Source organism: Denitrobacterium detoxificans (genome assembly GCF_015062615.1).
In the GTDB taxonomy this organism is placed as follows: Bacteria; Actinomycetota; Coriobacteriia; order Coriobacteriales; family Eggerthellaceae; genus Denitrobacterium; species Denitrobacterium detoxificans_A.
Genome location: NZ_SUUH01000008.1, coordinates 1 through 57,671 on the forward strand (window position 1 = coordinate 1; position 57,671 = coordinate 57,671).

42 protein-coding genes are annotated in these 57,671 nt (G+C 59.7%); 24 read left to right on the forward strand and 18 right to left on the reverse strand.

The features are described from left to right. Positions 1 to 123 precede the first annotated feature (123 nt). Complete coding sequence (locus E7002_RS08655; protein WP_066659855.1) at positions 124 to 312, reverse strand: 4Fe-4S binding protein; 189 nt, start codon at positions 310 to 312, stop codon at positions 124 to 126. Positions 313 to 765: 453 nt separating this feature from the next. On the opposite strand from E7002_RS08655, the gene dnaK reads away from it, so the two are divergent. From dnaK to E7002_RS08705, 10 genes are all read left to right on the forward strand, one after another. Then, the gene (dnaK, locus tag E7002_RS08660; protein ID WP_303728496.1) at positions 766 to 2,676 is read left to right on the forward strand and encodes a molecular chaperone DnaK; all 1,911 of its coding nucleotides are present in this window, start codon (positions 766 to 768) and stop codon (positions 2,674 to 2,676) included. Between the two features lie 2 nt (positions 2,677 to 2,678). After that, entirely contained in the window at positions 2,679 to 3,299 is a 621-nt protein-coding gene (locus E7002_RS08665; protein WP_303728497.1) for a nucleotide exchange factor GrpE, read from the forward strand. A gap of 368 nt (positions 3,300 to 3,667) precedes the next feature. After that, the gene (locus E7002_RS08670; RefSeq protein ID WP_303728498.1) at positions 3,668 to 4,594 is read left to right on the forward strand and encodes a DnaJ C-terminal domain-containing protein; all 927 of its coding nucleotides are present in this window, start codon (positions 3,668 to 3,670) and stop codon (positions 4,592 to 4,594) included. After that, positions 4,594 to 4,971, forward strand: a complete 378-nt coding sequence (locus E7002_RS08675; RefSeq protein WP_303728499.1) for a heat shock protein transcriptional repressor HspR — start codon at positions 4,594 to 4,596, stop codon at positions 4,969 to 4,971. The genes E7002_RS08670 and E7002_RS08675 overlap by 1 nt, the downstream gene beginning before the upstream one ends. Positions 4,972 to 5,090: 119 nt before the next feature. After that, a complete protein-coding gene (gene clpB, locus E7002_RS08680; RefSeq protein WP_303728500.1) occupies positions 5,091 to 7,733 on the forward strand; it encodes an ATP-dependent chaperone ClpB in 2,643 nt (880 codons plus the stop codon). 134 nt (positions 7,734 to 7,867) lie between these two features. Next, positions 7,868 to 8,005 carry a hypothetical protein gene (locus tag E7002_RS08685; protein ID WP_156501468.1) on the forward strand — a complete coding sequence of 46 codons (138 nt, stop codon included), beginning with the start codon at positions 7,868 to 7,870 and terminating at the stop codon, positions 8,003 to 8,005. Between the two features lie 3 nt (positions 8,006 to 8,008). Further along, positions 8,009 to 9,541 (forward strand): TrkH family potassium uptake protein, encoded by a 1,533-nt coding sequence (locus E7002_RS08690; RefSeq protein ID WP_303728501.1) that lies wholly within the window; start codon positions 8,009 to 8,011, stop codon positions 9,539 to 9,541. After that, entirely contained in the window at positions 9,541 to 10,143 is a 603-nt protein-coding gene (locus tag E7002_RS08695) for a hydrolase (RefSeq protein ID WP_303728502.1), read from the forward strand. The genes E7002_RS08690 and E7002_RS08695 overlap by 1 nt, the downstream gene beginning before the upstream one ends. Continuing rightward, the gene (rsgA, locus tag E7002_RS08700) at positions 10,143 to 11,111 is read left to right on the forward strand and encodes a ribosome small subunit-dependent GTPase A (RefSeq protein WP_303728503.1); all 969 of its coding nucleotides are present in this window, start codon (positions 10,143 to 10,145) and stop codon (positions 11,109 to 11,111) included. The genes E7002_RS08695 and rsgA overlap by 1 nt, the downstream gene beginning before the upstream one ends. Positions 11,112 to 11,227: 116 nt before the next feature. Beyond that, complete coding sequence (locus E7002_RS08705) at positions 11,228 to 12,067, forward strand: amidohydrolase family protein (protein WP_303728504.1); 840 nt, start codon at positions 11,228 to 11,230, stop codon at positions 12,065 to 12,067. Positions 12,068 to 12,479: 412 nt separating this feature from the next. Here E7002_RS08705 and E7002_RS08710 read toward each other — a convergent pair whose 3' ends face one another. From E7002_RS08710 to E7002_RS08730, 5 genes are all read right to left on the reverse strand, one after another. Beyond that, entirely contained in the window at positions 12,480 to 15,866 is a 3,387-nt protein-coding gene (locus E7002_RS08710; protein WP_303728506.1) for an exodeoxyribonuclease V subunit beta, read from the reverse strand. Between the two features lie 6 nt (positions 15,867 to 15,872). Continuing rightward, positions 15,873 to 18,707, reverse strand: a complete 2,835-nt coding sequence (locus E7002_RS08715) for a PD-(D/E)XK nuclease family protein (protein ID WP_303728507.1) — start codon at positions 18,705 to 18,707, stop codon at positions 15,873 to 15,875. An 870-nt stretch (positions 18,708 to 19,577) separates the two neighbouring features. Beyond that, the gene (locus E7002_RS08720; protein ID WP_303728508.1) at positions 19,578 to 20,555 is read right to left on the reverse strand and encodes a zinc-binding dehydrogenase; all 978 of its coding nucleotides are present in this window, start codon (positions 20,553 to 20,555) and stop codon (positions 19,578 to 19,580) included. 50 nt (positions 20,556 to 20,605) lie between these two features. Next, positions 20,606 to 21,670: a radical SAM/SPASM domain protein, ACGX system gene (acgM, locus tag E7002_RS08725; RefSeq protein WP_303728509.1), complete on the reverse strand. Its 1,065-nt coding sequence runs from the start codon at positions 21,668 to 21,670 to the stop codon at positions 20,606 to 20,608. Positions 21,671 to 21,733: 63 nt separating this feature from the next. Beyond that, positions 21,734 to 21,925 (reverse strand): hypothetical protein, encoded by a 192-nt coding sequence (locus tag E7002_RS08730; protein ID WP_066659895.1) that lies wholly within the window; start codon positions 21,923 to 21,925, stop codon positions 21,734 to 21,736. Between the two features lie 138 nt (positions 21,926 to 22,063). On the opposite strand from E7002_RS08730, the gene E7002_RS08735 reads away from it, so the two are divergent. Together E7002_RS08735 and mscL are read left to right on the forward strand one after the other, a co-directional pair. After that, the gene (locus tag E7002_RS08735; protein WP_303728511.1) at positions 22,064 to 22,402 is read left to right on the forward strand and encodes a helix-turn-helix domain-containing protein; all 339 of its coding nucleotides are present in this window, start codon (positions 22,064 to 22,066) and stop codon (positions 22,400 to 22,402) included. 110 nt (positions 22,403 to 22,512) lie between these two features. Beyond that, entirely contained in the window at positions 22,513 to 22,935 is a 423-nt protein-coding gene (mscL, locus tag E7002_RS08740; RefSeq protein ID WP_303728513.1) for a large conductance mechanosensitive channel protein MscL, read from the forward strand. A gap of 74 nt (positions 22,936 to 23,009) precedes the next feature. Here the strand turns inward: mscL and E7002_RS08745 are convergent, their stop codons facing one another. Continuing rightward, complete coding sequence (locus E7002_RS08745; RefSeq protein WP_303728514.1) at positions 23,010 to 23,642, reverse strand: YigZ family protein; 633 nt, start codon at positions 23,640 to 23,642, stop codon at positions 23,010 to 23,012. 14 nt (positions 23,643 to 23,656) lie between these two features. Then, positions 23,657 to 24,832, reverse strand: coding sequence for an iron-containing alcohol dehydrogenase (locus tag E7002_RS08750; RefSeq protein WP_303728515.1), 1,176 nt, complete (start codon positions 24,830 to 24,832; stop codon positions 23,657 to 23,659). A 201-nt stretch (positions 24,833 to 25,033) separates the two neighbouring features. On the opposite strand from E7002_RS08750, the gene E7002_RS08755 reads away from it, so the two are divergent. Next, positions 25,034 to 27,214, forward strand: a complete 2,181-nt coding sequence (locus E7002_RS08755; protein WP_303728516.1) for a hypothetical protein — start codon at positions 25,034 to 25,036, stop codon at positions 27,212 to 27,214. Between the two features lie 3 nt (positions 27,215 to 27,217). On the opposite strand, the gene E7002_RS08760 is transcribed toward E7002_RS08755, so the two are convergent. The 4 genes from E7002_RS08760 to E7002_RS08775 all read right to left on the reverse strand — a co-directional run bounded on the left by E7002_RS08760 (position 27,218) and on the right by E7002_RS08775 (position 32,144). Continuing rightward, complete coding sequence (locus E7002_RS08760) at positions 27,218 to 27,634, reverse strand: PaaI family thioesterase (RefSeq protein WP_303728517.1); 417 nt, start codon at positions 27,632 to 27,634, stop codon at positions 27,218 to 27,220. Positions 27,635 to 27,657: 23 nt separating this feature from the next. After that, entirely contained in the window at positions 27,658 to 28,098 is a 441-nt protein-coding gene (locus E7002_RS08765; protein WP_303728518.1) for a MarR family winged helix-turn-helix transcriptional regulator, read from the reverse strand. A 90-nt stretch (positions 28,099 to 28,188) separates the two neighbouring features. Further along, a complete protein-coding gene (locus E7002_RS08770; protein ID WP_303728520.1) occupies positions 28,189 to 30,984 on the reverse strand; it encodes an SMC family ATPase in 2,796 nt (931 codons plus the stop codon). Further along, positions 30,981 to 32,144, reverse strand: coding sequence for an exonuclease SbcCD subunit D (locus E7002_RS08775; RefSeq protein WP_303728521.1), 1,164 nt, complete (start codon positions 32,142 to 32,144; stop codon positions 30,981 to 30,983). Before E7002_RS08775 ends, E7002_RS08770 begins: the two co-directional genes overlap by 4 nt. A 175-nt stretch (positions 32,145 to 32,319) precedes the next feature. Here E7002_RS08775 and E7002_RS08780 point away from each other — a divergent pair, with 175 nt between their 5' ends. Together E7002_RS08780 and E7002_RS08785 are read left to right on the forward strand one after the other, a co-directional pair. Beyond that, a complete protein-coding gene (locus E7002_RS08780; protein ID WP_303728522.1) occupies positions 32,320 to 35,709 on the forward strand; it encodes an ABC transporter ATP-binding protein/permease in 3,390 nt (1,129 codons plus the stop codon). Between the two features lie 876 nt (positions 35,710 to 36,585). Continuing rightward, complete coding sequence (locus E7002_RS08785) at positions 36,586 to 37,893, forward strand: trigger factor (protein ID WP_303728524.1); 1,308 nt, start codon at positions 36,586 to 36,588, stop codon at positions 37,891 to 37,893. Positions 37,894 to 38,113: 220 nt separating this feature from the next. On the opposite strand, the gene E7002_RS08790 is transcribed toward E7002_RS08785, so the two are convergent. Continuing rightward, a complete protein-coding gene (locus E7002_RS08790) occupies positions 38,114 to 38,914 on the reverse strand; it encodes a MerR family transcriptional regulator (protein WP_303728525.1) in 801 nt (266 codons plus the stop codon). 125 nt (positions 38,915 to 39,039) lie between these two features. Continuing rightward, positions 39,040 to 40,263 (reverse strand): nitrate/nitrite transporter, encoded by a 1,224-nt coding sequence (locus E7002_RS08795; protein ID WP_303728526.1) that lies wholly within the window; start codon positions 40,261 to 40,263, stop codon positions 39,040 to 39,042. Positions 40,264 to 40,576: 313 nt separating this feature from the next. Between E7002_RS08795 and E7002_RS08800 the strand changes: the two genes are divergently transcribed. The 5 genes from E7002_RS08800 (at position 40,577) to E7002_RS08820 (ending at position 46,868) form a co-directional block, all read left to right on the forward strand. Next, complete coding sequence (locus E7002_RS08800; protein WP_303728527.1) at positions 40,577 to 42,280, forward strand: FAD-binding protein; 1,704 nt, start codon at positions 40,577 to 40,579, stop codon at positions 42,278 to 42,280. Positions 42,281 to 42,477: 197 nt separating this feature from the next. Further along, on the forward strand, positions 42,478 to 43,752 hold the full coding sequence (locus E7002_RS08805; RefSeq protein WP_303728529.1) for a hypothetical protein: 1,275 nt from the start codon (positions 42,478 to 42,480) through the stop codon (positions 43,750 to 43,752). Between the two features lie 14 nt (positions 43,753 to 43,766). After that, positions 43,767 to 44,591, forward strand: a complete 825-nt coding sequence (locus E7002_RS08810) for a sulfite exporter TauE/SafE family protein (RefSeq protein ID WP_303728530.1) — start codon at positions 43,767 to 43,769, stop codon at positions 44,589 to 44,591. Positions 44,592 to 44,603: 12 nt separating this feature from the next. Then, complete coding sequence (locus E7002_RS08815) at positions 44,604 to 45,914, forward strand: histidine kinase (protein ID WP_303728531.1); 1,311 nt, start codon at positions 44,604 to 44,606, stop codon at positions 45,912 to 45,914. 240 nt (positions 45,915 to 46,154) lie between these two features. Beyond that, positions 46,155 to 46,868 carry a LytTR family DNA-binding domain-containing protein gene (locus E7002_RS08820; RefSeq protein WP_066664661.1) on the forward strand — a complete coding sequence of 238 codons (714 nt, stop codon included), beginning with the start codon at positions 46,155 to 46,157 and terminating at the stop codon, positions 46,866 to 46,868. 204 nt (positions 46,869 to 47,072) lie between these two features. Here the strand turns inward: E7002_RS08820 and E7002_RS08825 are convergent, their stop codons facing one another. Then, positions 47,073 to 47,492 (reverse strand): hypothetical protein, encoded by a 420-nt coding sequence (locus E7002_RS08825; protein WP_066659947.1) that lies wholly within the window; start codon positions 47,490 to 47,492, stop codon positions 47,073 to 47,075. Between the two features lie 142 nt (positions 47,493 to 47,634). On the opposite strand from E7002_RS08825, the gene E7002_RS08830 reads away from it, so the two are divergent. Together E7002_RS08830 and E7002_RS08835 are read left to right on the forward strand one after the other, a co-directional pair. Next, positions 47,635 to 48,453, forward strand: a complete 819-nt coding sequence (locus E7002_RS08830) for a DUF6591 domain-containing protein (protein ID WP_303728532.1) — start codon at positions 47,635 to 47,637, stop codon at positions 48,451 to 48,453. A 66-nt stretch (positions 48,454 to 48,519) separates the two neighbouring features. Continuing rightward, positions 48,520 to 49,740 (forward strand): serine/threonine-protein kinase, encoded by a 1,221-nt coding sequence (locus tag E7002_RS08835; protein WP_303728533.1) that lies wholly within the window; start codon positions 48,520 to 48,522, stop codon positions 49,738 to 49,740. A gap of 127 nt (positions 49,741 to 49,867) precedes the next feature. Here the strand turns inward: E7002_RS08835 and E7002_RS08840 are convergent, their stop codons facing one another. From E7002_RS08840 to E7002_RS08850, 3 genes are all read right to left on the reverse strand, one after another. Then, positions 49,868 to 50,707: a phosphatase gene (locus E7002_RS08840; protein ID WP_303728534.1), complete on the reverse strand. Its 840-nt coding sequence runs from the start codon at positions 50,705 to 50,707 to the stop codon at positions 49,868 to 49,870. Positions 50,708 to 50,854: 147 nt separating this feature from the next. Then, a complete protein-coding gene (gene fdhF, locus E7002_RS08845; protein WP_303728535.1) occupies positions 50,855 to 53,044 on the reverse strand; it encodes a formate dehydrogenase subunit alpha in 2,190 nt (729 codons plus the stop codon). A 16-nt stretch (positions 53,045 to 53,060) separates the two neighbouring features. After that, positions 53,061 to 53,627, reverse strand: coding sequence for a 4Fe-4S dicluster domain-containing protein (locus E7002_RS08850; RefSeq protein ID WP_303728537.1), 567 nt, complete (start codon positions 53,625 to 53,627; stop codon positions 53,061 to 53,063). Positions 53,628 to 54,783: 1,156 nt separating this feature from the next. Between E7002_RS08850 and E7002_RS08855 the strand changes: the two genes are divergently transcribed. Together E7002_RS08855 and fdhF (E7002_RS08860) are read left to right on the forward strand one after the other, a co-directional pair. Then, positions 54,784 to 55,317: a 4Fe-4S dicluster domain-containing protein gene (locus tag E7002_RS08855; RefSeq protein WP_303728539.1), complete on the forward strand. Its 534-nt coding sequence runs from the start codon at positions 54,784 to 54,786 to the stop codon at positions 55,315 to 55,317. Positions 55,318 to 55,385: 68 nt separating this feature from the next. After that, the gene (fdhF, locus tag E7002_RS08860) at positions 55,386 to 57,614 is read left to right on the forward strand and encodes a formate dehydrogenase subunit alpha (RefSeq protein ID WP_303728540.1); all 2,229 of its coding nucleotides are present in this window, start codon (positions 55,386 to 55,388) and stop codon (positions 57,612 to 57,614) included. Positions 57,615 to 57,671: the final 57 nt, after the last annotated feature.

Below are 57,671 nucleotides of genomic sequence, written 5' to 3' on the forward strand. Positions count from 1 at the left end.
GAGGAAGGGCCTGGCCCCTCGAATTGGGGGTCAGGCCCGGTTTTGCCTCTTGACAATGTCCTGCTCATATTAAAAAGAGCCCTTGCGGGCTCTCCTTTGCCAGATTGGCTATGCCGTGGCGCGCTAGTCTTCCGAAATCTCGGTGATGGCGCCCATGGGGCACTCTTCCAAGCATTCGCCGCATGCGATGCAGGAATCTTCGTTGGCGACTTCCACTGCACCGCCGTTTACCTCCAGAACGCCCTGGGGGCAGGCATCTACGCAAATGCCGCAACCAATGCAATCATCCGTGCTGATAAGGGGACGTGCCATGATGGCCTCCTTCTATTCATAGGTCCCTAACCCATGTCTGCTTTCTCCATGCGCCCAAAATAGCATGACTCCGTTTCTTTGCAAGGCAATTTTGAAAAAAAGCCCTATGTGGCTTTGATTGACGGCGAAGTGGAGGCGATGGCCCCGTATGGCGTTGCAGACCCGTGAACAGGTGCGTTTCAGAAAAATGGGCATAACGGGGGTTATGTGTCGCAAAAGTTACGGAATGGTTGCGACTAAGGTCTTGTGAGATCTTGACCGACCCGCCCGCGCTGTCTTTGCCCAGTTCAGGGGTGGTATAAAAAATTATAACCGTTCGGTTTTAGGAAATTTGACAGATGGAGACTTAGATTTTATAGTGCCGTTATGCAAAGAAAGCTTGCCAGCGCCCGCATCGGCATCTCGCAAACTCGGGCCGGGCAGCGCAGCAAGTACAAGGAAAGGAACAGCATTATGGCAAAGATCATCGGCATCGACTTGGGTACCACCAACTCGGCCATGGCCGTCATGGAGGGCTCCGAGCCCGAAATCCTGGTCAACGCCGAAGGCGACCGCACCACGCCTTCCGTGGTCGGTTTCCGCAAGGACGGCGAGCGCGTGGTTGGCAAGGCCGCCAAGAACCAGGCCGTTACCAACCCCGAGAACACCGTTTCCAGCGTGAAGCGCTTCATTGGCCGTAGCTTCAGCGAAACCGGCGAAGAGCAGAAGACCGTTTCCTACACCGTGAAGAACGGCAAGGACGGCCGCGCCGTCGTCGACATCGACAACAAGGACTACATGGCCGAGGAAATCTCCGCTATGGTGCTCCAGAAGCTGAAGAGCGACGCAGAAAAGCAGGTGGGCAGCCCTATCACGCAGGCCGTAATCACCGTTCCCGCGTACTTCAATGACGCTCAGCGTCAGGCTACCAAGGACGCAGGCAAAATCGCCGGCCTGGAAGTCATGCGCATCATCAACGAGCCCACGGCCGCTGCTCTGGCCTACGGCCTCGACAAGACGAACAAGGACGAAAAGGTCCTGGTGTTCGACCTGGGTGGCGGTACGTTCGACGTGTCTGTGCTCGAGCTGGGCGACGGCGTCTTCGAAGTGTGCTCCACCGCTGGCGATAACCACCTGGGCGGCGACGACTGGGATCAGCGCATCATCGACTGGATGGCCGACAAGTTCCAGCAGGAAAACGGCATCGACCTGCGTGGCGACAAGATGGCCCTGCAGCGTCTGAAGGAAGCTGCCGAAAAGGCTAAGATCGAGCTTTCCAGCACCACCCAGACCAACATCAACCTGCCCTTCATCACGGCCGATGCCACGGGCCCGAAGCACCTGGACTACACGCTTACGCGTGCCGAGTTCGAGCGCATCACGCACGACCTGCTCGAGCGTTGCAAGCAGCCCGTTCAGCGCGCCCTCACCGATGCTGGCCTTTCCACGGGCGATGTGAACGAGGTTCTGCTGGTTGGCGGCTCCTCTCGTATGCCCGCCGTGCAGGAACTGGTGAAGACGATCACGGGCAAGCAGCCTAACATGAGCGTGAACCCCGACGAGGTAGTTGCCATGGGCGCTGCCGTTCAGGGTGGCGTTCTGGCTGGCGACGTTGAAGGTATCCTGCTGCTCGACGTTACCCCGCTCTCCCTGGGCGTGGAAACCATGGGCGGCATCATGACCAAGATGATCGAGCGCAATACCACCATCCCTACGCGTAAGACGGAAATCTACTCCACCGCCGCCGATAACCAGACGAGCGTTGAGATTCACGTCCTGCAGGGCGAGCGCGAGATGGCGGCCGACAACAAGACGCTCGGCAAGTTCCAGCTCTCCGGCATTCCGGCTGCCCGCCGCGGCATTCCCCAGATCGAGGTCACGTTCGACATCGACGCCAACGGCATCGTGAACGTTTCCGCAAAGGACCTGGGCACCGGCAAGCAGCAGCAGATCACCATTTCCGGCAGCACCGCACTTTCCGACGATGAAGTCGATCGCATGGTGAAGGACGCCGAGAGCCATGCCGAGGAAGACGCCAAGCGCAAGGAAGAAGTGGAAGCTCGCAACAACTGCGACTCCCTGGTGAACGCCACCGAGCAGACGCTGCGCGACCTGGGCGACAAGGTTCCTGCCGATACCAAGCAGGCTGCCGAAGACGCCGTGAAGGAAGCCAAGGAAGCCCTGGCTGGCACCGACATCGAAGCCGTGAAGGCTGCTACTGAGAAGATGCAGCAGGCTGGCTACAAGCTGTCCGAGGTCGTCTACAGCCAGCAGCAGGCTGGTGCCGACGCCGCCGCGGGCGCTCAGGGTGCTGCCGCCAACAACGACGGCCCCATCGAAGCCGATTACGAGGTCGTCGACGACAACAAGAACGAAGGTAAGTAAACATGGAAGAGGCCAAGGACAACAACAGCGAGGTCGCCTCGGAAGAGGAAACCGCCGCCCAGCCCGAAGCTGCTTCCATCCCGTCTGATGCCGAGGCCGCTACGGCGGCCCCGGCCGACGCCCCCAGCGACGACGCAGAGCCTTCTGCCGAAGACGCCCTTGCCGCCGCGCAGGCTGAAGTGGCCGAGTGGAAAGACAAGTACATGCGCCTGCATGCGGAATGGGACACCTACCGCCGTCGCATGAACGAGCAGCGCGAAGAAGAGAAGAAGCGCGCATGCGAAGGCATCGTGAGCGGGCTTATCCCCGTGCTTGACGACTTCGAGCGCAGCATCGACTACGCTGCCAACAATGGCGAAGCTGGCCTGCTCGACGGCGTGCAGAAGGTGCACACCAAGTTCGCCGACGTGCTTGCCAAGGCTGGCGTAGAAGTGATCGACCCGGTTGGCCAGGCGTTCAACGCGCTCGAGGCCCAGGCGGTTGCAACCGTTCCGAACCCCGACGTGCCCGACGAGACCGTGCAAGAGGTCTACCAGAAGGGCTACAAGATGGGCGTGAAGGTGATTCGCCCGGCAATGGTAACGGTAGCTACGGGCGGCCCTGCTCGCGAGAAGGAAGAGTAACTTGCTCGTCCGCGGGGCGGCTTCGGGTTCCCGAGGGGACGCCCCGCTCCGCTGTTCGCTCGTTTTTCGCCCCTCAATGGGGCGAAAAACATCGCTCATGCGCTGCGTTGCTTCATGCTTTAACTTGCGCTTGGCTCAGCCAAGCGCGGAGTTGGCGTTCAGAGGGTCCCCTCGGGAACCCGGAGTCGCCCCGCTGCAGGTAGGGCTTTCTCCCTGGCGGTACCGCTGGTGGTGAAGCGAAACCGATTGCCGGTCGTGGGGGATGGAACCCGTATTCCCCTCGCAGCGGTGGCTCACGGGCGAAGGCGCTTCGCTGTCCGCCCTGATGGAAGTTTGGTTTGGTTGCGTATTGAAAGAGGTGAAACGTTATGGCAACTCCGGATTACTACAAGACGCTGGGCGTTTCACGGAACGCATCGGCCGACGAGATTAAGAAGGCGTATCGCAAGCTGGCTCGCAAGGAGCATCCCGATGCCGGCGGCGATGAAGAGAAGTTCAAGCAGATTAACGAAGCCTACGAGGTGCTGGGCGACGAGAAGAAGCGCAAGCTGTACGACCAGTATGGAACGGGCGATGCCAATAAGATTCCCCATGGCTGGGGCGGTGGCAATCCGTTTGGCGGTGGCGCAGGTGCCGGGTTTGGCAGCTGGGCCGACATTCTGGAAAGCATTCGCCGCGGCGAAGGCGCGTTTGGTGGCTCGTGGGATTTCGGAGACTTTGGCGGCGCGCAGCGCGCCCCGCGTCCCATGAAGGGTCGCGATATCAACGTTACGCTAAAAGTCACGTTCGATGAGGCCTTTACCGGATGCGAGAAGCGCGTGAGCGTGCGCGTTCCCGGTCGCGAGGGCACGCAGACCTTCACCTGCAAGGTGCCTGCGGGCGCCGTGGAAGGATCGCGCTTGCGCTTCCGTGGCCAGGGCGAACCTGGCTCAAATGGCGGTGCTGCAGGCGATCTGCTGGTAACCACGCACATCGAGCCGCACGAGCTGTATACGCGAGACGACGCCAACGTGCTCATGGACCTGCCCGTTACCTTTGGCGAGGCCGCCCTAGGCGCATCGGTCGACATTCCCGCTCCCAATGGCAGCAAGGTCCGCGTGAAGGTTCCCGCTGGCGTGCAGGAGGGCACGGTTCTGAAGGTGCGTGGCGCGGGTGCTCCCCGCGTGCAAAGCACCGAATCGGGCGATTTGCTCCTCACCGTGCACGTGAAGGTGCCGCGCGAGCTGAACGACGAGCAGCGCAAGGCTATCGAAGCATATGAATCGGCAACGGAAGAGCAGGTGAGAACATGGTAATGGACGATCGTGATCGCCCCCTGTACATGATTTCCGTGGCAGCTGAGCTTGCCGGCGTGCATCCGCAGACGCTGCGTTCGTACGAGCAGAAGGGCCTGGTAACACCCAAGCGCACCAGCGGCAACACGCGCATGTACTCGCAAGCCGACATCGAACGGCTCGAGCTCATCAACGAGCTCACCGGCGAGGGAATCAACCTGGCTGGCGTCATTCGCATCCTCGACCTGCAGGGCCGCGTTGCCGAACGCGACGAGGAAATCGATTCCCTGCACAAGAAGGTGCGCCGCCTGGCCGACCGCGTGCACGAGCTGGAAACGCGTGAGAGCGTTACGTCGCTCGTGGTTGCGCAGACCAACTCGCTTCGCCGTCTTCCCTGACCCTGACGACCAAACGGGCCGCGTTCCGTTTGGTCGATTCTTTAGCACCCTTTTATCGCCCGCGCATTCTGCTACCGGGCACATCCCTCATCACAGCAACCTCGAAGGAGGTAGAGACCATGAACATGGGAAATCTTCAGAAGCTGGCCATCACGGCGCAGGAGGCTCTGCAGAACGCGATATCCATTGCCAGCGACGCCGGTTCGGCGCAGGCCGAGCCCATCCACATGCTAAAGGCGCTTCTGGAATCGCAGGAGAACAACCTGAATGCCATCGTGAAGCGCATTGGCGCCGACGCGGGGCAGCTTCTGCGTAATGTGAACGACAAGATCGATGCCATGCCGAAGGTAAGCGGCGGCGGCATGATGGGCATTTCCGGCGCACCGAGCATGCAGCTCATGAACCTGCTCGACGAGGCCGTGAAGACCGCCGAAAAGATGGGCGACACGTACGCTACCAGCGAGCACTTGCTTATTGCCCTGGCAAGCGACAAGGGCGACGCGGGCAAGATCCTGAATGCCGCGGGCGTCACGCGCAAGAACATCGAAGAGGCCTACGAGGACCTGCGCGGCGACACGCGCGTTACCGACCAGACCGAAAAGGCGCAGTTCGAAGCGCTGGAGAAGTATGGCCAGAACCTGACGCAGCAAGCGCGCGAGGGCAAGCTCGACCCGGTCATTGGCCGTTCCGAGGAAATCCGTCGTACCGTGCAGGTGCTTTCCCGCCGCACGAAGAACAACCCCGTGCTCATTGGCGAGCCGGGCGTTGGCAAGACGGCTATCGTGGAGGGCCTGGCCCAGCGTATCGTTGCGGGCGACGTGCCCAGCAGCCTGCGCGACCGTGACATCATTGCGCTCGATTTGGGCTCGATGATGGCCGGCGCCAAGTACCGCGGCGAGTTCGAAGACCGCCTGAAGGCCGTGCTGCGCGAGGTGAAGGACTCCGACGGTCGCATCATTCTGTTCATCGACGAGCTGCACACCATTGTAGGCGCAGGTAGCACGGGTGATAGCTCGCTCGATGCCGGCAATATGCTCAAGCCCGCCCTGGCACGCGGCGAACTGCATGCCATCGGTGCCACCACGCTCGACGAGTATCGCAAGTACATTGAGAAGGACGCCGCCCTCGAGCGTCGTTTCCAGCCGGTTGTCATTGGCGAGCCTACGGTGGAAGACACCATCGCCATCCTGCGCGGCTTGAAGGAAAAGTACGAGATTCACCATGGCGTGCGCATTACCGACAGCGCCCTGGTGGCAGCAGCGAACCTTTCCAACCGCTACATCTCCGACCGCTTCCTGCCCGACAAGGCCATCGACCTCATGGACGAGGCGGCGAGCCGCCTGCGCATCGAAATCGACAGCATGCCGGAAGACATTGACCTGGCGAATCGCAAGCTCACCCAGATGCAGATCGAGGAACAGGCGCTTCTGAAGGAAGATGACGCGGCGAGCCGTGAGCGTCTGGCGGCGTTGCAACACGAGATTGCCGCGGCGCGTGAGGATCTCGACGCTCGCAAGGCCGAATGGCGCAACGAGAAGGACGTCATCGTGCACGTGCAGGAGCTGAAGACCCGCATCGACGACGCCCGCGCCGAAGAGGAGCGTGCCACGCGCGAGGGTAACCTGTCCCTGGCCAGCGAGATTCGCTTCGCTCGCATTCCCCAGCTTCAGAAGGAGCTGGCTGCCGCCGAGCAGGAGCTCAACGAGAAGCAGGCGAGCGGCGCCATCCTGAAGGAAGAGGTAACCGACGAGGAAATCGCCGAGGTGGTTTCCGCCTGGACGAACATTCCCGTCTCGAAGATGATGCAGGGCGAAATGGCAAAGCTTGCCGACTTGGAAGATAGCCTGCATCAGCGCGTGGTGGGACAGGACGAGGCCGTGGCCGCCGTGGCAGGCGCCATTCGTCGCAATCGCGCGGGCCTTTCTGATCCCGACCGTCCCATCGGCAGCTTCCTGTTCCTGGGTCCCACGGGCGTGGGCAAGACGGAGCTGGCGAAGGCCCTGGCGGAATACCTGTTCGACACCGAGCGAGCCATGATTCGCATCGACATGAGCGAGTATATGGAGAAGTTCAGCGTGCAGCGCCTGATTGGCGCACCTCCGGGATACGTTGGCTACGACGAGGGTGGTCAGCTGACCGAAGCGGTGCGTCGCCGTCCCTATAGCGTCATCCTGCTCGATGAAATCGAGAAGGCCCATCCCGATGTCTTCAACATCCTGTTGCAGGTGCTCGACGATGGCCGCCTTACCGATGGCCAGGGCCGCGTGGTGAACTTCAAGAACGCCATCATCATCATGACGAGCAACGTGGGCAGCCAGTTCATTCGCGAATTTGCGGAGCATGGCGACGAGAAGCAGATGCAGCAGGCCATCGATGGTGCCCTGCGCGGAACCTTCCGCCCCGAGTTCCTGAACCGCATCGACGATACGGTGATCTTCAACGCGCTGTCGCTGGGTAGCATCGAGCCCATCGTGAACCTGCAGCTGGAAGACGTGCGTGCCCGCCTTGCGGAACGTCGCATCCACCTGGTGGTAACGCCGGCGGCCATGCAGCAGCTCAGCCTGGATGGCTACGATCCCGTGTTTGGCGCGCGTCCGCTGAAGCGCCTCATCCAGAAAGAGATCGTGGACCGCATTGCCAACGAGATGGTGCGCGGCAACGTGATGGAGGGCGCAAAGGTCACCATCGATCTGAACGACGAGTTGCGCTACGCCGCTACCGTCGAAAACCCCGCTCCCGAGCCTGCGCGCTTGGAGGCCTAGGCGTCGCTCTGCCCGTCCCGCAGTGGGGTGGTCATTCGGCCAAAAAAGCGTTTCCCAAGGACCAGACGGCTTACGTGGCCGTCTGGTCTTATTCTCTCCACATCCTTGGCATCGATTCGCGATAGAATGCCAGCATGCGAAAGATTCAGCGCGAACAGGTAACTGGTATGGGGACGTCCGTTATGGGCGTATGCATCCTTGTGCTGTCCACGCTGTGCTTTGTGGTGGTGCTGGGCATCATCGTGGTTGCGGTCAAGTTTGTCATCGGATAGGACATGTGGCAGCGCTATACATTCTATGACTTCCGCGTAATCGCCCATTACCTGGGCGTATTGCTTACGTTGGTGGGTATCGGCATGATCGTGCCGCTTGTGGTGGCGTTCGCGACCAAGGAATGGGAACCAGCTCATCGGTATCTGTTTTCGGTGGGCCTGGCGCTTACGCTTGGTTCCGCGCTGCGCATGGCGCGTATCGAACCCGGTCGCTTGAATAGGCAGCAGGCCATCGCAATCACGAGCTTCGCATGGCTCGCCGCGGCCCTTATGGGTGCGGTTCCGCTGGTCATGAGCAATCACTATGGTTCGTATCTCGACGCGCTCTTCGACGCCATGGCACTGTTTACCACCACGGGTGCGTCTATCATCTCCCAGCCCGACCATCTGTCCTATGCCGATAGCATCTGGCGCCTGGTCACCATGTATTCGGGCGGTTTGGGCCTGGTGGTCGTTGCCATGTCATTTGGCGTATTTGGCGCGGTAACCGATTCCAGCCTGTACGACTCGGAAGGCCACAGCGAGCACGTGCTGCCCAACGTGGTGCAGACGGCCCAGTTCACCATCAAGCTATCGCTTGCCGTTATCGGCGCGGCGTCTGTCGTGCTCATCGCCTGCATGCTGGCGCATGGCATGACGCTTGCGCGTTCGCTGTTCCATGGCGTGTTCATGGCCGTTTCCAGCTTTATGACCGTGGGCCTTTCTCCCAATAGCACCAACGTGGCGTATTACCACAGCGTTGTCATCGAAGTGGTGCTCATGGTGCTCATGCTGCTGGGCTCCATCAACTTTAGCCTGCAGAGCGAGGTGATCAAGGGCCGCATCGAAGTGTTTCTGCATGACATGGAAATTCGCTCGGGTGCGCTGTGGATCATGATCATGCTCGCCATCTTCGCCGCGAGCATTGCCGGCGTGGCGTTGCTCAGCAATGCGCCCACCATGTTGCGCATGGGCTTGTTTACGTTCGTTTCCGCATCTACCACTGCGGGCTTCGCAACGCTTACGAGCAACCAGCTCAATGCGGTGTTTCCTTCCGGCGCACTGCTGGTGCTGGCCATCGCTATGGCCATTGGCGGCTCTTCGGGGTCCACGTCGGGCGGCATCAAGCTGCGTCGTATCGTGATCATCGGCAAGTCCGCAATTGAAACGATGAAGATCACGGCTTCGCCCGATTCCGCGCGTATTCAGACGAGCTATTTTCACATTGGTCGCATGCGCCTGGGCGCAGCCGAGGTGAAGGAAGCCATGACGGTATTCATCATGTTCGTGTTGGTGTATATCGTGGGTGCCCTTGCGGGCATCGCCCTGGGCTACGATGCCGTTGATGCACTTATGGAAAGCATTGCCATGGCCAGCAACGGCGGCATGTCGGCGGGCATCACCAGTGCTGGCATGCCCATTGCGCTGAAGGTCATCTACATCGCTGAAATGTGGGCGGGCCGTCTGGAATTCGTAACGCTGCTGGCCGTGGGCATCAAGATTCTGGTGTCGTGCAAGCCGCGCCTGGCGTCTCGTGCGCAGAAGGGGGACCGTTGATGAGCGACAAGCTGAAGCGGGCGCTTGCCCTGGTGATTGCCGCCGCCATCACATTTGTCCTTATGAGCGTTCCTACTTGGGCGCAGGCATGGGCCGTGGATGGCAGCGACGAGGGCGATAACCTCGTCAATACCCAGCAGATGCCCGACAACTCGTTCCTGTACGACACGAGCATTTACGACCTGGTGAATGGCGACGCTTCGCTTGATAGCACCACGGTGCAGGTTGTTGGCGAGGTCGTGGGCGACGCGGTGAACGATACCGGTACCGAGTATGCCTGGATCACGCTTTCCAGCCAGGATGCCTCGCGCGAGGGGACCATCTCCGTGCGTATAAAGGAAAGCGATCTGGATCTCATCGACGTGTACGGCGGCTACGATTCCATCGGAACGACGCTGCAGGTGCAGGGCGAGTTCCATATTGCCTGCACCGAGCATGAGGGTTCGCAGGACATTCACGCCACCACCGTGAAGGCGCTGAAGTCGGGAAGCATTACGCACGACGCGCTTAATCTGAATGACTTCATTCCCGGCATTGTGCTCTGCGGCGTTGGCGTCGTGCTCATGGGTGCGTACTACTATTTGCGAGAGAGGCGGCGGTAATGCGCCTAAAGGCACGGGTGGTGCAGCTCGACCGGGGCTTTCCCCTGGTGCGCACCGAGGATGGCGCTCAGTTTCGCTGCAAGCACGCTACGGCGCTCGTGAAGGGCAAGAAGCATCGCGCCGTCATTGGCGACGAGGTCATGGTGGAGACTGACGAAGCGGCCGATATCGCGCAGATCTTGGAAATCCTTCCGCGCCGCTGCTCGCTTGTGCGCAAGGATCCCGCCGAGCGTTCGCTGCCGCAGACGCTTGCGGCCAATTTCGACGTGGTTGTCGTGGCTCATCCTCTATTCGAGCTGAATATTCGCAGGTTGGAACGTGAGTTGGTGCTTGCGCACGAGACGGGTGCGCGCGTAGTGGTGGCACTTACCAAGGCCGATTTGGCCCAGGATGAGGCGCAGCTTCGCGACACCACCGAGCTCGTGCGGGCCATTGCCACCAATGACGACACCGTGCTCGTGGTTTCCGAATTCGACGCACCCAGCGTAGAGGCACTGCGCGCGTGCATTCCCGCTGGCTGCACGGCCGTGCTCATCGGTCGTTCGGGCGTGGGAAAGTCCAGCCTGGTAAACCTGCTGGCGGGCAGCGAGGTGCAGCAGACCACTGCCGTGCGCGAGACCGATGGCAAAGGTCGTCATACCACGGTGAACCGCAGCATGGTGGCCGTGCGCGATGGCGGGTGGGTCGTTGATATGCCCGGTGTGCGTGGCTTGGGCCTTTGGAACGCCGATGCGGGCATCGCAGCGGCTTTCCCCGATATCGACAGGGCGGCAATGGAGTGCCGCTTCCGCGATTGCAAACATGGGGCCGAGCCTGGCTGCGCTGTGCGCGAAGCGGTCGAAGCGGGCCGGATTCCGCCGCAGCGCCTTGAATCGTACCTGCGTCTCACGGAAGAGAACGAGCAGCAGAAACAGCGCAACGAAGAGGCCAGCCGCATTCGCTCGCGTGGTGGCCGTCGCAAGCGATAGCTCCCCTTTCGCTAACTGGCTATTATTTGCATCCATTACGGAGGGCCCGCCTTGTGGTGTTGCGGGTCACTATCGCGTGGTAAAGTAATCGTCGAAACCACGGTGAAAGGATTCCCATGACCATCGCTGCACTCGACGGTTCGGTGTATAGGGTTGCCGATGCGCACGCCCACGTCTACAAGGAGAAGATTGCCTCCAAGGCCTCCACGGCCATCGGGGCGTTCTACCGCACCGACATGTATGAGAGCGTGCCTACCGCATCGAACCTGCTTGCGAAGGCGGGCGCCCTGGGCGTCGAGAAGTTTCTCATCTTCAGCGTGGCGACTACGGTGAAGCAGGTAAGCAGCATCAACCACTTCATTGCCGACGAGGTTGCCAGCGCCCCCGATAGCTTTTTGGGCTTGGGAACCGCTCATCCGGACATGCCCGATTTCGGGGTGCTCTTCGACGAGCTGGATGAACTGGGCTTGAAGGGCATCAAGCTGCATCCTGATATGCAGTATTTCAACATCGACGACCCGCGCATGATGCCGTTGTATCGCGAGGCTGCGAAGCGCGGGTTGGTCATGTTGCTGCACGTGGGCGACGAGCGCTACGACTATAGCGCCCCCGAGCGCCTGATGCGCGTGCTCGAGGAGGTGCCCGATCTGAAGGTGCACGCCGCGCATTTCGGCTGCTGCCGCATTTGGAAGCGTCGTCCCCTGGTGATTGAGGCGGCGGTGCGTGCAGGTGCCAACATCGCCTTCGATACGAGCAGCATGCTCGGGTGGGCTTCGGTGGAAGAAGCGCGCTACCTGGTCGACCATCTGGGCGTCGATCGCATTATGTGGGGCACCGACTATCCCATGTGGAGTCCCGAAAACGAATTCGCGCGCCTTCTGGCCCTTGGGTACAGCCACGAGGAAAACCAGAAGATGCTCTACGACAACTTTGCCCGCTTCTACGGTGTGGACTAACCTTCCAGCCTGGAATACCGCGCTTTCGGGTGACAGGGGGACGTACCTTCTGTCACCTCTGACCTTCCTTGCCTTATCGCCCCAACCCGAAGCAGTTTTTTGCAGAGTCGAAAACAAGCGACGCGGAGGTGACAGAAGGTACGTCCCCCTGTCACCCGTCCGCGATGCGCTCTCAGCGCTGCGAGAGGATAAAAAGAGAGCGCCGTCTGCAGTTCGGCGCTCTCATCTGTTTCTGAGAAGTGCGACGGGGAGGGTTTAGAGGGGGGTAGCCCCGTCGCATCAGGGACAGTTTGGATAATACGCTCCTGTTTTCGCATAGGTACCCCTATCACGAAGCAGTCACAGTGCACGCGCGACAATACACCCCAGGGTGTACCACGCGGTATATCCTGGGGTGTACGAAGCTCAAATCCTATTGTTCGATGATCGCTTGAAGCTCTTCGAAATCGGCTTTCTCGAAGGAGTACACCACTTCCTGAGGCTGTCCCGAGCGAGCTGCATCTTCCTGCTCAACGCGTACAAAATGAGCTTCTACCTGGGAAAACCCTGCTTGCAACGCGGCGTAGGCGTAACATTGCGCCTGAAGCAGGTGCTTGTCGTGCAGAGCCGCGGCCGTTTCCGCCTGGCTGCCACCCGTCTTGTAGTCCACGATAAGCGCGCCAGAGGCCGCATCGTCGTAGCAGAGCAGGTCGATTTCGCCCTCCAGGATGCGCTCGCCAATGGCAGCGCTGAAGGGCACTTCGGGGGCGTGATGGGCGTACGCGAAGCTGCGCTCCTTGATGCTCGAGTGCAGCCAGCGCATAAAGGCATTGCGAAGGCGTTCGACGTCGAAAACGCCCCAAACTGCGGCAAAGCGTTCGAGCGCCTCATCGATATCCGCTTCCGACGGTTCGCTCGTCTGCAGGGCAAGCCATTCGCAGGCCATGTGCAATGCCGAACCGAAGGACGTCGCCTTGTCGGCGTCGTTGGCGGGTTGGTCGCCGCTTGCGGGCTCGATGGGCTCTGCGGGTTCGCCGGCGGGTTCCTCGTCCTGAGCGTGTGCGACGCCGTGAGAGCCCTCGGGGGCGATGGACGAATACGAAAAGAAATCATCGTGCGCGTTCAGGGCCACGGTGCGCGGCTGAGGCGGGAACGAGAACTGCGGAATGATGATGGGCTGCTCGCGCTTCTCCTGCTCGGGCGTTTGTTCTTGCTCGGTCGTGGCCTTGTCGTCGACAGCGCTGGTTTCCACGGTGGAGGGGTCGTACACCATATGGCGCGTGAACGCGAGCGGCTCGCTGCCACCGTATTCCAAGGTACAGCTGGAAGCGGGGAAGTCTGCCTGGCCAGGGCAGAGGCCTGCCAGGATGTCGCCCATAACCTGCTTGTACGTTCCGTCCTTCGTGATCGCGTGCTTCATGCATACGATAAGCCCCGCGCTGGCACGCGTGGCGGCAACATAGAAGAGGCGCTTCTTTTCCTCGTATTCGCGTTCCGCGTTGATGCGGCAGATGGCGCTTGCGTGCTCAAGCTGGTTGCTCGCGTCCCGCACGCTGAAATCATCCTCTTCGCCGGGCTTGATGCCGCTCGTGGAGAACGCGGCGAACACCGTGCCCGCGTCGGAGAGAAGCGCGGGTTTCTCTCCCCGGTTACGCGTTTCGTAGCAATCGACAACGGCGACGATGGGGAATTCCAGACCCTTGGATGCATGCACGGTCATGATGCGCACGGCATTGGCTTCTTCCGTAGAAAGCGCACCGGGTTTCTCGCTCCCCAGTTGTGCGGCATCGCTCATGGCTTGCGCGCAGCGTGCCATATCGTAGCCGTTCTTGTGCGCCTTTTCGCTAACCATGTTCGCGAACTTCAGGATGTCAGCCGCTTGCGCCCGTCCTTCGGCCCCTTGCGCTTCTAGGCGTGAAAGCCAGCCAGACTCCACGATGGTCTCCAAGAAGAGTCTTCCGGGTTCCACGACGCCCAGCTTATCCCAGGCGTGGCGCAACACCGTGGTGGCATGGCGCATCAGCGGGGATTGCTCCATGGGTTCATGGTCGCTGTAGAGAAGACCTTTGGACAGGTTTTGCCTGATGAAAACACCTTGCGGTTCGGTCTTATACGTGGCCAGGTATAGAAGGTCGGTGGAGGATACGGGCAGCACGTCGCTGCTGAGCACCACGAATAGGCTTTCCGTGTCGTGAGGGTTGGCAAGCACCTTCAGCAGGCGCTGGCAGGTGCGTACGTGTTCCCCTTCGAAGAACTTCGAGCCACCCGTGATGACGCATTCCATGCCTTGGTCGCGCACGGCCTGGGCATATACGCTTGCCTTCGAAGTGGATCCCATAAGGATGACCATTTCTCCGGGGCTGTGGCCCGCGTCGGCAAGGCTCTTGAAGCGCTGTGCGATGAGCTCGGCTTCCTTCTGGGTGGCGAATTCCTTTCCGCCCTTATAGGGATGCTCGGTGAGCATGACCTCGATGCGCGGCCCTTCGCCCTTCCAGGGCCTGCCTTCGGTTGCCGCTTCCAGGTCGAGGAACTCTTCGGTGAAGTAACCCTTGCGTCCGCAGATGGCGCGCACGAATGCGAGTACGTCACCGTGGCTACGAAAGTTGTGCCCCAGTTCCTCGCGGTGGGCTGCAACGGGCGAAAGCCCCAGCATGTCTTCCTTGTGGCGTAGGTATACCTCGACGTCGGCGCCTTGGAAGCGGTAGATACTCTGCTGCGAGTCGCCCACGGTGCACAAATGCGTTTTGGCGGGGCCGGCAATCTGCTCGATCATATCGATCTGCAGCTGGCTCGTATCCTGGAACTCGTCCACCATAATCAGGCGGAATCGCTCGGTGTATTCCTTTGCAATGGCGGGGTGTTCGCGAAACGCTCGCAGCGTGGTGCGAATGAGGTCGCCCGTGTCGATGTATGCCTGGGAAGCCAGCAGGTCGTGATACGCCTTGTCGACTTCGGTGGCGAGCAGCAAGAGCGCTTCCATGTACGGCACTGCGGCATCGGCCTTGCACAGGCTTGCACATTCCGTAACGAATGCCTTGAGATCGGCGGCCTTTTTCCCGCCCAGGCTGCTCTTGCTTACGCCGTCTAGGATGTCGGCTAGGGCGATTGGCGAGGCGTTGCCGGTCTGGAGCATTTCGCGCAGCGCGTCGGCGATCTTTTCGGCCGCCTCCTTGTTCTTGTCGGTGCCGGCAACTTGCAGGTCATCGCATAGCCCCAGCAGCTCGCGGGCGAGCTTGCCTGCGTCTGACGTATGCGGGCCTAGGTCGAATGCCTGGAGTCCCTTGGTCTGGCTGGCGGCCGTGTTTAGGACCTTGCCCACCATGCTGCGCACGTTGTCGATGCCGCATTCGTTGATGAGCGCGTCGAAGCGCGTGTCGTTGTCCTCTCGCACGCGAACGAGTACGGTTTCCACTGCCTGTTCGAGCGCGCGTTCTTGCTGGTCGCCCATGATGAGCTCGAATGCGGGGTCGATGCCCAGTTCCAAGGCGTGTTCGCGCAGGATGCGCCCGCACATGCTATGGATGGTGGAGATCCAGGCAGCATCGACCTTCAGGGCTTCCTCTACGAGGCCCTCTTTGCGCAATACTTGGCGGACACGGTCCTTGATCTCGCCTGCGGCCTTGTTGGTGTAGGTGATGATGAGGGCCTGGTCGATGGAATCCAGGAAGGGTTTTCCGTCTTTCCCCGAGCCGGGCAGGAGCGACCACGCCACGCGCTGCGTGAGCGTAAACGTCTTTCCGCTTCCGGCGCCTGCGCAGATGAGCAGCGGTCCCTCCAGGTAGGTGATGGCGTTGTACTGCCCTGGTTTATAGCCAGTCATGTCCATTTATATGCTCCGCTTCTCCAGGCGTTCCGTGCAGTTGCCCACGGGGCAGTACTTGCAGGCCTCTTTGCTGATGGGGTGGGCGTTGATGATGCCCTGCGCCAATTCTTCCATGCGCTGTGCAACGAGCTGCTCGCTTCGGTCGATGAGCTCGTCGAACGTGGAAAGGTCGCACCAGGGAACCTTCGCGCTGTCGGCGTCGGCGCCTTTGCTGAAGGGCAGTTCTTCGAGCCCGATGATACGCGCGTCGTAGGCGCCCTGGATTTCGCAGGTGAGCGGGTTGAGGTACAGCGTTCCCACTACCTGCAGGCCTAGCAGTTCGCGTACGACTTTTGCGTACATGAGGGCTTGCATCTTGCGGGGGAGCACAAAGGTGGTTTCCGCTGGGTCGTCCTTCGACGGATTGTTGTGCAGGCGATATGCCGGGGAAAGCGACGACTTGTAGTCTATGATGACGGCGCGCCCTTGCTCGTCGACGTCGATGCGATCGACGCTGCCGCAGATGCCGCATCCCGCATAGATAAACGGTTCGGCATCGCCATAACGCCATTCGTATTTTCGGGGCGTGAACGAGGGGAGCAGCCTCGTTTCGAATTCCAGGTATTCCAGAAGCATGGGCAGGATGGAGTCGCGCGCGCGTCGTTCCGATTCCGTGACAGGTACGTAGCGTCCCTTACCGGGGGCCTTTTCGAACTGGTGCTGCGCCGTTTCTTCGAAGACCACTTGCATGAGCTTGCGTGCGTCTTCGAGCGTGTCCACCGTGACCTTGGGCGCGATGGTTTGCTGGAAGCGGTCGTAGAAATGTTCCAGTGTGCTATGGATGAAGTTGCCGCGTTCGACTTTGCTGAAGGCTTCCTCCAACGTATTGAGCCTTAAGCGGCGCTTGGCGAACCACTGGTAGGGGCATTCCAGGTAGCTTTCAATCTGCGAGGGCGAAAGGGCGAGCAGCTTGGCGGCTTCCTGGCTGCGGTTTTGCCCGAGCGTGATGAACGGATGCGCGCTGGCGTCGATTTCGCCGATTACGGGCGCGTCGGCTTCCCGCAGGGTGGCGATGGCACCGTTCGTGGCATTTGCCACGAGGGCTTCCTCGCCGCGAATTGTGGCATAGGGGACGAGCGATTGCGGAATGCGCAGCTTCTTGTTCGTGCCCGCGTCGCTTGCCAGGTCTTCTCGGTAGCAATCGACGAGCTCTTCGAAGACGCTTGCGGGTTGCAGCTCTTCGGTTTGGCCGTCATGCAGCGCGCGTTCGAGTACGAGTGTTTCCCGTGCAGCCGCGCAGGCGAGCGCAAACGTGCGGCGCATGGTGGCAAGCGGCGTGGCGGGACGTGCGCAGCCCCATGTTCCCAGAAGCGTGGACAGGGCGTCTTCGGGGTCCTTGATGGGGTATACGTTGACGCAGAGATTGCAGATGAGAACGGTGTCCGCAGAGGCCGCGGGCAGTTGCGCGCAGTCGTCGAGCGACATGAAGCGCACGGTGGCTTCCCCTTCTTCGCTTGTGGAGCGCGACATGGGAATGGAGGCGCCTTCCAGTGCGCGAATGGCTTCTTGCCACGAAAGGCCCCAACTGCTGGCTTCGTGACATGCTTCGCGCGCACGTTCGAGCGCGGGAAGGGAACTGGTTGCGGGGCCAACCCCGCATGCGCTGATGCGCGCTGCGTATGCGGCAAGCACGTCGAATGCGTCGTCGATGCGCCCCTCTTCGAGTAGGCCTATGACGCCTTGGAGCGATTCGCTGGCATTGTTGGCTAGACTGCTGAGCACCTCGGCGGGCTGTATGAGGCGGTTGTTCCTGCGGCTTTGGTCGGAGCGGAATGCCGAGACGATGTTGACACCCGCGAAGATGTTGAGCGCGTCATCGGCAGCTAGAAGCAGGTCGGTCTCGCTTGCGTCAATGAGGCCGGCCAGATTCAGCAGGTGGCGCCCCATGGGCGTTCTGCCGAAGGGTGTGCGATCGGCGAAAGAGCAGGTAATGCCAGATTCTACCAGTGCGGGGGCGAGTGTATCGAACGCTCGTGTGGGGGATTCGCACGCCACGATCACCGTGCCCTCGCCTGCGTACTGGTCGATGACCGAGCCGATGAGCGGTAGCTCTGCGGTGGGCCCCATGGGGAAGGCCATGCGTACGTGCCCCCGCGCCGTAATTTCGGCATCGTCTTTCTGCCTGCGATAGAGCAGTGCGAGCAGGTTGCGCAGCTCGCTTGCCCGGTCTTCGTTGCCGGGCTGCGCTGCGGTGTGAAAGTGGGCTATGGCGCCGGTTGCCTTGAGCAGCTGGCATTGCGCATGCGTGAGGTCCTCTTCGGCAACGTCCACCACGATGGGCTGATAGTTCCCAAGGTTGCCTCGCTGGACGAGTAACGCGCATGCGTCGCTCGCTTCGATGAGATTGCGTTCACGCAGAAGGGCCCGATAGGCTAGTACCGTCTGGGCGACATGCAGTTCTTCGACGGAAAGCGCGCAGCCCTCTGTGGTGACGTATGGCATAGCTTCCGCCGCGCAGCGCTCGAGCAGTTTGAGCGTGCCTTCCGTGGGAGGGTTGTTCCACTCGTGGTCGTGCGCGGCTTGCTTCATGGCGAACGTGCGCGTAAGCGAACTGACGATGGTGGAGCCGTCGCCATGGAGCATCCAGAGCTCTTCGACCCATGCGGGTAGCGTGGAAACGGCGACACCGAACCCGCAGCCCTCGCGCGCGAGCGTGCGTTGCCAGGTGAGCTGCTGCGCGTAGCTTTCGCAAAGAAGTATGGGGCGCAGCCCTTGCTCTTTCGCGCTGCGGATGGACTGAATGATCGCGGCGCGATGCTCTGCCGGCGTATCGTTCAGATGGGTGGGTATGGTATGCATGGAATTCATTCTGTCATTGTACCCCGTGCGCTCGTTCTGACTGTCCCATTTTCGTCCGAGTTACGCTCACTGCTGCGGCTTTTTCGGCTTTGGCCGAATTGGGAGCCGCAATGGACCAAATGTGTATCCCCTATGGAGGATAGTGCATAATATATGAGGGGTGATGAGTGGTTGAGCAGGCATTTCACCCTCTTCGTGCTATGAGGAAGCATGGGAAATACTCCTCTAGGGGTGCTGTGCAGTGCCAATTTTTTTGGCATTATACAGTCATCGGGTTCGACGGTCTCCCTCAATCTTTTCCCGTCAGCCCGACGGATTGGTTCAATCCGAAAGGCGTCGCAGAGACCACCTCCTCCCTCTCTCCCTCGGTCTCCGACGTCCCTCCTCCTCTTGCCCCTGTCCCTTCTCTCTCGGGACGGGGGCCTTCTCTTTTCTGGGTCGTCCGCTGAGAGCGCATCTGGCGGCACGCTAGACGCTCCGTGCTTCAGTCGTTGGCGGAAGCCAACTCCTTCGCCTGTCGCGCCTATCGCGCTCGCCAGCTGTACTCTCAGCTGCTTTGGTGGACCTGTGGGTGAGGTCTGCCGCATGCCCGCTCGCTTTCGGCGGAGCCGAAAGCTTGGCCTCGCGGGTTGGGTTTGTGCCGTCCCGCTCGCTTTCGGCGGGGGCCGAAAGCTCGGCATCTCGGGTTGGAGCGTGCCGTCCCGCTCGTTTTCGGCTTTGCCGAAAACTCGCCGCCTCGGGTTGAGATGTTGGGTCCCGCTCGCTTTCGCTTTGCGAAAGCTCGAGGGCTCGGGTTGAGGATTGCGTCCCGCTCGTTTTCGGCTTTGCCGAAAGCTCGCTCTCCTGGGTTGGGTGGTTGTTTGATTGCTGCTAGTCGTGCACGATGACGATTTTGCCGCCGGTGCTAGTGTCTTGTTGGGCTAGGGCGGCGGGGAGGTCGGTGAAGGGGAATGTTGTGTTGTAGAGGGGGCGCAGGTTGTGGTCGCCCATGAAGGCGAACAGCGCGTCGAAGAGTTCTTGGGTGGGGTAGTTGCTGAAGTAGCCCGTTAGGTAGACGCCGTTGGGGATGTCCTTGATGGGGTCGAAATCGCTCAGCGCGTATACGCCGCCGAGTATGCCTGTCGAGCATACGATGCCTCCATGTTCCACGGTGCGTAGCGTATCGCGCAGGTCGCGTGGCCCCACCAGGTCGAGTATCTTATTTGCGCCCGTTGCCTTGCCGGCTAGATGGCCTTTGTCGAGTATGGCTTCGTTAGCTCCTGCTTGGCGTAGCAGTTCCAACTTCGAAGTGCGGTGCGTCGTGGCCATTACCCTTACGCGCAGGGCCTTGGCTAGCTGGACTGCGGCGTACCCCAGCCCACATGTCGCGCCGCGTACGAGGAGCGTGTCGCCCAGTTCCAGCTGCAGGCACTCGAATAGCGATCCCCAAGCGGTTAGGTACGTTTCGGGGAATGCTCCGAGTTCCGCCCACGACCAGTCGATGCAGTCTGGTACACGCATGATGTTCTTGCGGGGGATCAGGGCGTACTCGGCGTACGATCCGTCGAATTCGCGACCCATGCCGCCCATGCATGCCACCACGCGCTGACCTGCTTCAAGGTCGGTGTCGCCGGGGTTTTCCACCACGCCAGCACATTCGATACCGGGAACGACCGAAGGCGCAATCCATGGTTCGCCCATTTCCTCCAGGCGGACAAGTCGTTCAGCGTTGTTCAGGCCGAATGCCCTTATTTGCACGAGCGCCCATCCGGGTTTGACCTCGGGTACGGGTATCTCCGTTAGGCGTGCTTCGCTGCCAGGCGTCACGCGGTCGATTTTGAGCGCGCTCATGGTCTTGGGGATGTGCATTGCAGGCTCCTTGCTCGTGCGGGTCATGCAATTACGGTCGTTACGCTGGGTTATGCAACGTGGGTCGATGGAGTATCTTCCACGTCCTTCCAGCATTGTGGGTCCGGCGCGTACATGTTGCCCGTGTATCCGGCGGCTACGGCGGGGCAGCCCCTGCACCAGCCGAGCAGTTCACACCGCGCACATTTCTCGAAGCGGCCGAAATCGCGAAGCGCTTCCATCTTCTCGCCTAGGAAAATATCGCGCGGATGCTCTTCCAGGACGTTCCCGACCAGGCTTTCCATGCGACGGCACCCATATACGTCGCCCGTGGGCGTTATCGTCATGTGGCCCGTTGCGCAGTGGCAACCGTCGTAGATCATGTCCGGCTCGGCGTTTTCGGGAATGCGGAAGCGTCCCTGCTCCCATTCCAGCAACGTCCATAGGTGGTCCTTGCGTTGGAACGTGGTGGCGCATCCGTTTGCCTCATGGGCGTCGATGCGTTCTTGGCATCGCAGTAAGAAGTCGCGGTACGCAAGTGGCTCGATGTGGAACTCGTCGCGGCGCTGGCCCGATGTGGGGCAGTAACGTCCGAATGCATATACGCTTACGTTACGCTCGGCCATGAGGTCGATGAGGCCGGGAATCTCGTTCATGTTCGCCGACGATACGGTGGTCATGACGGCGGTCCAAATGCCCGCCTCGTTCAGCAAATCGATGGCGTCGAGCGTGCACGCGAACGAGCCCGGCATGCGGAAGTCGTCGTGTGTGCGTTCCAGGCCATCGAGCGAGAGTTGGTACTTACGGCACCCGAGGGCCTTCAGGCGAGCGCAGACGCTGGGCGTTAGGTGGAAGGGGTTTCCCATGATTGCCCATCGCACGCTTGCATTATGCAGCAGTTCTGCGATGCGCCAAAAGTCGGGATGCAGCAGCGGATCGCCGCCCGTTAGGTAGAAGTACGGCTCGCGATTGAATGCTTCGCACATTTCAACGCACTGCTCGAATACGCTTGCCACTTCGCTGTAGGGCATGCTCTCAAGGTGGGTGCATGCGCCTTCGGCGAAAATGTAGCAGTGCTTGCAGCGCTGGTCGCACTCGTCGGTTATGTGCCACTGTATGGCGAAGCTTGGTTTCATCGTTCCTCCTGAGGAAAACGGCGCGCCGTCGTGGCTTTGGCAGCGGCGCGCCTACCTTCCTGTCTACTGGGGGTCTGCGCTGCCGCAGCCGCCAGACTTCGGGTCGGCCGAGCCGCAGCCTGCCCATGCCGGATCGGCGCTGCCGCATCCGCCGGACTTGGGGTCGGCGCTGCCGCATCCGCTCCACTTCGGGTCGGCGCTGCCGCAGCCGCCCGAGATGCCCCAGAGGGCTACGCGCTTCAGGTTCTTGCTCATGTCATGCCTCCTGATCGGTTGCCGCCCCTCCCTGTGAGGGGCTTGTCTTAACCGTAGTTGGCGCTCGTTTTGACCACAAGAACGCACTAATCTATTATGTACTTACAAAAAGTAAGTACCCCTCCGAATGGAAGGCTAATGATGCTCACCGTAGACGAGCTTCCCGACTGCCCCGTTGCCACCACGCTGCGCCTCATTGGCAACAAGTGGAAGATCCTCATCATCCAGCGACTGCTCGATCGCCCCTATCGCTTCAACGAGCTGTGTCGCTCCATCGATGGTCTTTCCGAGAAAGTGCTTACCGACAATCTGAAGGCGCTCGAGCGCGATGGCATCATCACGCGCACGGTGTATCCAGAGGTTCCCGTTCGCGTCGAATACGCTCTTTCCCAGGTTGGCAACTCCATGCGTCCCATCATCGCCAGCATGCAGGAGTGGGGTCTTGGCTACCAGGAGACCGTGCGCAAGAGCTCGTAATTCCCGGGCTCCCCATTCGCTTTGGCATCGTGCAAGCTTGAGGAATGCCGTTGGCGGCTTGGCGGAGTATACTTACGCCAAGGTTAGGCGGAGGTTCGAAAGGGGTTGGCATGAAGAAATTCATCCAGGAATTCAAGGAGTTCGCTTCTCAGGGCAATGTGATGGACATGGCCGTTGGCATCATCATCGGCGGAGCGTTCACCGCCATCGTCTCGTCGCTCGTGAGCGATGTCGTCATGCCGGTTATCTCGTTGATTACGGGTGGCATTGATTACTCGGCCATGAAGGTTACCCTGGGCACGGGTGCCAATGCGGCTTCCATCAACTACGGTTCTTTCATCAATGCCGTCATTACGTTCCTGCTCGTTGCGTTGGTTGTGTTCTTCCTGGTGAAGGGTGTGGCCAAGATGAAGGGAATTACGAGCAAGGAAGAGGAAGAGGCCCCGACTACGAAGACGTGCCCCTTCTGCAAGGAAGAGGTGGCCATCGAGGCTACGCGTTGCCCGCATTGCACGAGCGAGCTTTCCGAGTAGCGTCAAACGCATAGAACAGCGCGCCCCACCTTGCCAATGGCAGGGTGGGGCGTTTTGCATCTTGGCGCTTGTTGCTAGAAGCTGGCGTCGAAGGGTTCGGTCACGCTGAAGCATTCTTGCCCGCGGCAGAGCTCGCGGAGCTTCTGCAGCAGCGGCTCCTGCGTGCCGTTGAGCATGCGCAAGCGCACGGTGACTTCGCTTGTGTAGCTGGTGTCGACCGTCTTTGCTCCCGCCGCTGCCGCGATGTGCGCAAGCTGGTCGTGCAGCGTGTAGGGAATGGTGACTTCGATGTCGACGCAGCTGGAAATGACGGCGATGGTGGCGGCCTGAACGGCTTCCTGCGTAGCCTGCGTGTAGGCGCGCACGAGCCCACCCGCTCCCAGCAGCGTGCCGCCAAAGTAGCGCGTGACCACGCACACCACGTTCGTGAGCTCGGCGCCTTGCAGCACTTGCAGCGTGGGCATGCCCGCGGTCTTCTGCGGTTCTCCATCGTCGGAATAGCGTACACGGGGCATGCCGCCATCTTCGGCGCGAATGATGTACGCGTATACGTTGTGTCGCGCCATGCGATTGGCGGCCTTGATTTCCTCTAGGAACGCGAGCGCTTCCTCTTCGGAGTCGACATGGGCGAGCTGGCCGATGAAGCGACTTTTCTTCGCTTCGATTTCGGCCGTGGCACGCCCCTCTATGGTCTTGTAGCCTTCCACGTTTGGTGCGGCACCTAGTTCAGCGCGATCTTGTAGATCTCGCGGGCGTCGTCCATGGTCAGCTTCATGAAGCTGCCGAACACCTCGCCCTTGTTCGCGCGCAGCGTGGGGATCATCTTCTCGATGTCTTCTTCGTGAACGCCCAGCTCATCGAGCGTGGTGGGCATGCCCAGACTGGCGAAGAACGCGCGCGTGGCATCGATGGCGTTGTAGGCATCGGCGTCGACATCGCCCGTGGGTACCAGGCCGAACACTTCGGCGCCGTACTGGATGAAGCGCTGCGGATTCTCGCTGTACACGTATTCCATCCAGGCGGGGAACATGACGGCCAGGCCAGCGCCATGCGTGATGCTGGTGTTCAGCGCGGAAAGCTCGTGCTCCAGGCCGTGGGTAGCCCAGTCTTCGTGACGGCCCATGCCCGCAAGACCCTGATGGCACAGCATGCCAGCCCACATGATGTTCGCGCGGGCGTCGTAGTTTTCCGGGTCTACCAGCACGCGGGGCGCTTCGGCGCGAATGGTCTTCATGAGCGACATGTTCAGGTTGTCGGTGACGGGCACGTTGCCCACGTCATCGAAGAAACGTTCCAGCAGGTGGCAGTACATATCGGTAATACCTGCAGCCGTCTGGTACGCGGGGAGCGTAAACGTGAGCTCGGGGTTCATGAAGGCAATCTTGGGACGCATCTCGTTGCGACCATAGCCCGTCTTGCGGCCCAGCTCGTCGTTGCTGATGACGCTGTTCTTGGAGCCTTCGCTACCTGCGGCGGGGATGGTGAGCACCACGGCGATGGGCAGCACGCCCTCGGGGTCCTGCTTCGTCTCGTAGAAGTCCCACACGTCGCCGTCGTAGCAGGCGCCCAGCGCCGTTGCCTTGGCGGAGTCGATGACCGAGCCACCGCCCACGGCGAGCACCCAGTCGATACCCTGCTCCTTGCAGATGGCAACGCCTTCGCGCACGAGCCCGATTTCCGGGTTGGCGCGCACGCCGCCCAGTTCCACGAATTCAACGCCAGCTGCGGAAAGCGACGCTTCGACGCGATCGATCAAGCCGCTCTTGCGGGCGCTCTGGCCGCCAAACGTGAGCAGCACCTTCTTCGCGCCGCGCTCCGCCAGCATGGGGCCAACCTTTTCTTCCGCGGCCTTGCCGAAGACGAAATGGGTGGGGGAGACGAATTCGAAGTTTTCCATACGTTTCCTTTCCATGAGGTTTGCGTATCAGTATAGCCGCCGCGCTTGGCGTGTCGGCTGGGTGTTGCGGTGTTGGCATATTACACTCGTTATTCGCGTTTCCCGTGCCCAGGCGACCGGCAATCTTTGGGCGGGCGGTATAATGCGGCTATTGCTTTCGCGAAACCATGAGGTGCAAGAGGAGGAGCGTTGGTTCTCGAGGTGGTTAGGGAATGTGGCTCTAGGGTCCGTAAGCTCCCCCTTCTCTCTTTGGCGTGCGCCGTTTCCGCGCTGTTCATCGCCGTGTATATCGAGTTGTTCCACGAGGCGTGCGTCGTGTCGCGCGGGACGGCCAGCTATGGGTTGCTAGCAGGCGAAGTGACCCTGTCGGTCGTGGTACACGTGCTCGCGCTTGCCCTTATTGCGTTCGTGTTGTTCGAGGCCATCTCCCAGCAGCGCCGATTGCTCGCGTGGATCTTTCGCCATCGCGTTGCTCTCTGCATCGGAATCGTTGCGTTCTGCACGCTCGTGGGCCTGAGCGGGTCATCGCTCGCGCAGTGGGACGTGCTTACCGGAACGTCTCCGCGTGGCACGTTGCTGGGAATGTCGCGCGCCCTGCGCAGCGACGAATGGGCGGTGAACACGGTGTTCGCCGCCGCACAGCAGGGCACGGGCTTCCAGGCCTGGTCAACGGCCATCGCCGACGGCTCCGATGTCACGATGGTGTATGCCCAGCCGTGTTGGGCCCTCGCCACGCTCTTCCGTCCCTTCTTGTGGGGCTATCTTTTCTTCGGCTTCTCGCATGGCCTTGCGTTCTTCTGGTCGGCGCGTACGGCGGCGCTGTTCCTCGTGTCCCTGCAGATGGGGCTCCTTATCACGCGGGATCGTCGTGACCTGAGCTTTGCCTTTGCGCTGCTTGTTACCTTCAGCCAGAGCGTGCAATGGTGGTATGCGGTGAACGGCACGGCCGAGCTTCTCATCTTCGGGCAGGGGCTTGTTCTCGCCCTCCACCAATTCCTGGAAAGCGAGCGTCTTTCCCGCAGGTGGATGTGGGCTGCCCTGCTTGCATGGCTTATCTGCTGCTTTGCGCTCATTCTCTACCCCGCGTGGCAAGTGCCCGTTGCCTACGCATGTGGCGCGATGGGTGTGTGGCTGATCGTTCGACACGTTCGGTCGAATCGCGCCCGCCCATCCTTCCTCCGGTTCTATCTGCTGCCGTTCCTGTGCAGCATGCTGGTGTTCGCCGGCCTCGTGGGCATCGTGCTCTTCCAGGCGCAAGACGTCATTAGCGCCGTGCGATCCTCGCTGTATCCGGGTTCTCGATTCGAAACGGGCGGCGGCGTGCTTCGTTACCTGTTCGGCTGGGGCTACGGTCTCTTCACGCCCGTCGCCGAAGCTGACTTCATGCCCGCCGATGGCAGCATGAATGCATGCGAGTACGTGAGCATGTTCGGCTTGTTCCCCTTGGGGATAATCGTTGCGATCGTGCAGCTGGTACGCAAGCGCGATGGCCTGCTCATTGCGGTGCTTGTGGTGTACGCGTTTCTGGCGGCGTACGGCATCGTTGGCTTCCCCGGATGGCTCGCGCGCATCAGCCTACTCAGCAACGTCACGTTCACGCGTCTTTTGCTCGTGCTGTCGTTTCTCGATATCGTTCTGCTCATGCGTTCGCTGGCTCTTGCCGCGGAGGGGGAGGCCCCTGCGCAACCGCGTCCCTTTGCATGGGCGGTTGTTCTTGGGGCGAGTGCCCTTTTCACCGTAGTCATTGCGTTTTGCACGCTGCAGACGATTACGGCGAACAAGCGCATGCTGTTCATGGGCTTGATGGCCTTGCTCGTCTTCGTTTGGGCCGTCGTGGTGCTTGCGATTATGTTCGCGCGTGGGCGGAAGGCTCTGCATGAGGGTGCTTGCGTAGCCGTGCTTGCCTGCGCCATTGCGCTGCCTGGCTTGTGCGTTAATCCTCTTCAGCTGGGCGTCGATTCGCTTACGGACAGCGCCATCGGCAACGTGGCATCTCAGATTCAGGAACAAGACGCGGGCACGTGGATTGCCGATGCGCCATGGCAATCGCAGCTCGTCATTGCTCAGGGCATTCCGTGTCCTACGGGCGTTTCCACCTACCCCCATATTTCATACTGGAGCACCATCGACCCTGATGGAAGCTTTGTTGATGCGTATAACCGATATGCGTGGATAGCTATTGAGGCCACGGATGGCGCGTGCGAATTCGAGACGACGCGCGCCGACTGCTTCACGGCGCGCCTTGCCCTGGCCGACGCACGTGCGCTGGGCGTGAGCTACTGGCTCACGTCTTCCGACCTGGTAGCGCTGGCGGGCTCGTCCGATGCTCCGCAGCTCGTTGGATCCGTCGAAGGGACCGACCTCAAGGTGTACAAGCTGTAGCGCTTAGTCCTGAATGGGGCCCAGCAGGAACATGGTGTGGGTGGACTGAAATAGCAGCTTGCCCGTTTCCGCCTGGCGCGTGGTGACGCGAATTACGGCGGTGGAGCGTCCCGCGTGGATGGGCTCCGTTTCCACGATGACCTTGCAGCAGGGCACGGCCTTGATGAAGTTGATGGTTGCCGTTTGGCAGACGTTGTTGAACCCAAGCGAATACGTAGCGAATCCGCAGCCAATCTCGCCGATGAAGTAGCCCATGCCTCCATGGATGCCGCCGTGGTAGTTCGAGAACGACTCGGGTACGTCTACGGTGAATCGTACGTAGCCCGGCTTGGCCACCTCGTCGATGACGATGGCGTCCTGCAGTTCCTGCTGCGGCGGAATGTTGCAGCGGAGCTTCTCGAGCAGTGTGGCGTTGTCCATGGGGCCCTCCCAGTGCGTGGTTGTTATTCGTCGGAGGCGTCAAGGCCTTCCATCGTCTTGTAGAGCAGGCTGTAGAGTGTCGAGGCCTCTTCCTTGGTGAGGGGCACGCATGCCGACATTTCGCTGGGAATCTTCGCAGCTTCCTTTTCCAACGCGCGGCCCTCGGCGGTGAGCTTCACGATGACGTTGCGCTCATCGCGCTTGTCGCGCACGCGTTCTACCAGGCCCTTCGACTCGAGCTTCTTGCAAAGCGGCGTCAGCGTGCCGCTGTCGAGGTGCAGGCGTTGCCCCAACTGCTTCACCGACGCGCTTTCCTGCTCCCATAGGACCATGAGAGTGATGTACTGCGTATAGGTAATGCCCAGCTTATCGAGGTGCGGCTTGTAGTGCTTTACCACGTCGCGCGCGGCGGCATAGAGGGGGAAGCAAAGCTGATTTTCTAGTCTGAGCTGGTCGTATGCCATAATTCACCGTGCTTCCTGAAGGTTGGGACGCGTATTGTCGTTGCGTTCAATGTATTTGAAGTCATTATAAAGTACAAAATTGAATTGGTTCTAGAGGGTTTTCATCGAAATGTTACTTCCATTATGGCTTTTCTGCACGACAATTTGATTCTCGATACGTTCGCGCAGTTCGTCGATGTGGGAAATGATGCCCACCATACGGTCGTCGCGGCTAAGCTCGTCGAAAATGCGCAGGGCGAGTTCCAGCGTATCGGGGTCGAGCGATCCGAATCCTTCGTCGATGAACATGCAATCAAGCTGTATGCCACCTGCTTCGCGTTGGATGACGTCGGAAAAGCCCAGGGCCAGGGATAGGGACGTGAGGAAGCTTTCGCCGCCGGAAAGCGTGTTTACATCGCGGCTGGTGCCGGTGTAGGCGTCGCGCACGTTCATGTCCAGGCCGGTCCTGCTGCGGTTGTCGGTGCTCGTGGTGCGGCGCTCGAGCGCATAGCGACCTTCCGACATAATGGTCAGGCGTTCGTTCGCGGCGGCGAGCACCGTTTCGAAGTAGAGGGCCTGCACGTAGGTTTCCAGGGAAAGCTTTCCGGCGCGTCCCGCGCCGTTGCCGCTTGCCAGGTCTGCCAGGCGGGCGATGGTGGCGTACTCGTTGTCGGCGTTGGCCCCACGTGCCACGAGGTCGGAAAGGGCACGAGCGATTTCCTCGTTTGTCCTGATTCGATGGCGGGTGTTCACGTAGGCGTTGCGCTGTTCCTCGATGAGCTCTTGGAGCTTTGCCGCCTGTTCGCGCAGGGGGTCGAGCGCTATTTCCGGCTTGCCGTCAATCTGCTTGGCATAGGTTTCCATGCGTGCCTTGGCTTGGTCGAATGCTTCCTTGCGCGTGCGGTAATCCGCTTTGGCGCGCTCATAGCGCTTCGTTTCCTCGGCTAGGTCATCCGCGAGCTGTGCGATGCTCTCCTGCGTATCCGCGATGTCGGAGCCCAGGTGGCGTTTTACCTGTTCGTCGAAGGAGACACGCTCCGTTTCGTGCGTCGCTTGAGCAGTGGTTGCGGCCGTGTGCGTCTCCTGATGCGCTTCGCGTGCCTTTGCGAGCGCGTCTTCGGCGGCGGCGAGTGCTTCACGTGCCGCGCGCTCCTTGGCTCGCAGGCTCTCGGCATGGCGATTGCTTTCCTGTGCGGCACGCAGTTCTCGTTCGGCTGCCTGCGCATGGCCCTCGATGGAGCCTGCGGCATCCTTCAGGATGGCTTCTGCTTCGTCTACAGTTGCCGGGGTGGTGCCGCATACGCGTTCTACCTGGGCCAGGAAGGCCGTTTCGGCGGCGCTGCATGCTGCGTTCGCCGCCGCCGCTTCTTGCGAAGCGCTTTGCCGGTTCGCGGCTGCCTCGTCTTTCGCTGCCTTCAGCGCGTCGACGTGCTCCTGCGTGGGCGCCCCTTCGGTGAGCGTGGCCTTGTGGGGGTGCTCGGTCGATCCACATACGGGGCATGCGTCACCTGCGGCAAGCGTGCTTGCCAAGATGCCTGCCTGCGCGGCGAGGAATGCGTCTTCAGCCTCGTCAGCGGCTTGTCGTGCGTTCTTGTATGCGGCATCTGCCAGGGAATATGCCTGCAAAGCGCGTTCTTTGGCTGCTTGCTTGCCTGCGAGCGCCTTGCATGCGCGTTGAGCTTCGCGCACGTCATGCTCCTTGCGCAGAGCGTCGTCGAGCGCAGTTTGCGCCTTCTGCACTTCGGCAGCGGCATCGGCGAGCTTGTCGACCTGCGCGCGAAGGGCCTCCGCCGTATTGCGCGCCTCTTCGCGTTCCGTTTGCGCTGTTGCCAGGCGCGCACGTGCAGCCTCTTCGGCCTTTGCCGCAGATGCGCTTTGTGCCGCCAGCGAGGCGAGCTTTTCGCTTTGCTGCGTGAACTGCGTAAGGAATTCCTCCTGCTTGGCGCGTTGAGCACTGCCCGCTTCAAGCCGTTCGTAGAGTTCCTTCGCCTTGGCGAGTGGTTCTTCGTGCTCGGCAAGGTAGGCTTGCGCTTCCGCGCATCCTCGGCGGGCGTCTTCGATGCCCTTTGCTTCGCCAAGCGTCTGGTCGACCTTCGCCTTCTCTTCGGCGAGGCGCTTGCCCTCGGCGGTTTCGGCGGCGTTGCGTTCCTTGTCGGCCTGCAGGGAACGCTCCAGCGCTTCGATGATGGTGGGGCAGAGCGGCAGGACGCGTTCTGCCGCTTGCCATGATTCCAGATCGAAGGCGGGGTCACCCTCGGCTGCGACGATGCGCTCCACGTGCGAACGGGCCTTGTCTTCCAGCGAGCCAACCTGCTTTTCCAGGGCGTTCTTTCGGTCGGAGAGCATGCTTTGCACGCGCTCGTAGAGTTGCGTGCCGAAGATGCGGCGGAAGATGTTGCCGCGCTGCTTCGTGTCGGCGGTGAGCAGCTGGCTGAAGTCGCCTTGCGCGATCATGACGATTTGGCTGAACTGATTTGCGCTGATGCCGAGTATGTCCTCGATGGCCGCGTTGACGTCGGTGGGCTTGCTGGCTAGCACGCTGCCATCGTCTTCGCAGGTAAGCTCGGCCGTTGCAGGGCGCTCGGTGAATCCGGTTCCGCGCTTCTTTGGACTTCTGTGGGGTGGCGTGCGGCGCACGGCGTACGTGTTCCCGCCGTGCGTGAAGCGCAGCTGCACGTAGGGTTCCGTGGCGGGGTCGGCAAAAGCGCTGGCCAGGGTGTTTTCCGAGCGACGTTGCCCCGATGTTTGGCCGAAGAGCGCGTATTTAATGGCGTCGAACAGCGTCGTCTTGCCGCTTCCGGTGGGGCCGCAGATGAGGAAGATGCCGCTGTCGATCGCATCGAAGTCGATATGCTCTTCCTTGGGGTAGGGGCCGAATGCGGCCATGTCTAGTTCCAGCGGCCTCATTGGGCGCCCCCTTCCTCTTCCTGGCGTGCTTCCTCGATGATGACGTGCAGCAACTCGCGTTGCTGTTCCGAAAGCGCTTCGCCGGCCTGCTGTTCGTAGTAGTCGCTCACGACCGAAAGGGGATCGCGTTTCCGCACGTTATGCGCTACTTCCTGTGTATCGCCAGTGAATGCCTGAGCATCGTGTGCGAAGTCGAGTTGCATGACGTTCGGGTAGAATTCGCGCACCTTCGCCATGGCATCCATGAGCGCCTCGTCTTCGAGCGTGATGTGCAGGTAGTCATCTGCGTGTGCGTCGGTCTGCGCGGCCGCTCGCAGGTCCTCGAATGTTCCGCGTACTTCGCGAAGGGTTCGCTCCTCGGGAAGTGGCACGCTGGTGACCTGCGCATTTCCGGATTCGTCGATGTCCACGATGTCCACGTGCTTTTGTCTGCCTGCTTCGGAAAACGAATACGGATACAGGCTTCCGCTGTAGCGCACGGTATCGCGACGTACGCGTTGCGGTCCGTGAATATGGCCCAGCGCCACGTAGTCGAACGCATCGAACACGCGCGCCTCCACGCTGTCGAGCCCGCCAACCACGATGGTTTCCGATTCGCACGTTTCGGGCTTGGTTTCGCCGTCCACCACGAATTGGTGCGCTACCAGCACATTTGCTGCATCGTCGCGCAGTGGCTGATGGTGCGCGGCGCATGCCAGCGCATCGGTGTAGCTGCTAATGCGCTCCGCTTCTTCGGGATAGGCTGCGCGCACGTGCACGGGGCGCACGAAGGGGATCAGGTGAAAGCGCGCTGCGCCCGTGGCGGAATCCAGGTCGATGAATTGCGGCTCGCCCGAAAAGGGCTGGGCAATGCATACGCGTTCGGCGCTCATGAAACGGGCGCCAAAGGCCAGGCGTTCGGCGCTGTCATGGTTTCCTGCGATCATGATGACGGTGATGCCCGCATCGGTTGCCTGTTCCAGGAAGTGCTCGAGAGCTCCAAGTGCCCAGGTGGGAGGCACGGGCTTGTCGTATACGTCGCCCGCCACCACGATGGCATCAACGCGTTTTTCGCATGCGATGCGCACGATATGCTCCAGTGCGCGTTCCTGCTCTTCCTTCAGCGAAAAGCCGCGAACGCGTTTGCCTATGTGCAGGTCTGCGGTGTGCAGGAATCTCATGGGTCACCTCGATAGTTGTGTCGAGCCTCCATTATGCCATGTGAAAGATGGCGATTCGGTTGCAGAGTTCTGCTGGCGTCATCTGCGATGCTATGCCTTTCTATAATGAGTGCCCATATATTGTCTAGTGTGCGATTGAATAGAGCACATGCGGTCTAGGATGGGTTGGTATCGCATGATTGAAGTAAAGGGCTTGAGAAGGTCCTACAAGACGGGCGATTTCGTGCAGAAGGCGCTCGATGGCGTGACGCTGAACTTCCGCGATAACGAGTTCGTGGCGGTTCTGGGTCCCTCGGGTTCGGGTAAGACCACGCTGTTGAATATTCTGGGTGGCTTGGACCACGCCGATGGTGGCGATATCGTCATCAACGGCACGTCCACCAAAGATTACCGTTCGAGCGATTGGGACACCTATCGCAACCATCGCATTGGCTTCGTGTTCCAAAGCTACAATCTCATTCCTCATCAGACCATTCTTTCGAATGTCGAGCTGGCGCTCACGCTTTCGGGCGTAGGGCGCGCGGAGCGAAAGCGTCGTGCCGCCGAGGCGTTGGCCGAGGTGGGCCTGGGCGATCATCTGCATAAGAAGCCCAGTCAGCTTTCCGGTGGCCAGATGCAGCGCGTTGCCATTGCCCGCGCGCTGGTGAACAATCCCGATATCGTGCTGGCCGACGAGCCCACGGGCGCGCTCGACACCGAAACGGGCATCCAGGTCATGGACATCCTGAAGAAGGTCGCCGACGACCGCCTGGTCATCATGGTTACGCACAACCCCGAACTGGCCGAAGAGTATGCCACGCGTATCGTGCGCCTGGCCGACGGCCGCATTATCAGCGATAGCGATGCGTTCAACCCGTTCAACGACTCGGCAATCGTGGGCGTTCCGGACCCTGCCAACGAAGCGGTGCGCGCCGCCGCCGCTGCGCTTAATGCGGCAACCGACGTTCACATGGGTGACCCTGCTCGGGGAGAGGGCGGCAAGGAGAAGAAGGCCTCGATGGGTTTCCTTACTGCGCTTGCCCTTTCGTTCAACAACCTCATGACGAAGAAGGGGCGTACGTTTCTTACCGCATTTGCGGGAAGTATCGGCATTATTGGCATTGCCGCCATCTTGGCGCTTTCCAACGGCGTGAACAATTACATCCTGGATACCGAGGAAGAAGCCCTTACCAGCTATCCGCTTACGGTAACCAAGAGCAGCTTCGACGTATCGAGCCTGCTCACGGCCACCATGGGCTATACCACGGGCAGCGATTCGGAAGGATCGGGCGACGGGGAGTTCTCTACGTCGAACAACATTCCCGAGTCCACCATCATGACCGACATGTTCGCCAAGGTGAAGAACAACGACCTTTCCGCGTTCAAGCAGTATTTGGAAAGCGGCGAAAGCGGCATCGACGAGTACGTGAACACCATTCAGTACAGCTACGGCATCGACGCGAACGTTTTCTCGCCCGATACGTCTTCGGGCGTAACGCAGCTCAACCCCTCGTCCATGAAGTCGGTTTTCCAGAACGGCATCTCTTCGAGTGCGCTTTCCAGCAGCTCGGGCATGTCGTCGTTCAGCGAGATGCTCGACAATCGCGAAATGCTCGAAGACCAGATGGACGTGGTTGCCGGCCGTTGGCCCGAAAACTACAACGAAGCCGTGCTCGTGCTCAGCTCCTCGGGAGCCATTAGCGATTACACCCTCTATAGCCTGGGCGTTTACGATACGTCGGTCATGGAGGACATGGTCAAGCAGGCGTTGAATGGCGACGAGGTGGTTGTCCCCGAAACGTCGGGCGATTTCACGTACGACGATGCGCTGAATCTGTCGTTCAAGGTGGTCCCCGCGAGCTCCATGTACCGCTATAACGCGGAGCAGAGCACTTGGACCGACATGAGCAAAGACGAAGAGTACATGAAGGAGCAGGTCAACCAGGGCATCGACCTGAAGATCGTGGGCGTGGTGAAGCCCGCTTCCGCATCCAGCTCCGCGGTCCTCAACGAGGGCGTGGCGTACACGCCCGAGCTCACGCAGAAGCTCATGGAGCTGGCCGCGTCTTCCGATATCGTGAAGCAGCAGCTTGCGAACCCCGACGTGGACGTATTCACGGGTAAGACGTTCGAGGAGCTGCAGGATAGCCAGGCGTCCGATTTTGACATGAGCTCGATGTTCAAGGTCGACGAGGAGGCGCTGTCGAGCGCGTTCGGGTTCGATTCGAGCTCCCTGGATTTCTCGGGCATGGACCTGAGCGGCATGGATATGTCGAACATGGATTTGAGCGGCCTTTCCCTTGATGCGAACTCGCTCGACATGAGCGGAGTGGATATGTCGGGTCTCTTCGATTCCGATACCATGGCCGCGCTTATCGCGAACGCCCCGCAGCCCGATTTCTCGCAGATGAATCCTTCCATAAACGACGAGCAGCGCGCGGCGATAACGGCCGTTTCCGGGCAAATCACCGGTGGGTTCGCGCCCTACGTGATCGCGCAGGGCGGCTCGCTTGCCGATTTCCAGGATTCCGCGAAGATGCAGCAGTATTGGGCTACGTACCTGCAGACCGATTCGGTGAGTCAGCAGGTGGCCCAGCTGAATGCGCTCATAGGTCAGGCGTATGGCGATGCGCTGCAAACCGCCATGCAGGACTACATGACCAACCAGTACGCCCCCTACATGCAGCAGGCCATGGGCGAGTTGATCTCGCAGGCTGCGCAGGCCATGGCCACTGAAATGGCCACGCAGATGGCCGCCCAGATGGCGGCGGCAACGGGTCAGCTGGGATCGCAGCTCTCCTCGGCTATTGGCAGTTCGCTTACCGGCCAGATGTCGGGCCTGTCGGATAGCCTGCAGAGCGCGTTTTCCTTCGACGCTGACGCCTTCGCGAACGCCATTCAGTTCAACATGACTCAGGACGATCTGGTGTCGCTGCTGACCAACTACATGAATGCCGATGAGCTCACGTACGATGGCAACTTGGAGAAGCTGGGGTACGCCAGCTTGGATAATCCCGAATCCATTGGCATCTACCCGAAGGACTTCGCCGCGAAGGAGCAGGTGCTCTCCATCATCGACAACTATAACCAGCGCATGACTGATGAGGGCAATGACAGTCGCACCATCCAGTACAGCGACATCGCCGGTACGCTCATGAGCTCGGTTACCGACATCGTGAACATGATCAGCATCGTGCTCATCGCCTTCGTGAGCATTTCGCTCGTGGTGAGCTCCATCATGATCGGCATCATTACTTACATCTCCGTGCTCGAGCGCAAGAAGGAGATTGGCATTCTGCGCGCAATGGGCGCCAGCAAGGGCAACGTTGCCAACGTGTTCAACGCCGAAACCATCATCGAGGGCCTGATAGCTGGCGTGTTCGCCATTGGCTTCGTGGTGCTGGTGAGCATACCCGTCAACGCGATTGTCGCTGCATCGTTCGACGTCGAGAACGTGATGATTTTGCCCTGGGTTTCGGGCGTCGTGCTCATCGGCGTGAGCGTGCTGCTCACGTTCGTCGCGGGGTTGATTCCCTCGGGCAACGCGAGTCGCCGCGATCCCGTGGAGGCGTTGCGCACAGAGTAGGGCAATCAACCCGTCCGCGGCGGGGCGGGCGAGCCCCTGCGGCACGCCTCGCTCCGCTGCTCGCACGGCGGTGTTGTGGGTTTGCTTGGCTTCGAGGGGGGGGTTCCTCTCGGAGCCTTTTTGGTTCTGAGGGGTTAAGCCGTGCTCGTGCGCTGCGCTGTTCAGGAGTTTTGTACTGGCGCTGTCCCGGGGTTGGGGCCGTGGGCGGCGAGAACCCTTCGGCTTGCGCCTTCGGGTTCTCTTCGCCCGCGGCCCCAACCCCGGGAATCAGCGCTTTGGTTGGTGTTCACAGGGTACCGCAGGGGCTCGCCCGCCCCGCCGCTGCGTGTTGCGGGTTGCGGAACCCGGGGCCGGTTGTGGCCAACCTCACGGGCGGACGCGCTGCGCGGTCCGCCCTGTTGCGAGTGGGTCCCGCTCGCCGGGTCGCGGGGTTGCCTCACGGGCGCGGACGCTTCGCTGCGCGCCCTGCTGCGGGCGGGTCCCTCTTGCGGGGCAATCGTACGGGCGGAGGCGCTTCGCTGTCCGCCCTGCTGCGAGGGGAATCCGCTCGCCGGGTCGTGGGGTGCTCCACGGGCGGATGCGCTGCGCTGTCCGCCCTGCTGTGGGCGGAATCCGATTGGTTGGGGCAATCTCACGGGCGATTCGCTGTGCTCTCGCCCTGCCGCGAGTTGGTTGGGGCCGTGGGGCCACGGGCGCGGACGCTTCGCTGCGCGCCCTGCTGCGAGGGGAGTCCGCTCGCCGGGTCGTGGGCGATCCCACGGGAGCTCTCTGCGCTTTCCGCCCTGATGCGAGTTGGTTCTGCTCGCCGGGATTTGGGGCTTGGAGGGTTGGTTTGCTGCTATCCTATACGCGGATTATTTAGACGAGAGGATTGTTATGGCTATTGAGATTCTGTCTGATGAGCTGGTGAATGACGGCCATGTGATGCGCGTTACGGTGCGCATTCCGGCTGGCGACAAGGCTTCTATGGTGCGCGAGGGCCTGCTGGGCTTGGCGCAGGAGGCTCGTTTGGCTCCGGGCGAGGGTGGCGAAATTCGCGCGGCTCTCGAGGATAAGTTCGGTGCCGATAATGTGGCTGCGGGCCTTACGTCGTACGTGGCTTCCATGGCTGCGCCTGCCGTGGTGAACCAGAAGAACCTGCATATCATGTTTACGCCGCAGTCTACGGCTGAGCGTGTGGATGGCCTGTTCGACGAGAATGCGCTCGAGATGAAGATCGATCTCATTCTGCGCCCCGAATATGAGCTCACCGATTATTCGCCCGTGCACGTGAAGCGCCAGTCCATCGAGATTACCGACAAGATGGTCAGCCTGCAGATTGCCCAGGAAATGGAGCGCTTTGCGTCCTTCGAGCAGGCTGGCGGCCCGCTCGAGGTGGGCGATTACGCCATGTTCGACATGACCACGCAGGTCAATGGCCAGGAAGCTGCCAGCCTTTCCGGCAAGAACTCGCGCATTGCGCTTGTGAAGGGCGAAATGCCCGACGGTTTCATCGACGCTGTCGTGGGCATGATGCCGGGCGACGAGCGTACGTTCGACTTCACGGCCAAGCTGCCGGGCGCTCCCGATGGCGCTGCTCCCGACACGTTCAACGTGCGTGCGAAGCTCATCGAAAAGCGTCTTCGCCGCGTTCCCGAACTTACCGACGAGTTCGTGCGCGAGAGCATGAAGGGCGCGGGTGTGGGCGAAACCGTTGAAAGCTTCCGCGCTGCCGTGAAGGAGCGCATGGAAGCTCAGCTCGCTCAGCAGCAGAAGCTGCAGGACGAGAACATGGTCGATGCCGAACTCGCCAAGCGCCTTGACGCCAACATTCCCGATCTGTATCTGGAAAACACCCATCGCGATATCCTGCAGAACATGCAGGCAAACCTGGCTGCGCAGGGCATGACTATCGCCCAGTACGCTCAGCAGCAGGGTGCCAACGAGCAGCAGTTCAGCATGATGATTGCCATGCAGGCGCGTGAGTCGCTGCGCCAGGGCTTTGCGCTCGATGCGTATTTCCGCCATATGGGCCAGGAAGTCACCGATGCCGACATCGAAGCTGCCCTGCATGAGATGACGCCCGGTCACGAAGAGCAGGCGCGCGCCAACTTCGACAAGAATGGCGCCTGGTTCGTGGTGCGTGAGACGGCTGCCCGTCTGAAGGCGCACAACGACGTCGTTTCCAAGGCCATTTTCGAATAGCGAGCGTCCCATACAAGCACAGGGCGCCGGTTGCGATGTGCAGCCGGCGCCCTTTTTACGCTGCGATATGCGGTTATTTGCTCTTCCTGCGCAGTACCACGAACAGTACGACGATGATGAGCAGAATGATGAGTAGTTCGGTCACGCCGAATGGTCCGATGCGCATGGCGCTCCTATCGTTTGCCTTCAGTTGCGTCCATTATACGATGGGGCGTGCTTGCTATTCCTCAATAGGCGCGTAGATGTTCTCTACGTCGGTGCCCTTGCCGTCCAGGTTCAGGAACTGGGGTGCCGTGAGGATGTCGCCGGCTATCTTCAGATTGTGTTCTCGCAGATAGCGGCGCAGCGGCTCGTAGGATGAGCCTTTCGTGCCCTCGGAGCGCGTGATTTCGCGCCGCCAATACACGCAGGGGCCCAGAGGCAGCAGGCGCGCGTGTTGGCGAGCGTTGCGCGAAAGCAGGTGGGCATCGGTTTGACGCACGCCGATGATGTAATTGGGTATTACCGTGCGCGCTTTCGATTCCACCAGGTGGCTCTTGATGATGCGCATGCACTGCGAAGCTCCCAGTAGGCCATAGAACTCCGCGATGGTTTCCTGCCGCTTCATCGAAACGCTGAAGTCGCGCTTCACGGATGCCTGGATGTACAGGCAATCGGGCGCGTTCGTAATCGAGAAGACGTTATCGCCTTCCCTATGCTCTATGTAGCCAAGCGCGTTCGTTATGGTGTCCACGCGTCGCTTTAGGATCTCGATCTGCTCTTCGATGTTGTCCTTGCGCGATGCAAGGCTGGTCAGAAAAGCATCGGTTGCCTGAGGGCTGTCGATGTAGTTGATGGCCTCGTCGATACTGAAATCGTACGAAAGCAGCTTGCGGAATGCGTTCATGCGGAACGCGTCTTCGGGCGAGAAGTCGCGGTATCCGTTGTCCTCGCGCGGTGATTGCGGCAGTCCTCGTTTCTCGTAGAAACGAATGCTTGAGTGGCTAAGGCCTGTCATGGCCGAAAACTCCTTGATATGCATGGCCCCTCCCAAGACGGCATATCTATCTCCCCTATAAGACAAACTACACCTTAAACCAGCTTCAAGGTCAAGATAATCCCCACCTAAATAGGGGCAGGGGAAGAATGAAGCTGCAGTAGGCTTGCCTATTCTTCGATGGGCGCGCGCCAGCGGTTCAGCGTGGCGACGACGATGACCATGGCGGCAACGGAAAGCACGAACAGGATGACGTACGTATAGAAGTAGCTTCCCAGAAGGTCCTTGAGCGGGCCGGGCAGGAAGTTCATGACCAGGCCGCCAATGACGTACACGACCTGGCAGTTCTTGATGAATTTGCCGCGTCCGTGTTCGGGCGCCAGCTCCAGCGACCATTCCGACGTACCCACGGTGCCCAGCGCCATGCCTGCGCCGAAGAGCACCGATCCGGCAATCGCGAACAAGGGATTTACGAGCACTGCTGCGCACAGGCAGAGGATGCCCGTGGTCTGCAGGCCGAACATGATGGCCGTTGCGCGTGCCGTATCGATCTTGTCGAACAGCTTTCCAGTGGCGTATTTCGAGATGGTCAGGCTAATGCCGGCTACGGAAAGCATGGCGGCGGCGAAGAAGTCGTTGTAGCCCGAAGTCGTAAGGTACACGGAAAGATACGTGAGCGCGCCCATGCAGATGCCGCCCACGGCGGCAAGCGCCAGGAAGAAGCGATTGCGCGCCCTGTTGGGCATGGGGATGGGCTTGTGGTGGGTGACGCGATGCGCCTTTTCGGCGGCGGTCGCTACGTGCTTGTGTTTTTGCATCCCCATGGCGGAGGGGTCGTTGCGTAGGAATACGCCGATGATGGCTGCAATGATGAGCGCCATGTATGCCTCTACGATGAAGGCGATTTGCAGCGAGATGTTGCTGATGATAGCAACCACGATGATGGGGATGACGATGCTCGCCACGCCGCTGCCCACGGTGGCAAACCCGATGGCGCTTCCGCGATCGCCTTCGTACCACCTGTTCACAAGCATGGTCATGCCCACCATGCCGCCGAATCCGTATCCCGCGCCTGCAAGTATGGCGCCGATGACGAACATGGGCATGGCCGTGGCGATGGAGTATGCGAAGAAGCCCATGGCCGTGAGGATGGTGGCAAAGCACACGCCCATGCGCGCGCCGAGCAGGTTGAAATAGCGGTCCACGAACAGCATGGCCACGATGGTGGTAAGCGTTCGGACAGCCAGGATGATGGATCCGCCCGTGTTGCCCACGGCGGGCATTGCCACGATATAGGGCTGATAGACGCTGAACGACGTGCTGGGCAATCCGATGTTTGCGAAGATGAAAAGGAAGCAGCAGAGCGTGATGACCTTTTCGTAATGGTCCTTCATGCGGTGGCTTGCTCTCCTTTCCATGTTGGTAGTGGGGGAAGGCAGCGAAAACGCCGCGAACCCCGCGTATTGCGGGCCCTCATGTATCGCAATACGTAAATTTGCGCGTTAGATATTTGTAACGCTATCACGCGAATTCATGAAGAAATTTTTTCCACTTTAGCCTAGCGAAGTGCCATTCGTCGTTTCAAATAATGCGTATATCCAGGTAGATAACTATTTCGCGAAAAGCCCTTGACCCTCAACCAGCTTCAAGCACTACGGTGTCTTCATATGTTCCACACAACTTAACACAGGGAGTAGGGAGGTTTGCATGGAACGCATGGAGGAAAAAGAAGTAACGTCGGCGATTAACGTAGACATGAATCGTCGCGGATTCCTGAAGGGTGCCGCGCTTTCGGCGCTTGGCATTGCGGGTATGGGCGCGCTGGCTGGCTGCGGTCAGGCCAAGTCGGCCAATTCCGCTAGCACGGATGATTCGTCCAAGGCCGCCGAGGAGTTCAAGGCCGATGAAACCCGCGAAGCGGATATCGTGGTCGTCGGCGCTGGCGCTGCAGGCATGATGGCTGCTCACGTGGCCGCTCAGGGTGGTGCGAAGGTCGTCATCCTGGAAAAGGGCGCCGACTATTCCGCGCCTAATGGCATGTACGTTTCGGGGCCGTTCGCCGTGGGCACCGACGTGCTTCAGAATAAGGAAGGCGGTACGACGCTCACCGTCGATGACGCGTTCTACCATGTCATGGAGTACTCCCACTGGACGCCCAATCCGGCTCTGCTGCGCCGCTGCCTGGAAGAGTCGAAGAACGCCGTGGCCGAGCTCGAGGGCATTGGCTACACCTTCAAGGAGACGAACTTCCGCTTCGAGACTCCGTTCGTGGGTGAAAAGGGCGGCTTCCACCTGATCACCATTCCGTCCGATGAGCGCGTGAAACTGTGGGAGAGCTCCGTCGAGGCCGATGGCATCGACATTCAGTTCGATACCGAGTTCGTGTCGCTCGTGGTTGACGATAAGGGCAAGGTCACGGGTGCGAACTGCACGAAGAGCAAGAAGAACATCACGTACAACTGCAAGGCCGTAATCATGTGCGCAGGTGGCTACCTGGGCAATCGCGACCTGCAGGAGCGCTTCCTGCATACGCGCAAGCTCAACGTTGCGCGTGGCGGCGATAGCATCTGCACGGGCGATACCATCCTGGCCGCCGAGGCTGCGGGTGCCGCTCTCGACAAGACGTTTGGCTACTGTCCCTGCGAGTATGGCGGAACCAACAGTCTGGCCACCCGCCCTGCCAAGCAGGACAAGTTCGACCAGAACACCGCCTTCAAGTTTGGCCTGTATGGTTGCCTGCTGGTGGACGCCGAAGGCAAGCGCTTCATTAACGAGGGCCTGCTGTGCGACTACCCCATGAGCTACGGCAGCGAGCAGATCATCTTGAACGCCCCGTGGTACGCCGTGGTCGACCAGGCTTACGTGGATGCCATGAAGACCCAGGGCCTGTACGAGTACACCACCGCCAAGGGCGCTACCAGCGAAAACTGGTTCATCGGCAACTACTTCAAGGATCGTGTGCTCGAGAATCTCGATTCCGATATCGAAGAGGGCATCAAGGAAGGCTGGTGCTACAAGGCGAATACGCTCAAGGAGCTTGGTGAATTCTTCGGCCTCACCGACCTGGAGGAAACGGTTGCCCAGTACAACAAGTACTGCGACGCGGGCGTGGATGCCCAGTTCGGCACTAACCCCTGGTATCTCTCGAAGGTGGCAACGCCTCCGTTCTACGTTACGCAGAACGAGCCTAGCGCCTGGAGCACCTTCGGCGGCGTGCGCACCGACGATAACTGCAACGTGCTGAAGGCCGAGGACAACACGCCCATGCCCGGCTTGTATGCTGCGGGCACCGACTCGGGCAGCCTGTACTATTCGCCGTACTATGACGTCCCCGGCTTCTGCTATGGCCTGTGCATCGATTCCGGCTATATCTCGGCCACGGAGGCTCTCGAGTACATCAAGGAAGCCTAGGAATAGCGCATAACATCGCTCCCTGTCAGCACATCCCTCCCAGTGTTGGCATGGTATGGGCCCGCCTTCTACCTCAGGAAGGCGGGCCTGCGTTGCATCTGGCGCGTTGCCGGCAAGCGGAACGCGGCTGGTTTGGTGAAACATGATGCCAAGGGTCGTTACGTCGGCTACAATAAAGCGGTTTCGAAAGGAGGGGCATGAATCCGCTAATCATCGTCCCGACATACATTTCCGCTCGCGAGAAGGCGCGCCCCACGGGGCATCATACGGTGTACGACCACGTTACCCCGCTTTCCCGCCCCGGCGAGCTGGGCCGCATGCTGAAATCGCTCCAGCGCGTGCGTGGCGTGGGCCAGATCGTCATTCCCGTGGCAGCAGAACGCGACGCCGCCGTTCCGGCTATGCAGAAGGTGCAGGCCATCTGCGCCCAGTTTCCGTCGCTGAACATCATCGCCGTTGGTCAGGCTGAACTCGCGCTCATTCGTCAGCGCTTCGAGCAGCTGAACATGGGCCGTATGGAATACGAAATCGGCCTGGAAGGCTATAGCGCCGTTCGCAATCTGGGCCTGGTGCTGGCCAATATCTTCGGCTACGACTCCGCGGTGTTCCTCGACGACGACGTCGTCATTCAGGATCCGGAGTTCCTGGCGAAGGGCGTCTACGGCCTGGGCAAGCTTACGCGCCGTGGCATTCCCATCTTGGCCAAGACGGGCTACTACCTGAATTCCGAAGGCACCTACCATTCGAAGAGCCAGGACAAGTGGTACAACCGCTACTGGGAGCAGGGCTCCGCGTTCAATTCCTGGATCGATTCGGCCATGCGTGGCCCGCGTCTTTCGCGCAGCAACCACGTGTGCGGCGGTTGCCTGGTGCTCCATCGCGAAGCGTATCGTCGCGTTTGCTTCGACCCCTGGGTCGTGCGCGGCGAAGACCTCGACTACATGCTCAACCTGCGCATGTACGGTTCCGACATTTGGTTCGACAACAAATGGGTCATGCTGCACCTTCCGCCCGACACGAAGAGCGAGGGCACGCGTTTCCGCCAGGACATCTTCCGTTGGCTCTACGAGTATCGCAAGATGGAATACGCGCGTACGCAGATCGACTTGAACCAGGTGAAGCCCGAATCGCTCATGCCGTATCCTGGGCCGTTCCTGGAGCCGGGCATTCGCCATCGCATCATGCGCACGGCGTTGCTGCGCAGCTTCGGGCGTCCCGACAAGAAGCAGTATCGCAATGCCGCGAAAGTGGCGTTTACCGATGCCACGGAATACGCGGAATCGAACTGCTCGAAGTACTTCGAGTTCCAGTACATATGGCCCGAGCTTATGGCTCGCACGGAAAACGATCGCATTCTACGTACGGCGCTGCTGGAATCGGCGGCTTTGCGCCATGGCGAAATGCGCCAGCAGGAAAGCCTCGATCCGGGCGCTACCAGCGAGATTCGCTTGAATCTGCCCGATTCCGAATAGCATAGGTGCCCCTTTTGGCGACGTTTGCCATATCCGTTTTCGTTGGGGTCATCGTAGGCGTCCTTTCGGGGATGCTTGGCATAGGCGGGGGAACGATCATCGTTCCCCTGCTTCGTTTGGGCTATGGCCTGCAGGCCATTCAAGCTACTGCCACCTCGCTTTTCACCATCATCCCTACGTCGATTGCCGGCGTGATTACGCATGTTCGCAACCGCACGTGCCTGGTGCCCGTGGGGTTGGCGGCTGGCTTGGGCGGTGCCTGCACGAGCCCTGTGGGCGTGTGGCTTGCAAGCGTATCGCCGTCGTGGCTGATCATGCTGGTGGCGGCTGGCGTTATCGTCTACAGTGCATCTCGCATGCTCGCGAAGGGTCTGCGCAAGCCCAAGGCGTCCGTGCGCAAGGTCGATGCGCTATCGCAGGATGCTCGCGGCCCTGAATCGAAAGAGGATGCCATACCACCTCGCCGTCGCATCCTGGTGGGAGCTAGCGTTGGTCTTGCCGCCGGCGTGCTGAGTGGCTACGTGGGCGTGGGCGGCGGCTTTATCATGGTGCCGCTGTTTCTGGCCTATGCGGGTGTTTCCATGCGCCAGGCGTCGGGCACGTCGCTTCTGGCCGTGGCTATCCTGTCCGTTCCCGGTGCGGCCACGCAATACCTGCTGGGAAACGTGCAAGTGCTTGCGGGCCTCGCCCTGGCCGTGGGGTCTATTCCCGGTGCCGTATTGGGTGCTCAGCTTGCGCGTCGCATTCCCGACCGCGTGCTGCGTCTTATCTTTGGCGGCATGTTGATGCTTATGGCCATCATGCTCGCCGTGAACGAGATCGTCTCTTTGGGCAATTAGGAAGGTCTGCCTATGTTCTCGCATGTTTCCCGTCATACCCAATACTTGCTGGCGGAAGCCGCATTCGCCTTTGTCGCGGTTATTGCGGCAGTGTGTATGATCGTGATGGTCATCGACCCCATGCGCAACATGCAACTCATGGTGGCCGTGGGCACCATTTTCACCATCAGCCTCATCATTCTTATTCGCCTCTGGCTCGACCCCGACCGCATTCGCGCTGTGCAGAGCAACGCCGTGCTGAAGCTGGCCAGCAAGATGGCTGCTAGCATGTCGGGTGGCCTGAACCAGACAAGCGCTCAGGAGATTTGCGAGGCTCTGCTGCCTGCCACGAGTGCCATTGCCGTGGCCATTACCGACGAGCGCGTGATTATCGGCTACGCAGGCAGCGGCAAGGAATACAACAAGCAGGGATCGCCCATTCGAACGGTTGCCACGCATGCCACCATCGACGATGGAAAGATGCGCGTGCTTCATTCCTCGAGCGAAATTGGCTTTCCCGAAGACCATCACATCATCAACGCTGGTATTGTTGCCCCGCTCATCGTGAGCGGCAAGGCCGTGGGCACGCTGAAGTTCTACTACCCGCGCCCGCGCAATATCAACGAGACGCAGCAGTCCATCGCCGCGGGCTTTGCCGAACTGCTTTCCACGCAGGTGGCGGCCTCGGCGCTGGAGGAGCAGAAGAAGCTCGCCACGTCGATGGAGCTAAAGGCCCTGCAGAGTCAGATTAACCCGCATTTCCTGTTCAACACCATCAATACCATCGCGTCGTTCGTGCGCACCGATCCCGACAAGGCGCGCGTGCTGCTGCGCGAATTTGCCACATTCTACCGTCGCACGCTCGAAGATGCGTCCGACCTTATCCCGCTGTCGCGCGAAATCGATCAGACGCAGCGTTACCTGACGTTCGAGATTGCGCGTTTCGGCGAGGAGCGCCTGCAGATGGAATCCGACATTCCCGCTTCGCTGTCCGGCAAGCTCGTTCCTGCGTTCATGGTGCAGCCCCTGGTGGAGAACTCGGTTAAGCACGCCATGCCCGCACGTGGCACGCTGCATATTTCCGTGAAGGCATGGAGCGAGGGCGATGATTTGCTCATATCGATCGTGGATGACGGCGTGGGCATGAGCGAGGACAAGCGCCGCAACATTGCCGCCCCCGGTTCTTCCACGGGTTTGGGCATTGCCGTGCGCAATATCAACGAACGCATCTTGGGTTACTTCGGCCCCGATTCCTACATGGACGTGCAGAGCGAAGAGGGCAAGGGAACTACGGTGACCCTGTTCTTGAAGGATTGCTGCAAGGGATTGAATAACCCCAGTTAGATCGCGTCTTTTGGTTAAATTGCGTCCATGGTCGCATATATGCGGACGCATGCCATATATTGTGGCTTGACGCATATGGTTCCAGACGCATACCGTATTCAGATGTAACACGTTTACGTCGTTACGGCGAACATGCGAAATTCTCGGATAAACGGCATGCGTTGTCATATACTTGGAACGGTAAATCGATGCGTACCACCACAATATGTGGGGTAGACCGGTTGAAAGGAGCACCACGTGGTGCTGAAAGCTATTATCGTTGATGACGAAGCTCCTGCTCGTTCAGAGCTTAAGTTCCTGCTCGATGAGCTCGGCCAGACGGAAGTCGTTGCCGAGGCTGCCAGCGTGCGCGAAGCTATCGAGAAGCTGAAGGACTATCCCTGCGATGTCATGTTCCTCGACATCAGTATGCCGGAGGCAAGCGGCCTGCAGCTGGCCGACGCCCTGCAGCATCTGAAGTTCCCGCCGGCCGTGGTGTTTGTTACCGCGTACAGCGAGTTCGCCATCGATGCCTTCAAGGTCAATGCCATCGATTATCTGGTAAAACCCGTGGAAACCGAGCGCCTGTCTCAGGCAATCGCCCGCGTGAAGGAACACGTGGCGCTGCATGCCAAGGTTCAGAAGCTCGAGCGCATCCCCGTGGAAAAGGGCGGCAAGAAGATTCTTATCGGCATCGACAGCATCCGCTATGTCATGGCGCGCGACGATTACGCGTACCTGCAGACCGATACCGACAAATACTTCAGCACCGTCAGCCTGGCCCAGCTGGAAAAGCGCCTCGATGGTCACGGATTCTTCCGCGTGCATCGTGGGTATCTGGTCAACCTTTCTCAGGTTGCGGAAGTGGAGTCGGTGTCCGGCGGCACGCTGCTGCTCACGCTCGACGGTTGCGAGGAAAAGGTTCCCGTTTCCCGCCGTCGCGTGTCTTCCCTGAAGAAGGCTCTGGGCCTGTAGTTCGGCCTGGTTACAACAACACTGCAACGCCCGGTTCGCTTATGCGGCCGGGCGTTTTTCGTGCGTGATGAACGTGACGCCTAAGGCATGCGGGAGCGCTTTAGGCATTCGGGTCTGCTGCATGCAAATGCTAGAAACCCGCGGGCGCGTGCTTGCTCGCGGGTTTCTCGTCGCTTGGCTTATGCGTGGGGTGCCGCCAAGCTGCTAGCCGATGATTTCCTCCCCGAAGCGGTAGAGCTCTTCGTTCGTCTTCTGCAGGCTGCAACCGCGGTCGATGCAGAAGATGATGATGGCGTCGCGCCTATTCTTCGAGTATAGAAGGCTTGCGCCAGCCGCTTCGAGCGCGCGGTTGGTTTCGGTGAGGTTCAGCGCCATGGCAAGGGCGATTTGGAGGACTTTGTTACGGCTTGGTCGGCGTTGCCCCTTGAAGATCATGTAGCCGTAGGTGGGGATGATGTTGGCCATGCGCGTAACCTGGGCCTCTTCAAGACCCTTTTCCTTTAGCAGGGTCTGCAGGTATTCCGAAAGCGAACGCTCGGTGAATTCGTGCCCATCGATGAACTCGTCAACGCTGGGAGCGTTGAGCAGCTCGTCGAGCATCTTGTCAGTTAGCGGTTCTTGCATGGGTTTCCTTTCTGTTTCAAGGGTACCCTACCCGAACTTTTTTGGCGCTTCATTAACTGGCAGTTAATGAAATCGCTTTTCGCCTCAACCAAACTGGGTGGTGTCGTAATGGAGTGTTTCATATGTTTGAGAGGGGTAGATTATGAACGCAGGGATAAGAATTCGCAGCGTGTTTGCCGCGTGCGTGGTGGTTGCTGCGCTCGTGGTTGGAGCGTGCATGACGGGTTGCTCGGGGTCTGGATCGCAGCAGTCGAATTCGTCTTCGACTGCTCAGGAGCAGAAGAGCGAGTTTGTGGGCTATTGGCAGATAGAGTCGGGGAAAATTAGTGGCACGTCGTATACGTCCGATCAAATTGATAAGGCGCGATCCGGTGGCCTTAATATCGTGGTTGCGATGAAAGAGGATGGTTCTGGTTTGCTAGTCGCGCCTGGTTCGGATGGTCTTAGTGAGCAATCTTTTACGTGGACGGATGCTGGTGATGGAAATGCGACGGTGCGAATGTCTGGCTCTGAAACTGATAGTTCCGACAAGTGGCAGCTGTCGAACGGCAAGCTTCTTCTAACGCAGGGTAGCGATTTGATAACCTTTTCCATGATTAGCGAATCAGCATACAATGAGGCGTACGAAAGCCTTAAGGCTGCTTCTTCTTCATCTTCCAGTTCCTCCAGTTCTTCCAGTTCGTCTAGCTCCTCGAGCGATAGCGAGGTAACGCCTGAACTCAAGTCCTTCCTGGACGAGTATGAGGCGTTCATTGACGAGTACGTCGACTTCATGAAGGAGTACAAGAGCTCGGGCAATGTCTCGTCGTTGCTGAGCAAGTATTCCAGCATCATGTCGAAGTACAGTTCGTTCATGGAGAAGTACAACGCTATCGATAAGGATTCGCTCTCCACTGCCGATCTGGCGTATTACACCGAAGTGAGCGCACGCGTTACGCAGAAGCTTGCCGAAGTCATGTAGCGTTTGGCGAATTCCGTTGGGTGAGGGGTCGCGGTATGCGGCCCCTCTTTTGGTACGATGGCCTGTATGAACGAAGACTCTCTACATCAGGACCTAAGCAGCTACCTGCAGGCGCGCGAAGAGCGCGAGCTGTATCGCGTTGATGCTGTGTTGAAGGAGTCTCCCTTTGAGATAACGCAGCGCGTGTATCGTCGCAATTCCGATGGTTCCGAAGATGGGCCATATGTGCGGAAGATCTTTTCTGGTGAAGCAGATAAGCGCCAGGTGGGCGGCACGTATGGTTTGCTCTGGCGGGAGCAGCAGGCAGGTGGGGAGATGCGCAACCTGCCTCGCTTGTACGGCGTGTATGACGCTATTGATTCCCTTGAAGTGCTTATGGAATACGTGGGTGGCACGTCGTTGCGCTCGCGCATACTTGCGCATCCCGAGCGACGGATGGCCCTTACGGCAACGGTGTTTCCGCAGGTGTGCGATGCCGTAGCGTCCTTGCATGATGCTTCGGTGGGCCCTATCATCCATCGTGATATCACGCCTTCGAATGTCATGTGCGATGGGGCTGATGATGGTCGCGTTCGCGCCGTTCTCGTCGATTTCGGCGTCGCGCGCATTCATAAGCAGGAAGCTACTGCCGACACTGCCCACTTTGGCACGGCTGCGTATGCGGCGCCCGAGCAATATGGCTTTCGCCAGACCGACGTGCGCACCGATGTGTATGGCCTGGGCGCGTTACTCGCTTTTTGCCTGATGGCGCGCGACCCCGTTCGATTTGGTGGGGAAGGGGAATGCTGCCTTTCGGGTGCGCCGGAAGCGTTGGCTGCGGTGGCAAGAAAGGCCATGGCGTTCGACCCCGATGACCGCTTTCAGTCGGCGCGTGAGCTCAAGGAGGCGTTTCTCTGCTCGCTTGAGGGCCGCGTTGCTCCTCGAGCGCAGCAGGGTTCGAGCGTACCTGTAGGGGTGGGTGTCGCATGGAATGCGCTGCTGCTCATTCTGTTCGTGACCTGGACGGCGAGTGTTGGATTCGCCTGGGCGAACAAGCCGCTGTTGTTGGTTGGCTGGCCGATGGGTATGAAGGTTTTTCTCGTCGTAGCGATTGCCGTTCTGTTCTTCGTCTTTCCTGTCGTGCTTCTTTGGTTCGCTGCGGACAAGCGCAGATTGCGCAGACGATTTCCCCTCATCGATCGCGGTTCTACGCGAAGGAACGTGCCCGTCTTGCTCATTGCGGTGGCGGTATCCTTGCTGCTCTTTGGCTTGCTCTGGTGGTTGATACGCGCCTTGGGACTGCAATAGGGCTCCATGTTGCAGCTGTTCACTGTTGGGGTGGGCTCGACATGGGGCAATTCCCTCCATGCGAAAGGGAGCCTGCGGCCGAGATGGCGCGCAGGCTCCTTCTGATGTGTCGGGTGGCTTGTGGCGCTTACAGCCCGGGAATGGGCTCGCACTCTTCGGCAGGTGCGATATTTGCGGCACGCAGGGCGTTCAGGAACGCTTCGGCCGAGCGCGTGGCGATGAGCTCGCGCGGGAAGTGCATCTCTTCCAGTAGCTTGGGAACATAGTGGAAGTCACCGATTTCAGCCGAGATGTGGCTGTCGGTGTTCACGGCGATGGGCGTGTTGGTCTCCGCGCAGCGCTCCAGGATCTCCAGGCACATCTCGTGCGATTTCTCCACGTGCGTGAAACTGTATTCGTTGATCTCGATGAGCTTGTGGTTCACACGGGCGGCTTCTAGCACGGTATCGATGTCGTAGCGGATGCCCGAGCGGCCCGAGTGGCCCAGCGTGAGCACCTTCGGATGCTCCAGGGCGCGTACGTACATATCGGTTGCCTGTGCGATGGTGGCGTTGCGTGCGAACCATTTGTTGTGGACGCTGGCTACTACGTAGTCGCAGCGGCGGAAGACGTAGTCCTGCATGGATATGGGTTCTACGGGCGTGCCGTCGATGCTGGTGGCGAATACGTCGTCGGCGCCATACAGGTCGCCGTGCAGGTTCACGATATCCGCCTCGGCGCCATGCAGCAGCTTTACGCCGTGCCATTCGCGCGGCCAAACGCGGTAGTTGTTGTAGTACTGGTAGTTGCGAATGTCGCGCTGCAGGTACAGCATGTCGCTGAAATGATCGGTGCTGCCCAGCAGCTCGATGCCGCGTTCTGCGGCGGTGCGCACGTTTTCTTCGATGGTGGAGTATGCGTGGCGGGAAAAGATGGTGTGCGTATGCGTGTCACATGCAAGGCGCAGAGGTTCGGTTTGCGTGCTCATGGCTGCCCTTTCGTTCGCGTGTCTTCCGTTCGTATTGTTCTCCCTCGTTCGGCGCGGCGCAAGCGCATCGGGAAATGCTACGGCGTAAAAGCACGCGGGCGACCCCGTGAGGGGCCGCCCGTTACAGCATGAGGCTGAGGAGGCTAGTTATGCAAGGATGGTTTGTGCTTCTTTAACTTCCTCATCCTGAGCAGCGGCTTCGCCGGCCAGGAAGTCCTTCATCTCGTTGTACAGAGCGGTAACCTTGCGCTCTGCGGCAACCTGATCGGGAAGGGCGATGACCTGGCAAGCGGAGTGCTTGTCTTCGGGCGTGCCGGACAGGGGGTCGACCTGGTGCATGGTGAGGACGTTGCACTTGCCGATCCACCACTGGTAGGTCATGTAGACGGCACCCTTGTTGATGCGGTCGTCGATGATGGCACGCGTGTACACGGAGCCACGGCGCGACTTGACCTGAACGATGTCCTGGTCATTGATGCCACGCGCAGCTGCGTCGGCAGGATTCATGTGAATCTCGCCCGGCTCGTCGGCGAGCGCGGTGAGGGTGCGGCAGTTGCCCGTCATGGAACGGCAGCTGTAGTGACCAACCTCGCGAACGGTGCACAGAACGAGCGGATATACCTCGTCGGGCGTCTCGGTCGGCTTGATGTAGTCGTGAGCCATCAGGATGGCCTTGTGGTCGGCCGTGGTGAACTGGCCGCCCTTGTACAGCGTGGGGGTGCCGGGGCAGTCGAGCGTGGGGATAGGCCACTGGGCATGACCCGTGCCTTCCATCTTCTCGTACGTGGCGCCATAGAAGTTGGGGCACAGCTCACGCATTTCGTCCCAAATCTCCTTGGTGTTGTTGTAGTGCATCGGGTAGCCCATGCGCGTGGACAGGTCGGCAAAGATCTCCCAGTCGTGACGGCACTCGCCCTTGGGCGGCACGGCAGCGGTGAAGCGCTGGAACGTACGGTCGCTGGCGGAGAACACGCCGTCATGCTCACCCCAGCTGGTGCCGGGCAGAACGACGTCGGCCAGAGCGGTGGTCTGCGTCATGAAGATGTCCTGGCTGATGAACAGGTCGAGCTTGCTAAGCGATTCGATCATGTCGGTAGAATCGGGCTCGGTCTGAACCGGGTCCTCGCCGAAGTTGTAGAACGCGCGAATCTCGCCGCTCTTCGCGCCATGGGGCACGTCGGTGAGCTTGAAGCCTTCGCGGGCGGACAGGAAGCCCTCGGGGAGGTTCCATGCCTGCTCGAACTTGGCGCGCGCCTTCGGGTCGGCAACCTTCTGGTAGCCGGGGAACAGGCTGGGCCACATGCCCATGTCGCAGCTGCCCTGAACGTTGTTCTGGCCACGAACGGGAGCAACGCCTGCGGCATCGCGGCCGATTTGGTTGGTGATGCAGGCGATGGCGGCAATCGTGTGGACCGTCTTGACGCCCTGGTTCTGCTGCGTAACGCCCATGCCCCAACCGATGATGGAGTTGGGGGACTCGGCGTACATGTGCACGGCGCGACGGAACGTAGCCGGGTCGACGCCCGTGATGTCCTGTACGTATTCGGGGGTGTACTTGGAGATGACCTTCCACCACTCGTCGAAGCCGTTGGTATGAGCGTCAACGAATTCCTTGTCCATCAGGCCGTCGTTCACGATGACGTTTGCGAAGGCATTCATGAAGGCCAGGTTGCAGCCGTTCTTGATGGGCATGTAGATGTCGGCGATGCGGGCGCTTTCGGTAACGCGCGGGTCGGCGACGATGAGCTTGGCACCGCGGGCCTTTGCCTTCACGATGCGGCGGGCAACGATAGGATGCGACGCGCTGGGGTTGTAGCCAAACAGGAAGATGCAGTCAGCCTTTTCCATGTTCGGAATGGATACGCTCATGGCGCCAGAGCCCAGGGTGTCCATGAGGCCGATAACGCTGGGGCCATGGCAGGTACGGGCGCAGTTATCGATGTTGTTGGTACCGATGCAAGCGCGCGTGAACTTCTGCATGACGTAGTTGGCTTCGTTTCCGGGACCGCGGGAAGAGCCGGTGGTCATGATGGCGTCGGGGCCATACTCTTCCTTGATGGCCATGAGCTTCTTAGCGGTGAAGTCGAGAGCTTCGTCCCAGCTCACGCGCTCGAGCGGACCGCCCTTGGTGCGGCGGATCATGGGGTGCAGAATGCGGGGAGTGAGAATCTTCGTGTCGTTGATGAAGTCGTAGCCGCACATGCCCTTCAGGCAGAGCTCGCCTTCATTGGTGACGCCGTCGATGCCCTCGGCATCTACGACAACGCCGTTCTCGACAATAAGATTGAGCTTGCAGCCTGCTCCGCAGTACGGGCAGACCGCCATATGCTTTTCCATAGTGTTCTTCTCTCTGCTAGGCAAGGACCGGATTCAGGGGAACGCTCGAAAGCGCGCCAGCCGCTTCGGCTGCTTCAACCCATTTGTTCTTGCGAGACGTATCGAAGGAGACGTTGTCCTGGACATGCAGTGCGCCAGTCAGGCAGGCTCCGACGCATGCGGGTCCGTCTTCGCGATCGTGGCAGAGATCGCATTTGACGATGTACGGGTTGCCAGCTTCGCCAATGAAGAGCTCGTCCGCGCAACCGGTGTATACGTTTTCGGGACGGCCGACAATCTGAATAGCGCCATAGGGGCATGCCATCATGCAGCTGCGGCAGCCAATGCAGCGATCTTCACGCATGGCCACGCGGCCATCGTCTTCGTGATAGAGCGCATTGACGGGGCATGCGCGGGCGCAGGGAGCGTCCTGGCAATGACGACATGCGATAGGGGTAGATACCTTCAGGGTAGAAACTACGTTGAGGCGCGGGATAGCCACGTCACCAACAATGTCGTGCTTGTCAAAGCACGCGGCCATGCAGGTCCTGCATCCAATGCAGAGTCCAGCATCGCCGACGATGAACTTGTTTCCGTCCACCATCGTCTCCTTCTCTTGGCTGGATAAAACCCTCTCCTGACCCTTGAAGGCGAGATCATGCGCTCTTTGAAATGGGCAGGGGAATGCCCTACAGCTCTTCCTTGCAGAATAGGAAGTGGGATTGTGCTGATGATGAAACGCAGAAAAGAAGCGCCCTATGTCTCGTCTTACATATGGGCTACCGAAACTCTATAAACCTCCATAATTCTTGTCAATATATTCTCTACTAAGAATAGGGTGTACTGGGCGAGGGGGAGTTGGTAGTGCAATTACTCTCACCTGGGGAAACAATGCCGTTCAGTGATGCTATTGCAGGATCTTGCTGCCATGATGTCGGTAAAATGTCGTAAATTACGTATAACTTCCGTAATACTATCTAGATACAAAGTGCAAGGTCAGAGCGTTTTTGGGTTCCAAAAACGTGGTTAAGCGAAATATGTCCTCCCGTGCCCTTACGGGGGGGCCGTGCGCGGATCGGTTCGGAGGCGACGCGAAAAGGCGCTCAAGCAGCGAATTTTAGGCGCTTTACCTGGCTTTTTAGAGAAGTTGTGACGGCTTCGCAACTCTTCATTTCGGCATGTGAACGTATCGTGAATCGGTTGTGTTGAGGGCGGCGTTTTTGCCGCTTTCCTTCGGGCTTCGAAACCGGCGATTTCGAGCGTAATAAGGTGCCCTGTTTTTACGTTGCCTGGCTTGCGCATAAATACGCGGTTTTGTTTTTCTAAAAACTCAAAAGCCCAGGAAACAGAAAGAATATGTAACACATTCGTGTTTTCCGAAATTTGCCCGATTTGCGTAGCGCTCTCTCTATTGTTCAAAATCTGTGTATAACAAACGTAATATCCAATTATTTTCAACTAAGATAGATTACTTTGAGTTGCAATCTGGTAATAAAAAGTGTCTTTCGAGAATCACAGGAACTATCAGGGGTGATACGAATAGACTAATTAATAATACCCTTCGCTTAATTGACGATACGATGTCAAAACGGTAATCTTCTTCATATCGAGTTCACGAAATTTTGAACGTGATCACTCTTCTGAAGGACAAAACATAAATGTGATGTCCTTTGTTCCAAATATGAATTTCTTGCATACAACCTAATCAGGTTCCCCATACGAGTCGCTCGGGAGAAGCGAGAGGGAAAGGACGGACTTTTATGGGAAGCAAGTTTGTTGTGTCAGATCCGCGTAAGTGCGTGGGATGCAAGGCATGCATGACCGCATGCCTGGTTAAGCATTTCCAGCCGGGCGATGTGCCCATTTCGCGCCTCAATGTCGTGCATGCCGACGCAGATACTACTGCGCCGGTTGTTTGCCGTCATTGCGAGGACGCCCCCTGCGCGGCGGCGTGCCCCACGGGCGCCCTCTATCGCGACGGTAATCGCGTTGCCGTCGACATTGCTCTCTGCATCGGATGTCGCGGCTGCGTAATGGCATGCCCGTTCGGTGCGGTAGACGTCGCGGAGATCTTCCGCCCCTACCAAGTAAATGATGTCGAGCTTTCTGCTCGCACCACCCCCGTTGTCGTGAAATGCGACCGTTGCGTCGATAGGCCCGAAGGCCCGGCATGCATTTCGGCATGCACCTCGGGCGCGCTCTCGCTGGTTGATCAGCGAGACATCGACGCCAATGTCAGGGACAAACGTCTGAACGCTGCCGAGGCGTCTCAGACTTTTGCCGCAAGGTTTTAGTAGGTCGCGCAGGCCGGCGCCGGATGGAAGGCGTCGGCCTGCGCACGGAAGAGGAGAGAGAGGGCAATATGGAGAAGCACATGGTTGTGTGCCCATATTGCGGAACAGGCTGCAAGTTCAACCTTCTCGTGGAAAACGAGAAGGTTGTCGGCGCTGAACCGCTAATGGGTCTCACAAACGAGGGCGAACTCTGCCTGAAGGGCTGGAGTGGCTATGACTTCATCAACGATACGAAGATCCTAACGCCACGCCTGCTCCACCCCATGATGCGTACGTCTCGCAGCAAGCCTTTCCAGCGCGTTAGTTGGGATACTGCGCTCGACTACGTGGCGGAGAAGCTTACCGCCATCAAGGAGAAGTATGGTCCCGACGCCATCATGACCACTGGGTCGTCGCGTGGCACGGGCAACGAATCCAACTTGGCGATGCAGCGTTTCGCTCGCGCATGCCTGGGTACCAACAACATAGATAACTGCGCGCGAACTTGACACGGGCCCACAGTCGTCGGTCTGATTGACACAGTTGGAGCAGGTTCTATGAGTTGCGGTACTCCTGGCATGGAGGACGCTGGTTGTTTGTTCTTGTTCGGTTACAACCCGAACACTTCGCATCCCCTGGTTGCACGCCGTATCGTGCGCGCCAAGGAAAAGGGCGCGAAGATCATCGTTGCCGATCCTCGTTTCATCGAGACGGCGCGAATTGCTGATATTTACATGCCCATTAAAAACGGCTGCAATATCGCATTCCTTAACTCGTTCGCGTACGCGATCATCGAGCAGGGTCTGGTCGATGAGGAATTCGTGCGCGAGCATACGACAGGTTACGAGGACTTCGTGAAAGTAGTGCAGAAATACTCTCCCGAAGCCACGAAGGATATTACGGGTATCGACCCGGCCATGATGAGGGAGGCGGCACGCATGTATGCAACTGCAGAGCCCTCTTCTATTCTGTGCTGGGGCATGGGCGTTTGCCAAAGCGCTCAGAACGTGGAAGCGGTGCATATGTGCGCCGCCATTGCGTGCATTACCCACCAAATTGGCAAGCCGAATTCGGGTCTCGCGCCGGTACGCGGGCAGAACAACGTGCAAGGTGCTTGCGACATGGGCGCCCTGCCGAACTTCTTCCCTGGGTACCAGAGCGTTACCGACCCGGCCATCAAGCAGAAGTTCGCCGATGCGTGGCATATTCCCGTTGAAAAGCTCTCCGATCACGTGGGATATAAGATCACCGACATCGGTCACCTGGTGGACGAGGGGAAAGTCCGCGCTTTCGTTTGCATGGGCGAAGATGGCTTGCAGACCGAGCCCGACGCGAAGAAGTTGAAAGAGCAGCTCATGAAGCTCGAATTCAATGTGACGCTCGACATTTTCATGACGCAGACGGCCGAGATATCCGACGTTATCCTGCCGGCAACCAGCTGGGGCGAGCACGAAGGCGTATTTTCCGCCTGCGACCGCACGTTCCAGTACTTCAGCCAAGCGGTACCCGCGAAAGGCGAATGCCGCGATGACTGGGATATCATCGCAGACCTCTCCACCCGCATGGGCCACCCCATGCATTACGAGAATACGAAGCAGATTTGGGACGAGGAATGCCGCGCCCTGTGGCCTGCGGCATATGGTGCCACGTACGAGAAGATGGAAGGCCTGGGCTACGCGCAGTGGCCGTGTCCCACGCTCGACCATCCGGGTTCGCCCGATTTGTTCCTGGGAGGCAACTTCAGCATGCCCGATGGCAAGGCCAAGCTTATGGCCTGCGATTACGAGGGCCCCACGGAAGTGCCCGACCGCGAGTACCCGTTGGTGCTCTGCACGGTGCGCGAAGTGGGTCACTATAGCTGCCGCTCCATGACGGGCAATTGCCGCGAGCTTGCCGACCTGGCAGACGAGCCTGGTTACGCGCATATCAGCCCCAAGGAAGCCGAGAGTCGAGGCATCAAGCATAACGACCTTATCTGGGCGTATTCTCGCCGCGGAAAGATCATCACGCGTGCCTTCGTAGATGACCGCGTCAATGACGGCGCCGTCTACATGACGTATCAGTGGTGGATCGGCAAGTGCAACGATTTGGCCTTGCACCATGTGGACACACGTTCGCATACGCCCGAGGACAAATACAGCGCATGTCAGGTTGAACGAATCGACGACCAGGTGTGGGCGGAAGAACACTGCATGGAGTTGTACATGGAGCTCAAGGAGCGCCTGGCAACTGCAGCAGATGGTCAGTTCAGCGAATTGGCCGATGAGCAGTTCGCGCGCAGCGAACGGGGAAGCGAATCGGTGGCGGTTCTTAATTAGTGATAGGAGGAGCGTCGCGCGGGGTCACAAGACGAGACCCCGCGCCTAGGGCGCGCC

Coding starts and splice junctions, on each gene's coding strand:
- E7002_RS08655 (WP_066659855.1), bottom strand. CDS start 312: ATGGCACGTCCCCTTATCAGCACGGATGATTGCATTGGTTGCGGCATT.
- dnaK (WP_303728496.1), top strand. CDS start 766: ATGGCAAAGATCATCGGCATCGACTTGGGTACCACCAACTCGGCCATG.
- E7002_RS08665 (WP_303728497.1), top strand. CDS start 2,679: ATGGAAGAGGCCAAGGACAACAACAGCGAGGTCGCCTCGGAAGAGGAA.
- E7002_RS08670 (WP_303728498.1), top strand. CDS start 3,668: ATGGCAACTCCGGATTACTACAAGACGCTGGGCGTTTCACGGAACGCA.
- E7002_RS08675 (WP_303728499.1), top strand. CDS start 4,594: ATGGACGATCGTGATCGCCCCCTGTACATGATTTCCGTGGCAGCTGAG.
- clpB (WP_303728500.1), top strand. CDS start 5,091: ATGAACATGGGAAATCTTCAGAAGCTGGCCATCACGGCGCAGGAGGCT.
- E7002_RS08685 (WP_156501468.1), top strand. CDS start 7,868: ATGCGAAAGATTCAGCGCGAACAGGTAACTGGTATGGGGACGTCCGTT.
- E7002_RS08690 (WP_303728501.1), top strand. CDS start 8,009: ATGTGGCAGCGCTATACATTCTATGACTTCCGCGTAATCGCCCATTAC.
- E7002_RS08695 (WP_303728502.1), top strand. CDS start 9,541: ATGAGCGACAAGCTGAAGCGGGCGCTTGCCCTGGTGATTGCCGCCGCC.
- rsgA (WP_303728503.1), top strand. CDS start 10,143: ATGCGCCTAAAGGCACGGGTGGTGCAGCTCGACCGGGGCTTTCCCCTG.
- E7002_RS08705 (WP_303728504.1), top strand. CDS start 11,228: ATGACCATCGCTGCACTCGACGGTTCGGTGTATAGGGTTGCCGATGCG.
- E7002_RS08710 (WP_303728506.1), bottom strand. CDS start 15,866: ATGACTGGCTATAAACCAGGGCAGTACAACGCCATCACCTACCTGGAG.
- E7002_RS08715 (WP_303728507.1), bottom strand. CDS start 18,707: ATGCATACCATACCCACCCATCTGAACGATACGCCGGCAGAGCATCGC.
- E7002_RS08720 (WP_303728508.1), bottom strand. CDS start 20,555: ATGCACATCCCCAAGACCATGAGCGCGCTCAAAATCGACCGCGTGACG.
- acgM (WP_303728509.1), bottom strand. CDS start 21,670: ATGAAACCAAGCTTCGCCATACAGTGGCACATAACCGACGAGTGCGAC.
- E7002_RS08730 (WP_066659895.1), bottom strand. CDS start 21,925: ATGAGCAAGAACCTGAAGCGCGTAGCCCTCTGGGGCATCTCGGGCGGC.
- E7002_RS08735 (WP_303728511.1), top strand. CDS start 22,064: ATGATGCTCACCGTAGACGAGCTTCCCGACTGCCCCGTTGCCACCACG.
- mscL (WP_303728513.1), top strand. CDS start 22,513: ATGAAGAAATTCATCCAGGAATTCAAGGAGTTCGCTTCTCAGGGCAAT.
- E7002_RS08750 (WP_303728515.1), bottom strand. CDS start 24,832: ATGGAAAACTTCGAATTCGTCTCCCCCACCCATTTCGTCTTCGGCAAG.
- E7002_RS08760 (WP_303728517.1), bottom strand. CDS start 27,634: ATGGACAACGCCACACTGCTCGAGAAGCTCCGCTGCAACATTCCGCCG.
- E7002_RS08765 (WP_303728518.1), bottom strand. CDS start 28,098: ATGGCATACGACCAGCTCAGACTAGAAAATCAGCTTTGCTTCCCCCTC.
- E7002_RS08770 (WP_303728520.1), bottom strand. CDS start 30,984: ATGAGGCCGCTGGAACTAGACATGGCCGCATTCGGCCCCTACCCCAAG.
- E7002_RS08775 (WP_303728521.1), bottom strand. CDS start 32,144: ATGAGATTCCTGCACACCGCAGACCTGCACATAGGCAAACGCGTTCGC.
- E7002_RS08780 (WP_303728522.1), top strand. CDS start 32,320: ATGATTGAAGTAAAGGGCTTGAGAAGGTCCTACAAGACGGGCGATTTC.
- E7002_RS08785 (WP_303728524.1), top strand. CDS start 36,586: ATGGCTATTGAGATTCTGTCTGATGAGCTGGTGAATGACGGCCATGTG.
- E7002_RS08790 (WP_303728525.1), bottom strand. CDS start 38,914: ATGCATATCAAGGAGTTTTCGGCCATGACAGGCCTTAGCCACTCAAGC.
- E7002_RS08795 (WP_303728526.1), bottom strand. CDS start 40,263: ATGAAGGACCATTACGAAAAGGTCATCACGCTCTGCTGCTTCCTTTTC.
- E7002_RS08800 (WP_303728527.1), top strand. CDS start 40,577: ATGGAACGCATGGAGGAAAAAGAAGTAACGTCGGCGATTAACGTAGAC.
- E7002_RS08805 (WP_303728529.1), top strand. CDS start 42,478: ATGAATCCGCTAATCATCGTCCCGACATACATTTCCGCTCGCGAGAAG.
- E7002_RS08815 (WP_303728531.1), top strand. CDS start 44,604: ATGTTCTCGCATGTTTCCCGTCATACCCAATACTTGCTGGCGGAAGCC.
- E7002_RS08825 (WP_066659947.1), bottom strand. CDS start 47,492: ATGCAAGAACCGCTAACTGACAAGATGCTCGACGAGCTGCTCAACGCT.
- E7002_RS08830 (WP_303728532.1), top strand. CDS start 47,635: ATGAACGCAGGGATAAGAATTCGCAGCGTGTTTGCCGCGTGCGTGGTG.
- E7002_RS08835 (WP_303728533.1), top strand. CDS start 48,520: ATGAACGAAGACTCTCTACATCAGGACCTAAGCAGCTACCTGCAGGCG.
- E7002_RS08840 (WP_303728534.1), bottom strand. CDS start 50,707: ATGAGCACGCAAACCGAACCTCTGCGCCTTGCATGTGACACGCATACG.
- fdhF (WP_303728535.1), bottom strand. CDS start 53,044: ATGGAAAAGCATATGGCGGTCTGCCCGTACTGCGGAGCAGGCTGCAAG.
- E7002_RS08850 (WP_303728537.1), bottom strand. CDS start 53,627: ATGGTGGACGGAAACAAGTTCATCGTCGGCGATGCTGGACTCTGCATT.
- E7002_RS08855 (WP_303728539.1), top strand. CDS start 54,784: ATGGGAAGCAAGTTTGTTGTGTCAGATCCGCGTAAGTGCGTGGGATGC.